Origin of the sequence: Streptomyces sp. NPDC087440 (assembly GCF_044744005.1) — a bacterium.
Lineage (GTDB): Bacteria > Actinomycetota > Actinomycetes > Streptomycetales > Streptomycetaceae > Streptomyces.
In genome coordinates this window covers 403,349-458,958 of the sequence record NZ_JBIUXN010000001.1, presented here as the reverse complement: position 1 = coordinate 458,958, position 55,610 = coordinate 403,349, and the positions used below count along the sequence as shown (strand labels likewise).

Annotated in this window: 51 protein-coding genes and 2 pseudogenes (2 of these 53 running past the window's edge); 28 read left to right on the top strand and 25 right to left on the bottom strand. The window is 72.1% G+C overall.

Annotation, left to right across the window (positions count from 1 at the left end):
- A protein-coding gene (locus ACIO3O_RS01885) for an MFS transporter (protein WP_401740695.1) crosses the window boundary here: on the top strand, window positions 1-1,194 show its 3' portion. The gene continues 180 nt to the left of window position 1, outside the view; the window shows 1,194 of its 1,374 coding nt (coding positions 181-1,374); its start codon lies beyond the left edge, outside the window; the stop codon is at window positions 1,192-1,194.
- A 96-nt stretch (window positions 1,195-1,290) separates the two neighbouring features.
- On the opposite strand, the gene ACIO3O_RS01880 is transcribed toward ACIO3O_RS01885, so the two are convergent.
- Complete coding sequence (locus tag ACIO3O_RS01880; RefSeq protein ID WP_401740692.1) at window positions 1,291-2,970, bottom strand: carboxylesterase/lipase family protein; 1,680 nt, start codon at window positions 2,968-2,970, stop codon at window positions 1,291-1,293.
- 177 nt (window positions 2,971-3,147) lie between these two features.
- Here ACIO3O_RS01880 and ACIO3O_RS01875 point away from each other — a divergent pair, with 177 nt between their 5' ends.
- The 4 genes from ACIO3O_RS01875 (at window position 3,148) to ACIO3O_RS01860 (ending at window position 6,094) form a co-directional block, all read left to right on the top strand.
- Entirely contained in the window at window positions 3,148-3,717 is a 570-nt protein-coding gene (locus ACIO3O_RS01875; protein ID WP_401740690.1) for a TetR/AcrR family transcriptional regulator, read from the top strand.
- A 385-nt stretch (window positions 3,718-4,102) separates the two neighbouring features.
- A complete protein-coding gene (locus ACIO3O_RS01870) occupies window positions 4,103-4,435 on the top strand; it encodes a hypothetical protein (RefSeq protein WP_401740687.1) in 333 nt (110 codons plus the stop codon).
- Window positions 4,436-4,551: 116 nt separating this feature from the next.
- Window positions 4,552-5,427: an aminoglycoside phosphotransferase family protein gene (locus ACIO3O_RS01865; RefSeq protein WP_401741829.1), complete on the top strand. Its 876-nt coding sequence runs from the start codon at window positions 4,552-4,554 to the stop codon at window positions 5,425-5,427.
- Window positions 5,428-5,680: 253 nt separating this feature from the next.
- Window positions 5,681-6,094: a DUF4190 domain-containing protein gene (locus tag ACIO3O_RS01860; protein ID WP_401740685.1), complete on the top strand. Its 414-nt coding sequence runs from the start codon at window positions 5,681-5,683 to the stop codon at window positions 6,092-6,094.
- Window positions 6,095-6,136: 42 nt separating this feature from the next.
- Here ACIO3O_RS01860 and ACIO3O_RS01855 read toward each other — a convergent pair whose 3' ends face one another.
- The 3 genes from ACIO3O_RS01855 to ACIO3O_RS01845 form a co-directional block, all read right to left on the bottom strand.
- The gene (locus tag ACIO3O_RS01855) at window positions 6,137-6,715 is read right to left on the bottom strand and encodes a hypothetical protein (RefSeq protein ID WP_401740684.1); all 579 of its coding nucleotides are present in this window, start codon (window positions 6,713-6,715) and stop codon (window positions 6,137-6,139) included.
- On the bottom strand, window positions 6,712-7,917 hold the full coding sequence (locus tag ACIO3O_RS01850) for a hypothetical protein (RefSeq protein ID WP_401740681.1): 1,206 nt from the start codon (window positions 7,915-7,917) through the stop codon (window positions 6,712-6,714). The genes ACIO3O_RS01855 and ACIO3O_RS01850 overlap by 4 nt, the downstream gene beginning before the upstream one ends.
- 127 nt (window positions 7,918-8,044) lie before the next feature.
- Complete coding sequence (locus tag ACIO3O_RS01845; protein ID WP_401740679.1) at window positions 8,045-8,218, bottom strand: hypothetical protein; 174 nt, start codon at window positions 8,216-8,218, stop codon at window positions 8,045-8,047.
- A gap of 296 nt (window positions 8,219-8,514) precedes the next feature.
- Between ACIO3O_RS01845 and ACIO3O_RS01840 the strand changes: the two genes are divergently transcribed.
- Both ACIO3O_RS01840 and ACIO3O_RS01835 read left to right on the top strand, forming a co-directional pair.
- On the top strand, window positions 8,515-9,441 hold the full coding sequence (locus ACIO3O_RS01840) for a mycofactocin-coupled SDR family oxidoreductase (RefSeq protein WP_401740677.1): 927 nt from the start codon (window positions 8,515-8,517) through the stop codon (window positions 9,439-9,441).
- Between the two features lie 16 nt (window positions 9,442-9,457).
- On the top strand, window positions 9,458-11,137 hold the full coding sequence (locus ACIO3O_RS01835; RefSeq protein ID WP_401740674.1) for an amidohydrolase: 1,680 nt from the start codon (window positions 9,458-9,460) through the stop codon (window positions 11,135-11,137).
- Here the strand turns inward: ACIO3O_RS01835 and ACIO3O_RS01830 are convergent.
- From ACIO3O_RS01830 to ACIO3O_RS01815, 4 genes are all read right to left on the bottom strand, one after another.
- On the bottom strand, window positions 11,125-12,513 hold the full coding sequence (locus ACIO3O_RS01830) for a serine hydrolase domain-containing protein (protein WP_401740673.1): 1,389 nt from the start codon (window positions 12,511-12,513) through the stop codon (window positions 11,125-11,127). The two genes, ACIO3O_RS01835 and ACIO3O_RS01830, sit on opposite strands and share 13 nt — an antisense overlap.
- A gap of 162 nt (window positions 12,514-12,675) precedes the next feature.
- Complete coding sequence (locus tag ACIO3O_RS01825) at window positions 12,676-13,095, bottom strand: PPOX class F420-dependent oxidoreductase (protein ID WP_401740670.1); 420 nt, start codon at window positions 13,093-13,095, stop codon at window positions 12,676-12,678.
- 78 nt (window positions 13,096-13,173) lie between these two features.
- Window positions 13,174-13,500, bottom strand: coding sequence for a hypothetical protein (locus ACIO3O_RS01820; RefSeq protein WP_401740668.1), 327 nt, complete (start codon window positions 13,498-13,500; stop codon window positions 13,174-13,176).
- 57 nt (window positions 13,501-13,557) lie between these two features.
- Window positions 13,558-14,523 (bottom strand): LysR family transcriptional regulator, encoded by a 966-nt coding sequence (locus tag ACIO3O_RS01815; RefSeq protein ID WP_401740666.1) that lies wholly within the window; start codon window positions 14,521-14,523, stop codon window positions 13,558-13,560.
- Window positions 14,524-14,669: 146 nt separating this feature from the next.
- Here ACIO3O_RS01815 and ACIO3O_RS01810 point away from each other — a divergent pair, with 146 nt between their 5' ends.
- Both ACIO3O_RS01810 and ACIO3O_RS01805 read left to right on the top strand, forming a co-directional pair.
- Entirely contained in the window at window positions 14,670-15,584 is a 915-nt protein-coding gene (locus tag ACIO3O_RS01810) for an NAD(P)H-binding protein (protein ID WP_401740663.1), read from the top strand.
- 76 nt (window positions 15,585-15,660) lie between these two features.
- Window positions 15,661-16,005: pseudogene (locus ACIO3O_RS01805) on the top strand (darcynin family protein); the annotation flags it as partial.
- 24 nt (window positions 16,006-16,029) lie between these two features.
- On the opposite strand, the gene ACIO3O_RS01800 reads toward ACIO3O_RS01805, so the two are convergent.
- Window positions 16,030-16,818, bottom strand: a complete 789-nt coding sequence (locus ACIO3O_RS01800) for a hypothetical protein (RefSeq protein ID WP_401740661.1) — start codon at window positions 16,816-16,818, stop codon at window positions 16,030-16,032.
- Between the two features lie 118 nt (window positions 16,819-16,936).
- On the opposite strand from ACIO3O_RS01800, the gene ACIO3O_RS01795 reads away from it, so the two are divergent.
- Complete coding sequence (locus ACIO3O_RS01795; protein ID WP_401740659.1) at window positions 16,937-17,410, top strand: hypothetical protein; 474 nt, start codon at window positions 16,937-16,939, stop codon at window positions 17,408-17,410.
- A 222-nt stretch (window positions 17,411-17,632) separates the two neighbouring features.
- On the opposite strand, the gene ACIO3O_RS01790 is transcribed toward ACIO3O_RS01795, so the two are convergent.
- From ACIO3O_RS01790 to ACIO3O_RS01775, 4 genes are all read right to left on the bottom strand, one after another.
- On the bottom strand, window positions 17,633-18,976 hold the full coding sequence (locus ACIO3O_RS01790) for a hypothetical protein (protein WP_401740656.1): 1,344 nt from the start codon (window positions 18,974-18,976) through the stop codon (window positions 17,633-17,635).
- A 57-nt stretch (window positions 18,977-19,033) separates the two neighbouring features.
- Entirely contained in the window at window positions 19,034-20,266 is a 1,233-nt protein-coding gene (locus tag ACIO3O_RS01785) for an RNA polymerase sigma factor (protein WP_401740653.1), read from the bottom strand.
- A gap of 47 nt (window positions 20,267-20,313) precedes the next feature.
- Window positions 20,314-20,676, bottom strand: a complete 363-nt coding sequence (locus ACIO3O_RS01780) for a YciI family protein (RefSeq protein WP_401740650.1) — start codon at window positions 20,674-20,676, stop codon at window positions 20,314-20,316.
- A gap of 192 nt (window positions 20,677-20,868) precedes the next feature.
- Window positions 20,869-21,852 (bottom strand): hypothetical protein, encoded by a 984-nt coding sequence (locus ACIO3O_RS01775; RefSeq protein ID WP_401740649.1) that lies wholly within the window; start codon window positions 21,850-21,852, stop codon window positions 20,869-20,871.
- 269 nt (window positions 21,853-22,121) lie between these two features.
- Here ACIO3O_RS01775 and ACIO3O_RS01770 point away from each other — a divergent pair, with 269 nt between their 5' ends.
- Window positions 22,122-23,042, top strand: a complete 921-nt coding sequence (locus ACIO3O_RS01770) for an SDR family oxidoreductase (RefSeq protein WP_401740646.1) — start codon at window positions 22,122-22,124, stop codon at window positions 23,040-23,042.
- Window positions 23,043-23,091: 49 nt separating this feature from the next.
- Here ACIO3O_RS01770 and ACIO3O_RS01765 read toward each other — a convergent pair whose 3' ends face one another.
- From ACIO3O_RS01765 to ACIO3O_RS01750, 4 genes are all read right to left on the bottom strand, one after another.
- Window positions 23,092-23,928: an enoyl-CoA hydratase/isomerase family protein gene (locus tag ACIO3O_RS01765; protein ID WP_401740643.1), complete on the bottom strand. Its 837-nt coding sequence runs from the start codon at window positions 23,926-23,928 to the stop codon at window positions 23,092-23,094.
- 85 nt (window positions 23,929-24,013) lie between these two features.
- The gene (locus ACIO3O_RS01760; protein WP_401741827.1) at window positions 24,014-24,448 is read right to left on the bottom strand and encodes an OsmC family protein; all 435 of its coding nucleotides are present in this window, start codon (window positions 24,446-24,448) and stop codon (window positions 24,014-24,016) included.
- Between the two features lie 76 nt (window positions 24,449-24,524).
- Window positions 24,525-26,183 (bottom strand): AMP-binding protein, encoded by a 1,659-nt coding sequence (locus tag ACIO3O_RS01755; protein WP_401740640.1) that lies wholly within the window; start codon window positions 26,181-26,183, stop codon window positions 24,525-24,527.
- Window positions 26,184-26,281: 98 nt separating this feature from the next.
- A complete protein-coding gene (locus tag ACIO3O_RS01750; protein ID WP_401740638.1) occupies window positions 26,282-26,911 on the bottom strand; it encodes an RraA family protein in 630 nt (209 codons plus the stop codon).
- 736 nt (window positions 26,912-27,647) lie between these two features.
- Between ACIO3O_RS01750 and ACIO3O_RS01745 the strand changes: the two genes are divergently transcribed.
- Complete coding sequence (locus ACIO3O_RS01745; RefSeq protein WP_401740636.1) at window positions 27,648-28,592, top strand: GlxA family transcriptional regulator; 945 nt, start codon at window positions 27,648-27,650, stop codon at window positions 28,590-28,592.
- 151 nt (window positions 28,593-28,743) lie between these two features.
- Window positions 28,744-29,739, top strand: a complete 996-nt coding sequence (gap, locus tag ACIO3O_RS01740) for a type I glyceraldehyde-3-phosphate dehydrogenase (protein ID WP_401740633.1) — start codon at window positions 28,744-28,746, stop codon at window positions 29,737-29,739.
- Window positions 29,740-30,398: 659 nt separating this feature from the next.
- Here gap and tal read toward each other — a convergent pair.
- Together tal and ACIO3O_RS01730 are read right to left on the bottom strand one after the other, a co-directional pair.
- Window positions 30,399-31,520, bottom strand: a pseudogene (gene tal / locus ACIO3O_RS01735) (transaldolase); the annotation flags it as partial.
- A gap of 117 nt (window positions 31,521-31,637) precedes the next feature.
- The gene (locus tag ACIO3O_RS01730; protein WP_401740630.1) at window positions 31,638-32,027 is read right to left on the bottom strand and encodes a hypothetical protein; all 390 of its coding nucleotides are present in this window, start codon (window positions 32,025-32,027) and stop codon (window positions 31,638-31,640) included.
- Between the two features lie 159 nt (window positions 32,028-32,186).
- Between ACIO3O_RS01730 and ACIO3O_RS01725 the strand changes: the two genes are divergently transcribed.
- From ACIO3O_RS01725 to ACIO3O_RS01710, 4 genes are all read left to right on the top strand, one after another.
- Complete coding sequence (locus ACIO3O_RS01725; RefSeq protein ID WP_401740627.1) at window positions 32,187-33,485, top strand: sensor histidine kinase; 1,299 nt, start codon at window positions 32,187-32,189, stop codon at window positions 33,483-33,485.
- Window positions 33,470-34,117, top strand: coding sequence for a LuxR C-terminal-related transcriptional regulator (locus tag ACIO3O_RS01720; RefSeq protein ID WP_401740624.1), 648 nt, complete (start codon window positions 33,470-33,472; stop codon window positions 34,115-34,117). Before ACIO3O_RS01725 ends, ACIO3O_RS01720 begins: the two co-directional genes overlap by 16 nt.
- Before the next feature lie 119 nt (window positions 34,118-34,236).
- Entirely contained in the window at window positions 34,237-34,902 is a 666-nt protein-coding gene (locus ACIO3O_RS01715) for a DUF998 domain-containing protein (protein ID WP_401740622.1), read from the top strand.
- A 49-nt stretch (window positions 34,903-34,951) separates the two neighbouring features.
- On the top strand, window positions 34,952-35,161 hold the full coding sequence (locus ACIO3O_RS01710) for a DUF4287 domain-containing protein (protein ID WP_401740619.1): 210 nt from the start codon (window positions 34,952-34,954) through the stop codon (window positions 35,159-35,161).
- 19 nt (window positions 35,162-35,180) lie between these two features.
- On the opposite strand, the gene ACIO3O_RS01705 is transcribed toward ACIO3O_RS01710, so the two are convergent.
- On the bottom strand, window positions 35,181-36,050 hold the full coding sequence (locus tag ACIO3O_RS01705; RefSeq protein WP_401740616.1) for a helix-turn-helix domain-containing protein: 870 nt from the start codon (window positions 36,048-36,050) through the stop codon (window positions 35,181-35,183).
- Window positions 36,051-36,200: 150 nt separating this feature from the next.
- On the opposite strand from ACIO3O_RS01705, the gene ACIO3O_RS01700 reads away from it, so the two are divergent.
- A complete protein-coding gene (locus tag ACIO3O_RS01700) occupies window positions 36,201-37,097 on the top strand; it encodes an alpha/beta hydrolase (RefSeq protein WP_401740615.1) in 897 nt (298 codons plus the stop codon).
- 74 nt (window positions 37,098-37,171) lie between these two features.
- Here the strand turns inward: ACIO3O_RS01700 and ACIO3O_RS01695 are convergent, their stop codons facing one another.
- A complete protein-coding gene (locus ACIO3O_RS01695) occupies window positions 37,172-37,744 on the bottom strand; it encodes a TetR/AcrR family transcriptional regulator (RefSeq protein ID WP_401740613.1) in 573 nt (190 codons plus the stop codon).
- An 85-nt stretch (window positions 37,745-37,829) separates the two neighbouring features.
- Between ACIO3O_RS01695 and ACIO3O_RS01690 the strand changes: the two genes are divergently transcribed.
- The 4 genes from ACIO3O_RS01690 (at window position 37,830) to ACIO3O_RS01675 (ending at window position 43,474) form a co-directional block, all read left to right on the top strand.
- A complete protein-coding gene (locus tag ACIO3O_RS01690; protein ID WP_401740611.1) occupies window positions 37,830-38,321 on the top strand; it encodes an FBP domain-containing protein in 492 nt (163 codons plus the stop codon).
- A 343-nt stretch (window positions 38,322-38,664) separates the two neighbouring features.
- A complete protein-coding gene (locus ACIO3O_RS01685; RefSeq protein ID WP_401740609.1) occupies window positions 38,665-40,824 on the top strand; it encodes a glucose PTS transporter subunit IIA in 2,160 nt (719 codons plus the stop codon).
- Between the two features lie 202 nt (window positions 40,825-41,026).
- Window positions 41,027-41,905, top strand: coding sequence for a PRD domain-containing protein (locus tag ACIO3O_RS01680; RefSeq protein ID WP_401740607.1), 879 nt, complete (start codon window positions 41,027-41,029; stop codon window positions 41,903-41,905).
- A gap of 210 nt (window positions 41,906-42,115) precedes the next feature.
- Window positions 42,116-43,474 (top strand): glutamate decarboxylase, encoded by a 1,359-nt coding sequence (locus ACIO3O_RS01675; protein WP_401740604.1) that lies wholly within the window; start codon window positions 42,116-42,118, stop codon window positions 43,472-43,474.
- Between the two features lie 18 nt (window positions 43,475-43,492).
- Here ACIO3O_RS01675 and ACIO3O_RS01670 read toward each other — a convergent pair whose 3' ends face one another.
- Both ACIO3O_RS01670 and ACIO3O_RS01665 read right to left on the bottom strand, forming a co-directional pair.
- Entirely contained in the window at window positions 43,493-43,723 is a 231-nt protein-coding gene (locus ACIO3O_RS01670; RefSeq protein WP_401740602.1) for a LapA family protein, read from the bottom strand.
- Between the two features lie 118 nt (window positions 43,724-43,841).
- A complete protein-coding gene (locus ACIO3O_RS01665; RefSeq protein ID WP_401740599.1) occupies window positions 43,842-44,360 on the bottom strand; it encodes a hypothetical protein in 519 nt (172 codons plus the stop codon).
- Window positions 44,361-44,544: 184 nt separating this feature from the next.
- Between ACIO3O_RS01665 and ACIO3O_RS01660 the strand changes: the two genes are divergently transcribed.
- Window positions 44,545-45,132 (top strand): hypothetical protein, encoded by a 588-nt coding sequence (locus ACIO3O_RS01660; RefSeq protein ID WP_401741824.1) that lies wholly within the window; start codon window positions 44,545-44,547, stop codon window positions 45,130-45,132.
- Between the two features lie 107 nt (window positions 45,133-45,239).
- Here ACIO3O_RS01660 and ACIO3O_RS01655 read toward each other — a convergent pair whose 3' ends face one another.
- The gene (locus ACIO3O_RS01655) at window positions 45,240-45,377 is read right to left on the bottom strand and encodes a hypothetical protein (RefSeq protein ID WP_401740598.1); all 138 of its coding nucleotides are present in this window, start codon (window positions 45,375-45,377) and stop codon (window positions 45,240-45,242) included.
- Between the two features lie 216 nt (window positions 45,378-45,593).
- On the opposite strand from ACIO3O_RS01655, the gene ACIO3O_RS01650 reads away from it, so the two are divergent.
- The 5 genes from ACIO3O_RS01650 to ACIO3O_RS01630 all read left to right on the top strand — a co-directional run bounded on the left by ACIO3O_RS01650 (window position 45,594) and on the right by ACIO3O_RS01630 (window position 55,009).
- Window positions 45,594-48,269 (top strand): hypothetical protein, encoded by a 2,676-nt coding sequence (locus ACIO3O_RS01650; protein WP_401740595.1) that lies wholly within the window; start codon window positions 45,594-45,596, stop codon window positions 48,267-48,269.
- A gap of 69 nt (window positions 48,270-48,338) precedes the next feature.
- Window positions 48,339-48,986 carry a hypothetical protein gene (locus ACIO3O_RS01645; protein ID WP_401740592.1) on the top strand — a complete coding sequence of 216 codons (648 nt, stop codon included), beginning with the start codon at window positions 48,339-48,341 and terminating at the stop codon, window positions 48,984-48,986.
- Between the two features lies 1 nt (window position 48,987).
- The gene (locus ACIO3O_RS01640; RefSeq protein ID WP_401740589.1) at window positions 48,988-53,112 is read left to right on the top strand and encodes a protein kinase; all 4,125 of its coding nucleotides are present in this window, start codon (window positions 48,988-48,990) and stop codon (window positions 53,110-53,112) included.
- A 182-nt stretch (window positions 53,113-53,294) separates the two neighbouring features.
- A complete protein-coding gene (locus ACIO3O_RS01635; RefSeq protein WP_401740588.1) occupies window positions 53,295-54,497 on the top strand; it encodes a preprotein translocase subunit SecY in 1,203 nt (400 codons plus the stop codon).
- A gap of 110 nt (window positions 54,498-54,607) precedes the next feature.
- A complete protein-coding gene (locus ACIO3O_RS01630; RefSeq protein ID WP_401740586.1) occupies window positions 54,608-55,009 on the top strand; it encodes a nuclear transport factor 2 family protein in 402 nt (133 codons plus the stop codon).
- A 68-nt stretch (window positions 55,010-55,077) separates the two neighbouring features.
- Here the strand turns inward: ACIO3O_RS01630 and ACIO3O_RS01625 are convergent, their stop codons facing one another.
- Window positions 55,078-55,610: the 3' portion of a S1 family peptidase gene (locus ACIO3O_RS01625; RefSeq protein WP_401740584.1), read on the bottom strand. 175 nt of this gene lie beyond the right edge of the window; only the last 533 of its 708 coding nucleotides appear in the window; its start codon lies off the right edge, out of view; its stop codon occupies window positions 55,078-55,080.

The window sequence follows — 55,610 nt, the reverse complement described above, 5'->3', positions numbered from 1 at the left end:
CGCCTGTGGTCCTCGACCATCGTCACCGCCGTCGGCAGCCAGCTCACCGCCGTCGCCGTGCCGAAGCAGATATACGACCTCACCGGCTCCTCCGCCTGGGTCGGCGCGGCGAGCATGGCGGGCCTGGTCCCCCTGGTCGTCTTCGCCCTGTGGGGCGGCGCGATCGCCGACGCCGTCGACCGCCGCAAACTGCTCCTGGTCACCAACTCCGGCATCGCCGTCACCTCCGTCCTCTTCTGGCTCCAGGCCGCCACCGGCCTCGGCTCCGTGCTCGCCCTGATGCTGCTGCTCGCCGTCCAACAGGCCTTCTGGGGCCTCAACGCCCCGGCCCGCACGGCCTCCATCGCCCGTCTGGTCCCCGCCGGGGAGATCGCCGCCGCCAACGCCCTCGGCTCGACGGTCATGCAGACCGGCCAGATCGTGGGCCCGCTGCTGGCGGGCGTCCTCATCCCGGTCATCGGCCTGCCCGAGCTGTACCTGATCGACGCCCTCGCGCTGTGTGTGACCGTGTGGGCCGTCTACAAGCTCCCCGCCCTGCCGCCCCTGGACGCGGGGACGGACGGCACCCAACCCCGCCGCCGCCCGGCCGGCCTGCGCGAAATCCTCGCGGGCTTCCGCTACATCGCCTCCCGGAAGGTCCTGCTCCTGTCCTTCCTCGCGGACATCATCGCGATGGTGTTCGGGATGCCGCGCGCCCTCTTCCCGCAGCTCGCGGCCGAGACGTACGCGCCGTACGGCGAAGGCCTGGCGCTCGGCCTGCTGTTCGCGGCGATACCCGTGGGGGCGGTCCTCGGCGGGCTCTTCTCCGGTACGTTCTCCCGGGCCCGGCGGCACGGCTGGATGGTGATCGGGGCGGTGCTGGTGTGGGGCGCGGCGATCGCGGGCTTCGGCCTGGCCCACAGCCTCTGGCTCGCGGTGGTGTTCCTGGCGGTGGCCGGGGTCGCGGACATGGTCTCGATGGTCTTCCGGGGAGCGATCCTCCTCTCGGCGGCGACGGACGAGATGCGCGGCCGGATGCAGGGCGTCTTCACGGTGGTGGTCGCGGGCGGCCCCCGCCTCGCCGACGTCCTGCACGGTTCCGCGGGCTCGGCCTTCGGCGCCTCGGCGGCGGTGGTGACCGGCGGCCTCCTGGTCCTCGTCACGACCACGGCCCTGGCCCTGCTGGCCCCGGCCCTGCGCCGCTACCGCATCTGACCGCCCCGGCTGCCGCCCGCTCCGTGGGCCCGAGCGGCGTGCCGCCCGAAGCCCGCGTCGCCGATGCTCCGGAGGGGGAGCAGGACGGGCCCCCGGTCAGGAAGCGGGAGTGAGCGACTTCCAGAAGGCGTGGTGGTGGTCCGCGGCGAAGTCCGTGGGGCCGATGCGGTCGGAAGCGAGCCGCTGGACGCTGACGCGAGGGGTGTGGGACGTGAAGCTCTTCCAGGCGGGCAGGCCGGGCCCGTTCGGCTGTCCCGTGGCGGCGAAGCGGCTCCAGTAGGCGGTCACGGTGTCGGAGAGCGCGGCCTGCGCGGTGTTGAGCGGCTCGAAGAGGCCGTTCTCGAAGAAGTAGGCCAGGTCGACCATGTGGCCGGTGCCGAGTGAGTAACTCTTCGGCCTGGGAACGTCCTTGAAGTACGGGGACGAGGCCTCGGCGAAGTCGTACGCGTGCACGGAGGTGTGGCGGGCCAGTGCCCGCTGCGTGTCGAGTGCGGCGGTCGACCACTCCGAGTCGGTCAGGACGGCGGAGAGGGCTTGCGAGGGCGTCGGGTACGCCGAGGCCGGGTACTCGGCGAGGACGGCGGCGGCGTTGTTCTTGAACCGGCCGCTCCTGATCGCCTCGGCGTAGCCCTCGGTGGTGAGCGGCTCCCCCGTCGTCAGCTCCTTCATCCCGGCGAGCGCGCTCATCTCGTCGTGCGTGGAGCCGTGCAGCACCGGCACCCGGGCGAACCGCCCGGCGGCGATGGCGCTGGCGGGGGCCTCGGGGAGGACCGTGCCGTCGACCACGGGCCGGTACCTGTTGTGCGGGTCGGCTTCGGGGTCCGGCGCGGAGCCGGGCTCGGGGGCGGGGGCGGCGACGGACGCCTTCACGAGGTCGGCCGTGCCGGTGGCGCGCAGGCAGGCGTCGACCGTACGTGCGTCGTCACGTACGTCGTTACGTGTGTCGTCGCACTGTGCGGCCTTGGCGACGATGCGGCCTCGGGCCTCCGCCTGCGCGCGGGTGAAGGAGCCGTCCGGTCCGACACAGCCCGCGCTCTGCACGACGGCCTTGTGGAAGAGCCCTCGTGCTCCGGGCGACACGAGCTGGGCGCAGACGCTGTAGCCGCCGCCCGACTGTCCCATGAGCGTGACGTTGCGGGCGTCGCCCCCGAAGGCCCCGGCGTTCCGCCTGACCCACTTCAACGCGGCCTGCTGGTCGAGGAGTCCGAGGTTGGCCGGTGCCCGCAGGCCGGGTGCGGTGAGGAAGCCGAACGCCCCGAGCCGGTAGTTCACCGTCACGACCACCGCACCCTGCCGCGCCGCGGCCAGCTTGGCGGCGCGGTAGGAGGCTCCGTCGCCGTACGTGAAGCTGCCGCCGTGTATCCACACGATGACCGGCAGCCGCTGGGACCGCGGCGCGGCCGGCGTCGTGACGTTGAGGTGGAGGCAGTCCTCGCTGCCGCCGCCCGCGATCGCGATGGGCTGGTCGGTCGGCTGGGCGCAGGCGCTTCGCGGGGCGGTGGCGTCCAGCGGCTTCGACCACCGGCGCACCGACTGCGGCGCCTTCCAGCGCCGCTCGCCGGTCGGTGCGGCCGCGTAGGGAATGCCCTGGAAGGTCCGCACCGCCCCGGCGGCCGTGCCCTGCACGGGTCCTTCGGCGGTGGTCACGAGGGTGGGTGCGGCGGAGCTGCCGGACTCAACCGCCCCAGCGGCACCGGCTGTGGTCACCGTGGCGGCGAGCGTCGCGAGGACGGCGGCGGAGGCAAGGGCGGTGACGCGGGGCTTCCTGATGCTCAACGGAACTCCTGGGCTCGGTGTGGTCGGTGTGGTCTGTGCGGCCGATGTCGTCCGGTGCGGCCTTCGATGCCCAGAAGCTAGCGAAGATTTGGGCATCTGCGCAAGACGTTTGCCCAAGGCGTCCGCATGAGGCGTACGTCTGGCGCATCTGCCCAACTCGCTGTTAGGGTCCGCCGCATGGGAAACCGGGAAAAGCTGCTGGAGGCCGCCAAGGAGTGCCTCTTCGCGAAGGGCTACGAGCGCACGACGGTCCGCGACCTCGCCTCCACGGCGGGCGTCAGCATGGCGGCCATCGGCTACCACTTCGGCTCGAAGGAAGCACTGCTCAACGAGGCGCTGTTCGCGTCACTCGACACGGGTGACCAGGCGTTCGGCCCTTCGACGGCCGAGGAGGCCGACCTCGGTGCACTGTGGGCCCGCCTGATCGAGGCGTTCTCGGCCAACAAGACCTTCTGGACGGCCAACCTGGAGACCGTCCTGCGCGCGCAGCGCGATCCTGACCTCCGGGAGCAGTTGGCCGCCGGGATGCGGCAGGGCCGCACGGGCATGGCGCACGAGGTCACCGGCACTGCCGAGGCGGACCTCCCCGAGGCCACCGTCCGCACCCTCGGTTCGGTCCAACTCGCCCTGGTCAGCGGCCTGATGATGCAACACCTCACCGACCCCGAGTCCGCCCCCACGGCCGCCGAGGTCCTGGAGGGCCTGCGCGCCCTGACCGCATACCTCCCCGCTCCCGGCACGGAGTAGGGCCCGGCGGAAACGCCGGAACTGCGGGGTGTGCGTCCTCACGTCGGAACTCGGGGAGTCGGCGAAGGCCCCAACGAGGGGCGTCTGATGCCCAGTTGGGCAGGACTCGTCGTGGGCCTCCGGAGACGGGGACGGGAGCAGGGTTAGACTGCTCGGCTTCGTCTGGCTGGAGGTTGTCCGAGTGCTTTCCGTACGGGTACGTGTCGGTGCCCCGTTGGCTTTGGCGGGGTTCGCCCTCACCGGTTGTTCGGCGGTCTGGAGCTGCACCGACCGGGTGGCGGAGCGCGGGAGGGCCGGGGTCTCGGTCGAGGTCGTGGACACGTCCGGGAAGCCGTTCGGGGTTACCGCCGAGGTTGTCGGTTGGCGACGTGAGCCTCATCCGCAGGTGCCCTACGAGGGGAACCAGGCGCACTTCCACTACCGTTTCGACGGCGTCGCCGAGGGGTCGGCCGGGCCGTCGGTACAGGCCTGCGCGGTCGACGCGAAGCGTGTCGCGTTGCTGTGCACGACGCTCTACGCGTCCACCGCGTGGTCCCAGCCGGGCGGTGGACGCACGGGTGACGGCTGGCTCGCCGTCGAGCACCCCGAGCGGGTGGCCGGAGTGCTGCTGATACCCAACGACCAGCACGAAGCAGACGGGCGTCGGTGTGAGCAGGACCCGAAGGACGGCGGCGGGGTGCACCCTCCGGAGTCGGCCCGGGTCGGGGACCAGCTCTAGGGCGGCGGGCCCGCGGCGGTTAAGCAGGTGACGTGTGGGATCTGAGCGTGCAAGCTGCCCGGATGGATACAGCGGGGCAGGGGCAGGGGCAGGTTCAGGCGATGGATCGCGTGGACATGGGGGCGGTCGAGGAGTTGTTCGTCGGGCGGTACGGGGCCTCCGCCGAGGGATGGGTCGGTGGGATGGCCGGGACGGTCGACCGGCTGGCCTCGCGGTGGGGGTTCGAGCCCGGGGAGGTGTTCGCGAGCGGGGCCTCCTCGGTCGTACTGCGGTGCCAGTGGGACGATGGGACACCGGCGGTGCTCAAACTCAGCCCGGACCGGGAACTGTTGGGTCGGCAGGCCGAGATGCTGCGCCTGTTTGCCCCCTCGGGGCGTGTTCCGGCCGTCCTGGCCGCCGACGTGGCGGCCGGGGCGATGGCGGTGGAGGAGGTCCGGCCCGGCACCGAGGCCGAGGACATGCCGCAGGATGCCCTGCCGCTTCAGTGGGGGGAGTTGCTCACCGCCCTGCACGCGGTGGCTCCGCCCGAGGGCTGGCCGTTGGATCTGCGCGGCCGGTTCGAGGAGTCCTTCGCCCGGATCGGGCGGCGGCTGTCCGAGCCGGTCGTCGCGGCGCAGCTCGACGCCGCCGCGTGGCAGCGGGCGATGCGGCGCTGCGATGCGCTGTTGGAGACCCAGGACCGGGTCGTACTGCTCCATGGTGACCTGCACCTCGGCAACGCGCTCGACGGCGGTCCCTCGCGCGGCCTGGTCGCGATCGACCCCAAGGCCTGCGTCGGCGATCCGTGTTTCGACGCCGTCGACCATGTGGTGGCGGGGGCCGGAAACGAGGGCGTCGAGGACCGGTGCCGGCGGGTGGCCGCCGCGTGCGGGCTGGACGAGGGGCGGTTGTTCGCCTGGAGCCGCGTGGTCGCGCCCATGGCGGCCATCGCCCACCTCACCTACGGCGGCCCGGCCCCGGTGCTCGACGAACTCCTCGCCCTGACCCGCTGAAGAGGCACCGGTGCCGGGTGCGGGGCATGATGCGTCGCTGCCCGTCCCGGAGTTGTTCTGCGCCTGCGCGTACCGCCGAGGAATGCATGGGTCATGCTCTGGTTCAGGTGTGCAAGTTGGGGGTAGACGTGCCGATCTGAAAGTGAGTTGAAGGTGGGCGGGTTGCTCCGTACGCCCATTTTCTGTTGAGATGTACGCATGCGTGGCAGATGAGCCCGACAGAGCCCTTGACAACAGAAGCGAGAGTGACGGCATGTCCTACCCGAACCACCCCCAGCAGAGCGGCGATTACGGCCAGCCCTACGCCGGTGCACCGGCCCAGCAGAAGAACGGCCTGGCCGTCGCGGCGCTGGTGTGCGGCATCCTGGCCGTTTTCGCCTCCATCACCATCATCGGCGGCTTCCTGCTCGGCCTCCTCGGGCTGATCTTCGGCATCATCGCCGCGCTGAAGGCGCGCGGCGGGCGTGCCCCGCACCGCGTGATGGCGATCATCGGCGCGGTGCTGGGCGGCGTGGGCCTGATCCTCTCGGGCGTGTTCATCGCCATCGGCGCCTCGTTCCTGAACTCGGACGAGTTCAAGAGCTTCAGCGACTGCGTCCAGCACGCGAAGACGCAGAGCGAGCAGGACGAGTGCTCGAAGCAGTTCAACAAGGACATGGGTAACTGACCGCCCGCACATTCTCTGCGGGGTCTCGCCCCCCCCGGAGCGTCAGCCGTCCAGTGCGTTGATCTCCGCCAGGGACAGGCCCAGCTCCTCGTGCAGGAACCGCACCACCGTCCAGTGCGGGAAGCCCTCCGCGTCGAATCCCCCGAACGCCTCCGCGTAGAGGGGAATCCAGCGGAGGGCCTCTTCCGCGACCGTCGCGCGTGAGGGGTCGGCGGTCTCCACGGTCCCCGCCTCCGGCTCCGTTTCCGTCGTCCGGTAGGCGTCGTACGAGATGCTGCGGTGGTGGATGAAGTGACCGCCCGGCAGCCGCTGTTCGCACAGGTCCCGGTACTCGCGGGTCTGGAGGATCAGGAAGTGCCAGACCTCGTCGATGTCCTGCTCCACGGGCAGGAAGAGCCCGGCCAGCCGGTCCGGGTGCCGGGAGACCAGGTGGAGGTAGCGGGCGCACTCGCGGACCTGGGCGGCGACGACCGCCGGGTCCGGTGCGCCGGGCTTCCGCGTGAAGTGCGCCAAGGTCTCGTCGTACAGCTCCTCGCCGAGAATCCGACCCGGGGTGAGGGCGGCCGTGGTGGTGTCGGGCACAGTGGGGCTCCTGTCGTGTTCGGGTGCGGTGGTCGTCATGCCGCCAGCCACGCGTACTTGCCGGACTTCCCGATCGGTACGTGTGCCTGGTGCTCGGCCCGCACCTGGCGGCCCGTCAGGTCGCCGACCGCAGAGCCGAGTTGGGACTTGCGCGAAGGGTCGAGCGGCTCTCCGTCGAAGGTCGTGTAGCGCAGGATGCCCTCCTCCGGATCCAGCCGGTGCAGAAAGACCCGGGACGACACCCCCGCGATCACCGTGTCCAGATCGGCCTGTGCCACCAGACCCCCCGGCGTCGGCAGCAGCTCCTTCTCGCGGCCGCAGAAGGACTCGATCAGCGTGGGGTCGGCACTGCCGTCCCGGGTGCGTACGCAGTCGCCCGAGCGGTAGCGCACCAGCGGCATGTGCGGATTGCGGACGCTGGTGACGATCAGGCTGTGGATGCCGCTGCCCGGCTCCACCGGGATCAACTCCACGCTCATGTCGTGCAGATACGGCCGGTACCGGCCCTGCGCGTCGCTGTAGAACAGGTAGCCCAGCTCCGTGCTGCCGAACAGGTCGACCACCGGGCAGTCGAAGTGCGCGCGCAGGTACGCCCGTACGTTCAGCGGCGTGTACTCGTAGGCGTGCACGATCCCGGACGGCGCCGGGAACCTCCCCCACAGCCCCCACTCGTCCACCTTCCGCACCAGGTGCGCGAGGTGGTAGCCCGAGCAGTCCAGCAGATATGCGCCCGTGGGGTGCGCGGCGCTCACCCCGCGAATCTCCGCGAGCATCCGCTCGACCTCGTCGCGGTCCCAACCAGCCGGGTCCAGCTGCCTGTTGAGGTACAGGGTCCGCTCGTCAAGCCAGCGCTCACCGGCCGTCGCCCCCGGATTCCGCGCGTTCACCCGCGCCACGTGCTCGGTCGCCAGGACCGTCGTCAGCGAGACCCGCCGGGCGCCGCCGTGCCAGCTCGGCCCGAGTTCCGGGTGCTCGCTCCACAGGCGGTAGTACGAACGGAGCAGGAAGTACGGGGGCCGGATCAACTGCATGCGGGCGTGGTTGGTGCCGGTCGACAGCACGAATTCGGCCTCGCCGGACTCCAGTGCCCGTTCCAGCTGTGGGGTCATCCAGTTGGCGGGGAAGTCCCGGGCGATCTCGGGCTTCTCCAGCACGGGGAAGTGACCCCGCTCCATGGACGCCCGGTACAGCGGAATGTCCCGCACCCGGTCGAGGACTTCGGCGGTCGGCAGGTGGTTCACGTGGCCCTCCAGGGAAGCCGGTCGGCGTAGGGGATGCGGGGAGGGGGAGGGGTGCGGGGGCGGTGTGGCCCCCGCACCCCCTGCCCGGCGACGCTCGCTCAGCGCCGTCGGGCAGGTGCCCCGAGTGTCACGAAATGCAGCCGGACTTCCCCGCACCGGCCCCGGCCACGCTGATGCAGCCGCTCTTCGGCGTCGCGCTGATACAGCCGTCCTTGGCCCGCTCGCCGCCGGTCGCGGAGTTCGCCGCGACCCACTTCTGCCAGACGTTCTCCTCGGTCATGCGCTTGACGAGCTGCTCCATAAGGATTACCTCCGAGTTCGCCCCTACATACAGGCATAGGTGTCGTTTGTTGGGGTACAGCGGGATTCGTTCCTGATCATCCCGTCGTTCGAAGGTAAAGAGATGGTCAAGTGGCTGTCAATGGGGGCCGGTCCGAATGGCGTGAAACCAGGGGCTCCCGGAATGTGCCGAGCCGTCCCGGCCGACCGCCCGCCGACCTCCGCGCGAGCCCGCCCCGCCCGCCCCGTCCGGCCCCTGACCTCATCTGGCCGGTGCGTGGTCGTGACGTCCGATGATCCCTGCGGTAGGCCGGAACCATGCGATTCGGAATGCCGTACGAGCACACGCCCCGGCCCCAGCAGCAGCCCCGGCCCCAGCCCCAGCAGCAACCGCCCCAGCCCCAGCAGCAGCCGCCGCAGCCCCGGCCCCCCGGCCGCCTCGACGGCAAGGTCGCCTTTGTGACCGGCGCCGCCGGGGGCCTCGGCCGCAGCCATGTCCGGCGGATGGCGGAGGAGGGCGCCGACCTGGTCATCGTCGACATCTGCCGGCCGGTCGACACCGTGCCCTACCCGCAGTCCACCCCGGAGGACCTGCGCGAGGCCGTCGAGGAGATACAGGCCCAGGGCCGCCGCGTCGTGGCCCGCGAGGCCGACATCCGCGACCGGGAGGCGCTCCGGCAGGCGTACGAAGCCGGGCTCACCGAGTTCGGGCACATCGACGTCGTCGTCGCCAACGCGGGCATCGCGCCGCTGCTGGCCGAGGACCGCGTCCAGGCCTGGCACGACGCCATCGACGTCAACCTCACCGGCACCTTCCACACCATCGAGGTGGCCGTCGGGCCGATGGTCGCCGCCGGGCGGGGCGGCTCGATCGTCATCGTCAACTCCACCGCCGGACTGGTCGGCATCGGCGGCGCCAGCAACGGCGGGCTCGCCTACGCCGCCTCCAAGCACGGCTCGGTCGGCCTGATGCGTACGTACGCCAACAACCTCGCCCCGTACCGGATCAGGGTGAACTCCGTGCACCCCACCGGGGTCGCCACCCGCATGGTCGCCGATCCCGCCATCGCCGCGATCGTCGCCCGCGACCCGAACCTCTCCGCGCAGGGCCCCAACGCCCTCCCGGTGCGCACCATCGAGGCGGTCGACGTCTCGAACGCCGTCCTGTGGCTGGCCTCCGACGAGGCCCGCTACGTCACCGGCGTCACGCTGCCGGTCGACGCAGGGTTCATCAACCGCCGCTGAGCGAGGGGGGAGCGTCATGCCCGACCGGAGCACCACGCCCGATCCGACCACGGACACCCGGACCGATCCGTACGCCGACACCATCCTCACCGGCGGCAACGTCCGTACGCCCACGGGCCCCGCCGAAGCCCTGGCCGTACGCGGCGGGGTCATCGACGCAGTCGGCTCCAGCGCCGACATCCTGCGCCGACGCGGCCCCCGCACCCGCGTCTTCGAGCTGGCCGGCGCCACCGTCCTGCCGGGCCTGCACGACCTGCACGTCCACCCCATCTACGCGGGCGTCCGCGAACGCCGCTGCAAGGTCCCCCAGGGCTCCGACCTCGCCACCACCCTGTGCATCGTCGCCGAGCACGTGGCGCGGGCGGCCCCCGGCGGCTGGGTGCTCGGCGGCCAGTGGGACGCGTACGCACTCGGCACGACCCCGCACCGCGACCAGCTCGACGCCATCGCCCCCGACCACCCCGTCCTCCTGGAGGACACCAGCGGCCACAGCTCCTGGGCCAACAGCGCGGCGCTGCGGGCCGCCGGGATCGGCCCCGGCACGCCCGACCCCGTGGGCGGCATCTTCGAGCGCGACCCCGAGGGCCGCCCGACCGGCGTGCAGCGCGAGACCGCCGCCGAACTCCTCGCGGGCTTCGCCCCCAGGGCCTCCGACGAGGCGGTGGAGGAGGCCCTCGCCTGGGCGCTGGGGGAGATGCTCTCGTACGGCATCACCTCCTTCACCGAGGCCGCCGTCGGCTTCACGGCGGGACCGCGTGCCGAACTGCGCGCCTACACCCGCCTCGCCGAGCGCGGCGGGGTCAAGCAGCGGGTGCGGCTGTGCCTGGTGTGGTCGCCGCACGACCCCTCCTGCGAGGAGGTGATCGCGCGGCGCAACCACTACGCGAGCCACCGCCTCACGCCGGACTGCGTGAAGGTCTTCCTCGACGGGGTGCCGACCGACAGCCACACCGCCGCCATGCTCGCGCCGTACCGCGACACGGTGGCGGGGCGAGACCCCGAGTTCAGCAGGTACGGGATGCTCGCGGTCGCGCCGCCCGTCCTCAACCACCTGGTGACGCGCCTGGACCGGTCGGGCATCACGGTGAAGTTCCACGCGGCGGGCGACGCGGCGGTCCGGGCGGCGCTGGATGCGATCGAGGCCGCCCGCAAGGCCAACGGGCCCAGTCCGCACATGCACAATGTCGGCCACTGCACCTTCGTCGCCGCGTCCGACATCGCCCGCGCCGCACGCATCGGCGCCACCTTCGAGGTCTCCCCCTACCTGTGGCGGCCCTCCCCGATCTGCTCCGACATCGCGGCCGCCGTCGGCCCCGAATACGTCGAACGGGCCTGGCCGGTAAGGGACTTGCTCGACTCCGGTGCACTGGTGGTGGCCGGGTCCGACTGGTGCGTGGTGCCCTCGGTGAACCCGTGGGCCGCCATCGAGTCCCTCGTCACGCGCCAGGAGCCCGGCGGGAGCGCGGACACCTTCGGCGCGTCCCAGGCCGTCCCGCTCGACCGGGCCTTCGACCTCTTCACGGTCAACGCGGCCCGCCAGGAAGGCATGGCGGACCGCGTCGGACGCATCGAGGCGGGCATGCTGGCCGACGTGATCGCCGTCGACCGGGACCCGTTCGCGATCCCGATCACCGAAGTCCACGCCACGCAGGTGCAGTTGACCTTCGTCGAGGGCGAACTCGTCTACCGCGCCTGAGGAGCCACTCGTGCCTGAGGAGTCACCCGTGCCTGAGGAGCCGACCGCGCCTGTGGAGCCATCTGCTCGGGGACGGCCAGCCGCTGCGGCACCGGGGAATCGCCCGGAGCGGGGGTGCCGCCCAGGGCCGTCGTCGCGTGCCCGATGATGGCCGCGTCGATCTCACTCGGCAGCGGCTCGTTGTTCTCGTCGAACCGCTGATACTTCATCAGGTTGTAGCCGAGCGTCACCTGACGGCGCCCGTCCTCCGTGGACAGCGCCAGGGTCCCGGCCCCGAACACGGCGCCGTCGTGCCCCCAGTACCAGGCGCCGTCGGGCAGTTTCAACGTGTACAGGCCCAGCCCGTACCGCAACACCAGTTCCTCGCCCGGCCCCGGCTCGTGCCCCGGGACGGTCTTCTTCATCTCCCGCAACTGCGCCGCGCCGATCAACTCCCCGCGCAGGAGCTGCCGGTAGAAGTCGTTGAGGTCGCTCGTCGTGGAGACCAGCGCCCCGGCCGTGCCGGCCCAGGACATGTCGTACGTGCTGTAGTCGCGCGGCGGGTCGATGTACCCGAAGAACGACTCGTACATCTTCGCGTGCGGCCCCTGGATGCGGGCGGTGCGCGGGAAGTACGTGTGCCGCAGCCCGGCCTTACGGATGACGTTCCGGGTGATGTACGCCTCCGGGTCCTGACCCGTGACCTTCTTCAGCAGCAGCCCGGCGAGGATGTAGTTGGTGTTCGCGTACGCATGCGTCCCGCGCGGCTGCTCCGGCGTGGCCGCCAGCCCGAGACGGACCAGCTCCTCGGGGGCGAGCCGCCGGAACTGACCCTCGTCCAGGGCCTGTTGGGGGTTCGTGGTCAGCTTCGGGAAGGCGGGCAGGACGTAGTCGGCGATGCCGCTCGTGTGGTTGAGCAGCATCCGTACGGTCACCTTGCGGCCCCGCTCTCCGGGCACCAGCTCGGGCAGGTAGTCGCCGATCGGGGCGTCCAGGGCGATGCGCCCCCGGGCCACCTGCTGGAGGACGGCCACCGAGGTGAACGTCTTGGTGATGCTGCCGACCCGGTGCTCCAGGTCCGGCCGCATCGGCCGCCCCGAGCCGAAGTCGGCGACGCCGGTCGCGCCCCGCCACTGCGCGGAACCGTCCCGGACGGAGGAGTACGCCCCGTACATGCCGGCCCGGTGGATGGCGTCGAGGGTGCTGCGCAGGGCCTTGCGGTCGAGGTGCGGGGCGGCCTCGGCGGTCGCGGCTGTGGGTAAGGGGGCAGCGGCCGCCGAGGCGGGAAGCGTCCCGACGCTCAGCGACAGCAGGGCCGCCGAGGCGATGGCCGCCAGGCGCGCTCTGCGGCGGGAGGAGTGGGGACGTACGGCAGAAGCCGAGGTGGTGTCGTGCATGGGCGGATTCCGTTCCGTCGGTGGGCGGGATGGTCCTCCCATCCTCGCTGCGCCACGGAAGCGAACCGTCCGCCCTCAGAACGACCTTGTGCACAGAAAGAGATGATGTTTGTCAGGTTTCCTCGCGCGAGGAGTGTGCGAGGGGGGGGCGGGCTCGGGCGGTCAGACGCTGCGTGCGTGGTTCCCTTGGCCCTCGATGTGCCAGCTCACGATGCGTTCGGGGTGGATGCGGATCACGTCGTGGCTGAAGAAGTCCGGTGCCACGGGCGGGACGTCCACCACGATCAGCTCCGCGCGGCCCCGGATCTCGACGCCGCGCCCCCACCCGGGAGCGACGGCGTCGGGCTCGTCATCGGGCGTCATGTCATCGACGGTGAAGGCGACGTGGGGGTGGTCCTTCGCGTTGCGGAACTTGCGGCTCTTGGCGTTGTCGGGGCCGCCGATGTCGATGCTGCCGTCGTCGTTGAGCCGGAAGCCGACCGGGCGCAGATGCGGCATCCCGTCCGGGCCGAGGGTGGCCAGGCGGCCGAGCCCCTGGCCGAGCAGGTAGGTGCGTTCCTTGGGAGTGAAGAAGGAGTCCATGGGGGAAACGTAGAACCTCAACTGCGGTTGAGATCAAGCGGTTTCGGCACCACATCCGTCGGCCCGGGCCGCTCGCTCCTACCAGAACCGCTGGCAGGAGCAGGTGATGTCCACCGTGCCCTTTGTGGTCCAGGTGTCGCCCTCGAAGCCGAAGTGCCGTTCGGTGACCGTGTCGTGGCCGACGACCGCGTGACAACTCACCCCGGAGTGGTCCGACTTGGCGTGACGGCAGCCACGGCAGGTGTTCGTGGTGTTCGGACGCCAGTCCTCCGGATAGAAGCCCCGGCAGGTGCACGCGGCACGGCTGACCCGGCCGTCTTCACCACCCCCGCCGTCGCAGTTGCCCTCCAGATGAACCGTCCACAGGTGCCCGCACCGGCACCGCGCCACGCGTTCGTCGCTCATGTCCGCTCCCCGTTCCCGTCGCTGGATGGCGTTCTCGTACGTTCCGTGGTGCACGGTTCAGTGTGCGGCCCCCGGCGTCCGAAGCGTCCGGCGGACGGCGTCGCGGAGCCAGCGGTGGCCCCCGTCGGCGGCGTGGCGGGGGTGCCACGCCATGCCGATGGTCAGCGGCGGCAGCGGCAGGGGGATGTCCAGGAGGCGAAGTCCCAGCACGGTGGCGGTGTCCGTCAGGGGCGAGGGGGCGTCACCCGAGGGTGCGGCGGCGACCAGGCAGACGACGTCGCTGCGCGCGGCCAGGGCCATCGCGGCGAGGTGGCCGGGGAGGACGGCGGCGACCCGCCGGTGCAGCCCCCGCTCGGCCAGCGCGGTGTCCAGGGGGCCGGTGAACCGGCCCCGGCGGCTCACCACCACGTGTTCGGCGGCGGCCAGCCGCTCCGGGGTGAGGGGCCCCTCGGCGAGCGGATGACCGGGCCGGACGGCCGCAGCCATCCGCAGGGTTGCCAGTGCCTCGATCCGGGTCTCGGGGTCCACGTGGTCGATGGACCCGACCTCCAGGTCGATCCGGCCGTCGCGCAGGGCGGGACCCGCCTCCAGGTCCTCCGCCCGGAACCGCAGCGACACCCCCGGAGCCTCCTGCCCGGCCAGCCGCAGCATCCCCGGGGCCAGCGCCGCGCAGACCAGGTCGGCGGCCTGGACGGTGAAGGTGGTGCGCAGGGCGCCGGGGTCGACGCCCGCGCCCGGGGCCAGCAGCGCCCCCAGGCGACGTACGACCTCGGCGGTCTCCTCGCGCAGCTGCTGGGCGCGGGGTGTGGGAACCATCCGCTGGCCGGCCCGCACCAGCAGGGGGTCCTGGAGGACGCGCCGGAGCCGGGCGAGCGTGCGGCTCATCGCGGCGGGCGAGGTGTGCAGGCGGGCGGCGGCGCGGGTGACGCTCTGCTCGGTCAGCAGGGCGTGGAGCGCGATGGCGAGATTGGCGTCGAGACGGGAGTCGCTGGCGGGTGCTGCGCTGCTGCTCAAGGGCGTCATTCCATTTCCGGCAAGTATGGCGTGCTCAACTTCCCATTGTGGCAATGCTCTTGGGTTTCCCAGGATGGGGGTGTCCCGATCCGGCCCGACCTGATTCGGTCCGGCTCGATCCCGACTCCCGACCCGACCCGACCCACGAGGTTTCCATGATCGTCATCACCGCTCCCACCGGGAACATCGGCCGCGCCCTGCTGCCGCTGCTCCTGGACTCCGCCCACGGCGAGCCGCTGCGCGTCGTCGTCCGCGACCCCGCCCGCCTCCCCGAAGAGGTGCGCGGGCGCACCGAGGTCGTCACCGGCTCGCACGGCGACCCCGAGGTTGTCGACCGCGCCTTCGAGGGCGCCGACGCCGTGTTCTGGCTCGTCCCGCCGGACGCGACCCGTACCCCCGACGACGGCTTCTCCGGCTTCTCCCGCCCCGCCGCGAAGGCGCTCGCCGCGCACGGAGTCGGCCACGTCGTCGGCGTCTCCGCGCTCGGACGAGGTACCCCGGTCGCGGGCCGCGCGGGACTCGTCACCGCCTCCCTCGCCCTGGACGACCTCCTGGCCGGTACGGGGGCGGCCTACCGCGCCCTGGCCAACGCCTCCTTCTACGAGAACCTCCTCGAGGACGCCGACACGATCCGCTCGACCGGCGCCTTCACCGACGTCACCGCCGCCGACCGCAAGGCCCCCTTCGTCGCCGTGGCGGACATCGCGGCCGTCGCCGCCGACCTGCTGCTGAACCGTTCCTGGTCCGGCGTCGACAGCGTCCCCGTCCTCGGCCCCGAGGACCTCTCCCCGAACGACCTGGCCCGCATCATGACCGCCCGGCTCGGCCGCACGGTCCGTTACGTACGCCAGTCGTACGAGGACCTGCTCACCGACCTCCTCGGGTACGGCCTGAACGAGGAGTTCGCCCGCGGCGTCGTCGCCATGAAGTGCGCCAAGGACGAGGGCCTCGACGCGGGAGCCGCCCGCACACCGGCCACGAGCACCCCGACGACCTTCGCGCAGTGGTGCACCGACACCCTCGCCCCCGCACTCCTCCCCACCCCGAAAGGCACCCACGATGCCCACTGACCCGACCCCCGCCGCTGCCTCTGCCCCTGCCCCTGCCCCTGCCCCTGCCCCTGCCCCTGCCCCTGACTCTGTCCCTGCTCCCGTGACGGCCTTCATGCTGATCAAGACCACCCCCGAGTGGCTCGCCCTGACTCCCCGGGCCCGCATGGACGCCTTCACGACCCACGTCCTGCCGGCCGTCAAGGCCAGGACCAGGGGCGTCCGTTCCCGCTTCTACGACACGGAGTTCTACTCGGCGCGGGTGACCGACGTGTGGGTCTGGGAGGCCGACGACCACACCGCCTACCAACTCCTCGTCGACGCCCTGCGCGAAACCCCCTTCTGGGACCGCTACTTCACGGTCGTCGACCTCCTGGTCGGCACGGAGAACGGCTACGCCCGTACGTACGGCCTCACCCCGGCCGCCACCATCGCCACCTGACCCCTGTGACCGGTGAGCCCGGGGTCAGTGCAGGTCCACCTGGAAGGCGTGGCGGTGGTCGGCGGGGCAGGTGAAGATGCGCAGGTCTCCCCAGCGGCCGACGACGACTCCCGGCACGTCGCCGCTGGCCACGGTGAACAACAGCGTCATGGCCGTGCCGCAGTCCTCGCAGGGAATCACCGTCGGCTGCGTCAGGTGCCAGGTCGGCCAGCCGCCGAGTTTCCAGCCCGCGAGGCGGGTGACGAGGTCGCCTCCGTCGCCGGTCTCGCGGACCAGCTCCGCCAACCGGGGGTGGAGTTCCGCAGGCAGCTCGTCGCGGAACGGGAAGTCGGTCACCTGCTCGACGGTGACGGTGCAGGCCTGGGGCAGGTAGCTGTCCTCGTCGTACCGCGACGGCAGCGGCGGGCTCGCCGACCGGCCGGTCACATCGGCAGCCCGACGCCATCGCACGTCGACCACGGGGCTGGTGTCGGCCTGCTGGATCGGAGGGTCCCAGTGTTCATTGGGACACCAGAGTATCTGCAAGAGGTCCGTCCCGGCAGGCCACCAGGCCCCCGGCGCATCGTGCCGGAAGACCTGCGCGACCGGCACCATGGCCGTGGCGGGCATGCCGTCGGCACTGTTCTCGTCGGGCAGGGAACACAGGGGCCACGGTTCGTCGTCCGGCCACAGCAACGGCCCGCCGATCGAACTGTCCCGGCGTCCCGGCTCGGCCCGCTCGGGATGGAGCAGGGCGGCGGTGCGCGCGTGAGGGGCGAGTTCGGGAAGCGCCCCGAGTATCGAGTCGAGCGACGGTCTGGGGGTGCCTGTCATCGTGCCTTCCGATCGGCCGGGCGTGGTTCGGCCGCAGCCTATCGGCGGGCTGCGACAGCGGTTCCGGCACGCGTAATTGCCTGTCGCCGCAGGTCGCGTTCCGTCTAGCCTCACCGTCGTGCACCAGACCCGAAGACGTGACCGACGGCCGCCCCGACGCGCGGGGGCGCTGTCCCCGAACCGGGCTCGGGAGTGGACGGCGGCGGGGGCCGACGTCGTCATCGTCGGGCTCTTCTCCGGCAAGCAGAAGGACTTCGCCGCCCTGATGGACGCTGCGGAACGGCAGTTGGCGCAGTGCGGAGTACGGGTCGTGGGGCGCGTCGTCCAGCGGCGCGGGGTCTCGCACGGCGGGGTCGCGAAGATGGCCCTGCCCTTCTCCTCGCGGACGCTGCTCAGCTACGGGAAGGTATGCGAGGCGGCCGCGCTCTGTGAGCGCAAGGAGGCCGATGCCGCGATCTTCGTGACCACCCTGACGGAGCGGCAACAGCCCGTGCTGGAGCGGATGCTGGGGTGCCCCGCCGTACGTCTCGGCGACGTGCTCGCGGCCCGCCGACCAGGTGCCGTCCGGGGCTGGGAGGGGGAGCGGCAATGAGCGACCAGGAGATCGGGCAGGACCGGCAGATCCGGAAGGCTCGGGAGGACCGGGAGGACCGGGAGGACCGGGAGGACCGGGAGGACCGGGAGGACCGGGAGACCCGGTAGGCCTGGGAGGTTCACATACGACTCCTCCTCGCCGGGGGCGCGGCCACCTCCGCCGAGTACCTCACCACGGCACTCGCGGAGACCCGTACATCGCCCTCACCCCGCGATCAGGTCAGGCGTCCCGCTCCTGCCAGGTGTTCATCGCCGCCCGTATCTGGAGCCACGACGGGTCCGTCTCCGAGACGGCGGTGACGGTTTCCAGGTCCGAGGGGCCCCACTCGCGGGCTCCGTCGGTCAGGTCCAGATGCGATTCCAGGTTGCCCTCGGCCGCCGGAACCTCGGAGGTCCCGGCCACATAGGCGGCCACCGCTGCCTGCGCGGTGTCGCAGTGCTTGCGTGCGGTGTCGGGCTGCGGCAGGGCGAAGTCGTCCGCCACGGACAGGAGCGCAAGGCCGCCTTCGCCGTGGGCCAGGGCGAGTTGGCCCGTGGCGGTGGTGGCGAGAGCGGTGACGGGGAAGTGGGGGAGCGGCGCGTGCTCGGTGGCGTGCGCGGCCTCGATGTCGAGTTCGACGAGCGTGCCGGTGGGGGTTCCGATCCAGAGGATGCCGGGGCGGACACCGAAGGCGATGTTCTGGTGCGACCAGGACTCCAACTGGTCCATCCATTCCGGCGGGTGGGGGTGGGCGGGTCTGGGTTCGCCGAGCTGCGTCGCCAGAACGCGGCGCAGGGACGGGAACGCGAAGACGCTCAAGGTGTTGGCGTATGCGTTTCCACGGATCGCGAAGTGCCGTCCGTCCGGGCTGAAGACCGGCGCTTCGTAACCGTCGACGTCGAGGATCAGCGCACGACGCAGCACGCGCATCGCGAGAGCGGATGCGGGTGCAAGTGCGGATGCGGATGCGGGAACGGAGGAATGGGCGGCGGCAGGCGTGGCGTCGGGGTCCGGGTCCGTGCGAGCGAAAAGCACGTGGGTCGCGCCCTGGTCGCTGGCGAGCGTGGCCACCAGGCTCCCGCCGGGGTGCTCCGCCACTCCCGTGTCCCAGCGCGGACCGCGGCTCACCTTCCCGGTGACGAGGTCGAGTACGTCAGAGCTCTCCCACGCCTCCTCCGTATCCCCCTCCCCCTCCGACGACGGCGAGGCCCACAACGAACGCCCGTCCGGCGCGAAGGCCACCCGGGCAGCCGAGCCCAGGCCCTCCAGTGCCGTCACTCCGCCCGGAGTCCACTGCACCGCCCCGTCCTCGCCGGCCACCACCAGCAGCGGTTGCCGGGGATGCCAGGCCACCCCGGGTATCCGGTCGTACCGGTCCCAGTTCGAGGGGTCGCCGTAGACGGCGGACTCGCCGCCCACCACGCCGACTTCGGTCAGCCCGCCGTCCTCGAAGGACCAGACGCGGACCGCCGGACGCTCCGAGTCCAGCCCGGCTATCAGGGGGAGCCGGGGATGGCAGAACAACCGCTCCACCGGGTGCCCGGTGCCGACCATGACGCGTGCGACGACCTCGATGACTGACATGTGATCACCGTAGACCCCACCACTGACAGTCGGCCGTCACAGATCAGCCCCCGAGGCTCAGGGAGCCTCTCCTGCCGCCCGGCGCAACAACAGCTCCCGCTCCGCCTCGTTGCGCGTCAGCGTCGCCGCCCGCGCGAACTCCGCCCGTGCCTCCACCGTCCGCCCCAGCCGCGCCAGCAGGTCCCCGCGCACGCTCGGCAGCAGGTGGTACGCCGCCAACTCCGGCTCCTTCGCCAGTACGTCGACGATCGCGAGCCCCGCCTCCGGCCCCTGCGCCATCCCCACCGCCACCGCCCGGTTCAGCTCCACCACCGGGGAGGGCGGCAGCAGCGCGTACAGGGCGGCGATCCGCGCCCAGTCCGTCTCCGCCCAACTCCCCGCCCGCGCATGGCAGGCCGCGATGGACGCCTGGACGACGTACGGGCCCGGGGCGCCACCCCCTTCCAGCGCCCGCGCGAGCGCCGTCAGACCGCGCCGGATCAGCAGCCGGTCCCACCGGGTCCGGTCCTGGTCGGCGAGCAGCACCGGGCGGCCGTCCGGCCCGGTCCGCGTCCTCGTGCGCGACGCCTGGATCTCCAACAGGGCCACCAGGCCCAGCACTTCACCCTCCTGCGGCATCAGCCCCGCCAGCACCCGCGCCAGCCGCACCGCCTCCTCGCAGAGCGCGGGCCGCACCCAGTCGTCGCCCGAGGTGGCGGCGTACCCCTCGTTGAAGATCAGGTAGATGACCTCCAGGACGGAGGCCAGGCGCTGCGCGCGCTCCTGTCCGTACGGGACGTCGAAGGGCACGCCCGCGCGCGCCAGCTTCCGTTTGGCCCGGACGATCCGCTGGGCCACGGTCGGCTCGGGCACCAGATGGGCGCGGGCGATCTCGTCCGTGGTCAGCCCGCCCAGCAGCCGCAGTGTCAGCGCGATGCGCGCCTCGGCGGAGAGCACCGGGTGGCAGGCGGTGAAGATGAGCCGCAGGAGGTCGTCGTCGATGTCGCCGGGGCCCGACGGCTCGGCGGGCGGCGCCACGTCCGTCAGGCCGCGCCCGACCTCCGCCAGCTTGCGGGCGTACGTCTCCCGCCTCCGTACGAGATCGATCGCCCGGTGCTTGGCGGTGGCCATGAGCCAGGCGCCCGGATTGTCCGGGACACCCGACTCGGGCCACTGCTCAAGGGCGGCGACCAGCGCGTCCTGCGCGATCTCCTCGGCGATGCCCACGTCGCGCACGATGCGGGTGACACCGGCGATGATCCGCGCGGACTCAATCCTGAACACGGTCTCGACCACGTTTCCTGCCGTCACGGCCACCCATCAGAGCAGCCGTGCGGCAGCGGGGCAAACCGTGCCGGTCACTCGTCGCCGGGGCCGAAGACCTGGCGCACCTCGCAGGTGATGTTCCACTCGGCCTCGTGGACCTGCACAAAGCGCCGGGCCCACTCGACGGCCTCGTCCAGGTCCTTGGTCTGGAGCAGCGCGTACCCGCCGACGACCTCCTTGGCCTCGGTGAACGGCCCGTCCAGCACGGTCGCCTTCCCGCCGCTCCACTGCACCCGGCGGCCGGTGTCGACCGGGCCGAGCCCGCCGGTGTCGAGGAGGACACCGGCCTTGGTCATCTCCTCCATGAGCACGCCCATGCGCTCCATCAGCTCGGCGCTGGGCTCGGTGGGGGAGGTGTTCTCGTCGACACGGATGATCGAAAGAAAACGCGGCATGATCGGCTCCTGGGGTGTGGGGGACGGGGCGGTTCCTCGTCCTCTCATACGTGCGTCGAACGGCGGAGACCGTAATCGACACGTCCCGCGAAGATTTTTTTCGGACCGGGTGGCGCGGGCCGCCACCCAGGCACCGGGACCCCTCAGCACCGGGACCCCTCAGCGCCGGGACCCCTCAGCGCCGGGCACGCCTCAACGCTGGGTGCGCCGCCGCCACAGGACCGTGCCGCCGAGCAGGGCGGCCGCCGACAGGCCCGCCGCGCCCGCGATGAGGCCCGTGTCGGTGCCGGAGGAGGCGGGGCCGGCCGAGGCGCCCGCATTGACGGCGCCCTTCGGGACCGTGCGTCCGTCGACACGGACGGGGGTCGTGGTGTGGTGCTGCGCCGGGGTCGTACGGTGCGGGGTCGTCCGGCGCTGAGGGGTGTCGGCGATGCCGAACTTCACCGAGTCGATCTTCTGGTCGCCGACGTACCCGTCCACCCGGTCGTACCCCGGCTTGGCACTCGCCGCGACGGTGGCCGTGCCGTGCCAGGTGGTGGAGCCCGCGTCGCGGGTGAGGTTCACCGTGCCGCCGAACGCCCCGGACTCGACGCGGGCGGCCCCCTTCAGGTCACCGCTGTCGATGGTGACCCGCACCGTGTCGCCCGGCCGGGCGCCGTCCGTCGACAGGCTCAGGGAGGCCCGGTGCGGAGTGGGGGTGGGGGCCGGGGTGGTGTTCACCAGAATGCTTGCCGAGGCCTGCGCTCCGGTGTCCCCGAAGTCCGCCACCGACTTCACCGGCAGCGTGCCTGTTCCGGCGTTCGGGGAAATGACGGCCGTACCCGACCAGGAAATGCCGGACGCGTCGGTCGGGGCGAGGTGAGTGGTGCCGAAAGCGGGGGACGACACCGTCACGCCGCCCGAGGCATTCGCCGAAGTGGTCGCGGTGAGGGTGACGCTTTCTCCGGCGTGGAATCCGGCCGGGTCGCCGGGGGCCGAGAGCCGGAGCGCCACCTGCGCCTTGTCGGCCGTGGTGGTGTCGGTCTGGACTGCGGGCCCGTCGTCGCCCTGCTGCGTGGTCACCGTGACCACCGGGGTCGGGGCCGGCGCCGGGGTGTCGGCGAACGCGGCCGCGGGGACGGCGAGGGCCGCCGCGGTGACGACGGTGACGGCCGAAGCGGTGAATGCCTTGCGCATGAGCGGAACCTCCTTGCACGGTCAGGGACTTTTCCCTGGCGCGGTCTTTCCGAAATCCATGGTGCACCTGTCGCAGCAGGCTGCGAATTCCGTTCCGAAGGGCCGAATCCAAAGGTCCCGAGCAGAATTCCTTGTGCCTTCTCGCCGTTTTGGGGAATTCCGCACAGCTCATGACCAGTGCTTTGCATCACATTGGGGAAGAAGGTCCTTCGGTACGAGAGCGGGTCCCGCCCCTTCCCTTCTCGCGCGCCATGGGCTCCCATGCCGCCATGAGCGGAGAGAGGGAGCCGGAGGGCCCGGGTGCGTGGCCGCCACGGCAGGGGCTGCCCGCACCGCCGGGCGCGGGTGCGAGCGCGCTGCCCCCGGCGACGTACGAAGGGCGGACCGTGCTCGTCACCGGGGGAGGGACCGGCCTCGGCAAGGCGATCGCGGCGGAGTTCGCCCGGCTGGGTGCGGACCTGCTGATCGTCAGCCGGGGCGAGGGTCATCTCGGCGCCGCACAGGGGGAGTTGGGGAAGCTGGGCACCAGGGTGCGGACGGCCGTCTGCGACGTCCGGGACCCCTCCCGCATCGCCGAGGTCTTTGCCGAGCACGGCACCCCGGACGTCCTGGTGAACAGTGCGGCCGCCAACTTCCCCGTCCCGGCCGAGGACATGTCGCCGAACGCCTGGCGGGCGGTCGTGGACATCACGCTCACCGGCACGTGGTTCATGACCCGCGAGTTCGGCCGCCGCCATCTGGCCGCCGGGACGCCGGGGTCGGTGATCTGCGTCGGCGCGTCGTACGCGTGGACCGGCGGCCCCGGCTTCGCGCACAGCTCGGCGGCCAAGGCAGGCGTGAAGAACCTGGTGGAGACGCTGGCGGTCGAGTGGGGCCCGTACGGCATCCAGATCAACGGCCTGGTCCCCGGCCTGATGCCGCACGAGGACATGACACCGGACATCCGCGCCAACCTGAGCGCGACACCCTCCTCCCTCGACGCCCGCCAGCCCGCCCTCCGTGTCGGCGCACCCCGCGAACTGGGCTGGGCGGCGACCTTCCTGGCCTCCCCGTACGCGCGCTACATCACCGGCCACACCCTGGTGGTCGACGGCGCGAACTGGCAGCGGCGCGGGGTGGTGAGCCCGCCGGTGGTCCCGGTCCGGGAGCAGTTGGGGCGGGGTCCGTACCGGCCGGAAGGGGCCCCGTGACGGTGACGCCTGTCGTACGAGGCCAGGCTCAGGTCGTACGAAGCCGGGCTCAGGCCCCGTCGAAACGCGCCGTACGCCGGTCCGCCCCCGCCGCGTAGCCCTCGGCCGCGTCCTCGGAGGTGAGGGTGAGGGCGGCGGCCAGGGCGGTGCGGTCCAGGGCCGGGGCCAGCGCGGCGTCCGCGTACGCGTCGATGGAGCGCTTCACGGACTGGACCGCCAGGGGCGCGTTGGCCGCGATCTCGGCGGCGACGGCATGCGTCGACGGCCCCAACTCGCCTGCCTCGACGACCTGTTGGAGGAGTCCCAGCCGTTCGGCCGTCGCCGCGTCGATGCGGCGGCCGGTCAGTGCGAGCAGCTTCGCCCAGCCCGCCCCCGCGTCCCGCGCGACGCGCAGGTCGCCGCCCGCGTCCACCGCGACACCGAGCCGCGCCTCGGGGAGCGCGAAGACGGCGTCGTCGGCGGCGATCCGGATGTCGGCCATCAGCGCCAGCTCGAACCCGAACCCCAGGCAGTACCCCTGCACGGCGGCCACCACCGGCTGCGGGAGCCGGGCGAACGCCGCGAACCGCTCGTGCGCCCACCGGATGCCCTCGGCGTAGTTGCGCGTCCGCTGTGCGGGCGAGCGCCCGGTGATCGCACCGCCGGGGGCCGTGACGTCGATGCCCGCGCAGAAGGCCCGCCCCTCGGCCCGCAGCAGCACGACCCGGATCCGGTCGTCGAACCTGATCCGGTCGGCCAGCAGGCCCAGTTGCCGGGTGGACTCCCAGCTCCAGGCGTTGAGCTTGCCGGGACGGCAGAGGGTGACGGTGCCGATCCCGTCCGCCCCGACGTCCAGGCGCAACCGCTCCTGTCCGTCGGGGACGTCCGTACTGATGGTGTCGATCATCCGCGCACCGTCCCTCCCGGAGAACTATCTGACGAGCCGTCAGATTACGTCGTCCGGGAGGGAGTTGGCAGAGGCGTGCAGTCCCTCAGTCGTCCTCGTTCACGCTCGTACGGACCGGGGTGCCCGCCTCCACGGTGCGGCTGACCGTGCAGATCCGGTCGTGCGAGCTCTTCACCGCCCGGGGCAGGATCGTCCGCGCGCGGTCCCCCGACGCCCCCTCGGGGAACGCCACGGAGAAGGCGACCTTGAGGTCCCGCATGCTGTTGCCGCTCTCGTCCTCGACCTTGTGGCCGGTGGTCTCGACGGTGAAGGCGGTCGCCTCCGCGTGCCGCCCGGTGGCGGACTCCACGTCGACGGCCGTGCAGCCGCCGATCGCGGCGAGGAAGAGCTCCACGGGCGTGAAGTCGGCGTCCCCGCCGGTGCCGAAGCTGAGGGTGCCGCCACGGGCGTTGGTGACGGTGAAGCGGCCGGGGCCGGAGCGCTCGATGGTGACGGAGCGCAGGGTCTTGTCGTCGGTCATGGCAGCGGCCTTGTCGTCGGTGGTGGCGTCGGTCGTGTCGTTGTCGGTCATGCCGCCGACGTTAACCCCACCCCGGCTACGGCACGTCGAACTCGCCGTTCGACCAGGCCGCGCGCAGGGCCTTCTTGTCGACCTTGCCCACCTTGGTCGTCGGCAGGCGGTCCAGCAGCACCGTCCTGCGGGGCGCGTACAGCTCGCCCAGCTCGGCGGTGACCGCCGCACCCACCGCCTCCGGAGCCACCTGCGCGTCCGACGCGGTGGCCAGGAAGATCTGCACGGCCTCGCCGAACTCCTCGTCGGGGACACCCAGCGCGGCCGCGTTGCGCACGCCCGGCAGCGTGAGGAGGAAGTCCTCCAGGACCCGGGAGTAGACGTTGTCGCTGGTCGCGCCGGTGACGATGATGTCCTTGGCCCGGTCGACGAGGTAGAGGTAGCCGTCGGCGTCCAGGTAGCCCATGTCGCCGGTGCGCAGCCAGCCGTCGCGCAGCGCCTCCGCCGTGCGCTCGGGATCCTGGTAGTAGCCGAGCATCACGGTGCGTCCCGTGACGCAGACCTCGCCGACCTGGCGGGCGGGCAGCGCCGTCGTACCGTCCTCGTCGCGGATCTCGATGCGTACGTCGGAGATCGCGCGGCCGCAACTGCGCCACAGCTCCGGGCGTTCGGCCCCGGCCGCCGCCAGCTCCTCGGCGCCGAACACGGCGATGCCGAGCGCCTCGGACTGACCGTACCCCTGGCTCAGGACGGGCCCGAAGACCTCGACCGCCTGCTGGAGGCGGGCCGGTGAGGAGGCCGCGCCGCCCACCGCGATCCTGCCCAGCGCGGGCAGCGCGCCCGGCACACAGTCGGGGTGGTCGAGGAGGGCGTACAGCATCGGCGGTACGAACATGGTCGCCGTGATGCGCTCCTCGCGCAGTACGGTCATGGCCGCGTCGGCGTCGAACTCGGGGAGCACGACCAGGGTCGAGCCCGTCACCAGCGCCTGGAGCGAGGTGAGGTGACCGCTGCCGTGCGTGAGGAGGGTCGCGGCGAGGACGCGCTCGGAGCCGGGGTCGGTGGCCGGGAGGAACGCCGATCCGGCGCCCTCCGGGGTGTCCACCACCAGCTCCACCAGCGCGTCGTACAGCCGACGGCTGTGCGCGGCCAGCTTGGGGCGGCCCAGGGTGCCGCCCGTGTAGAGGACGGTGACGGGCTCGTCGGGGCCGGGGGCGGCAATCCCTTCCGGGCGGGTCGCCGGGAAGCCGTCCGCCAGGGCGAGCAGGTCGGCGCAGGGCCGGCCGGCGGGCCGGTCGCAGGGGCCGAGGCTGAGCAGTACGGGGGAGTGGGTGCTGCGCCCGGCCGCGTCGGCGGCGCGCTCGGCGAACAGCGGGTCGGTGACCACCGCGCGCGCCCCGGACTGCTCGACCAGCGCGGCCAGTTCGCCGGGGCCCGGCTCGGGCGGCAGGAACACGACGCGGCAGCCGATGAGGTGCACGGCGAGCTGGACCAGGACGGAGTCGACCCGGTTCGCCAGGAACAGCCCGACGCCGTCGCCGGGGGCGAGGCCCTGGGCGCGCAGTGCGTGGCCGAGGCGGAAGAGGCGGGTGCGGGCCTGGGCGCGGGTCAGCCGCTGGGTGCCCTGGACGAGGGCTTCCGTGTTCTCGTTCTGCTGCCAGCGCTCCAGGACGCGGTCGACGTAGGTCGGCGGCTGCGGAGAGGCGGTGGGGGGTTCGGTGTCTACCTGTCCGTTAATGATCATCAAAACATGCAAACATGCTGCTCAGGAGTGGTGAACCGACGGGGGGCCTCCTGCGCTCAAGTCCCGCAGGAGTACCATGCCCCGCCCCTTTCCAGGCCTCAGACCCGGCCCTCCTGGTGCCCCTGCTCGCTCAGGGCCTTGTCGATGCGGGAACGGTGCGCCGCCTCCCACTCGTCCAGGGTCTCCGCGGCCTCCTTCGCCAGCTTGCGGCGGGCGTCCGCGAGCACCTCCTCCTGCCGGTCGGCCGGGACGACGACCACGCCGTCCTCGTCCGCGACGACCAGGTCACCGGGGCGCACGGTCACGCCGCCGCAGGTCACCGGTTCGTTGTGCGGGGCGACCACCTTCTTCGTACCCGGAATGGGAACGACGCCCCGGGCGACGACGGGGAAGCCCATCTCCCGGATCTCCCCGATGTCCCGGATCACCCCGTCCAGCACGAACCCGGCGACCCCGCGCCGCTGCGCGACCGCGCACACGTTGCCCCCGGCGAGCGCGAACTCCACGTCCCCCGCCTCGGCGACGATCACCGCACCGGGCTCGGCCCGGTAGATGGCCGCGTGCAGCATCAGGTTGTCCCCGGCCGGACACCGCACGGTGAACGCGGGCCCGGCCACGCGGGGCATCCCGGCCCACAGCGGGCGCACCCCGAGGTCCATGACCTGGGCGCGGCCGAGGAGGTCGGCGAGGGTGGTGGTGGGTATGGCGGCGAAGTCGGTGGCGTTCATGAGGTCCGCTCTCCTGAGGCAGTCGGGTCTGCCAGGAGCGTAACGACCACCTGGCTCACGGCCGGTACACGTACTCCGCCAGGGTGGCGTGCTTCTTCCGGCTCAGCGTCGCGTACAGGGCACGCCCGACGCCGGCCCCGTCCGGGAGCCCCCGCCCAGGCCCTGCGCCGGACGGGCGTGACCGCAGGGGGCCCGGCCCGCCTCCCGGCACCGGACAGGCGCAGCCTCACCCCGCCGGGGCAAGGGGTCCCCAGCCCCGCCCCTTCACCTAAACCCGCGGGGGCATGCACGGTTCCCGTGCGGGTGCGTCGTGGTTGCTCGCGCAGTTCCCCGCGCCCCTGGCGGGGCACGGTTTGACGGTGGCGAGCCGTCTGGGCGTCGCCGTGCGGCAGTGCCGCGTCCCGACGGGGTCCGAGCGTGGGGCAATTGCACGGTTCCCGTGCGAGTGCGTCGTGGTTGCTCGCGCAGTTCCCCGCGCCCCTGGCGGGGCACGGTTTGACGGTGGCGAGCCGTCTGGGCGTCGCCGTGCGGCAGTGCCGCGTCCCGACGGGGTCCGAGCGTGGGGCAATTGCACGGTTCCCGTGCGAGTGCGTCGTGGTTGCTCGCGCAGTTCCCCGCGCCCCTGGCGGGGCACGGTTTGACGGTGGCGAGCCGTTTGGGTGCCGCCGCGTGGCAGTGCCGCGTCCCGACGGGGTCCGAACAGGGAGTCCCGTACGCGTCCCCGTACCCTCGATCCGTGCCCCACCACGTCGCCGTCCTCGTCCTCGAAGGGGCCAAGCCCCTCGACGTGGGCATTCCGGCCCAGGTCTTCACGACCCGCGCGAGCATGCCGTACGAAGTACGGGTCTGCGGGGCCGCGCCCGGCCTCGTGACCGGCGGCGACGGACTCGCCTACCACGTCGCGCACGGGCTGGAGGCGCTCGACTGGGCCGACATCGTCTTCGTCCCCGGCTACCGGCATCCGGACCGGGAGGATCCGCCGCGCAGCGTGGTCGAGGCCCTGGTCGCCGCCCACGGGCGGGGGGCTCGCCTCGCCGCCATCTCCACCGGCGCCTTCGCCCTCGCCGCCACCGGCCTCCTGGACGGCAGGCGCGCCACCACCCACTGGCACTACACCCGGGCCCTCGCCGCCCGGCACCCCCTCGTGCGGGTCGACCCGAACGTGCTGTTCGTCGACGAGGGGAGCGTGCTGACGTCGGCCGGTGCCGCCTCCGGCATCGACCTCTGCCTGCACATCCTGCGCGGCGACCTCGGCGTCGCCGCCTCCCACCACGCCGCCCGGCGGCTCGTCGCCGCGCCCTACCGCAGCGGCGGCCAGGCCCAGTACGTACCGCGCAGTGTTCCGGAACCGCTCGGCGAGCGGTTCGCGGCCACCCGGGAGTGGGCGCTGCACCGGCTCGGCGAACCCCTCACCCTCGACATACTCGCCCGGCGGGCGGGCGTCTCGGCCCGTACGTTCTCCCGGCGCTTCGTGGAGGAGACCGGCTGCACCCCCCTCCAGTGGGTCATGCGCGCCCGCGTCGACCTCGCCCGCGAACTCCTGGAACGCTCGCAGTTGAGCGTCGAACAGATCGCCGCCGACACCGGCCTCGGCACGGGAGCCAACCTCCGCCTCCACTTCCAGCGCATCCTCGGCACCACCCCGACCGAGTACCGCCGCACCTTCACCCGGGACGCATGAGCGCCCCGTCACGGGGCGGGCAGGTGGCGGGAATCTTGTAGACCACAGGTGGCGGGAATCTTGTGGACCATGGCGCTCCCGCCACTGTCCGTCCCACCCGGCGCGCGCGAGTCTGGGGGTGAAGAGACCACGACCAGAAGGGGCTTCACCCATGACCCGCATCGCCATCAACGGATTCGGCCGCATCGGGCGCAACGTACTGCGCGCGCTTCTGGAGCGTGACAGTGCGTTGGAGGTCGTCGCCGTCAACGACCTCACCGAGCCCGCGGCCCTCGCCCGGCTGCTCGCCTTCGACAGCACCTCCGGGCGGCTCGGGCGGCCCGTGACCGTCGACGGGGACACCCTCGTGGTCGACGGGCGGCGCATCAAGGTGCTGGCGGAGCGGGAGCCCGCTCAACTGCCCTGGAAGGAGTTGGGTGTTGACGTCGTGCTGGAGGCGACGGGGCGGTTCACGTCGGCCGTGGCCGCCCGTGCCCACCTCGCCGCCGGGGCGAAGAAGGTGCTGGTCAGTGCGCCCTCGGACGGAGCGGACGTCACGCTCGCGTACGGCGTCAACACGGACGCGTACGACGCAGCGGCGCACACGGTCGTCTCCAGTGCCTCCTGCACCACCAACGCGCTCGCGCCCCTCGCCTCCGTCCTCGACCAACTCGCCGGTATCGAGCACGGGTTCATGACCACCGTGCACGCCTACACCCAGGAGCAGAACCTCCAGGACGGCCCGCACCGCGATGCCCGCCGGGCCCGTGCCGCCGGGGTCAACATCGTGCCGACCACGACCGGCGCGGCCAAGGCGATCGGTCTGGTGCTGCCCGGTCTCGACGGCAAGCTGTCGGGGGACTCCATCCGGGTGCCGGTCCCGGTCGGTTCGATCGTGGAGCTCAACACGGTGGTGGCCCGTGACGTGTCCCGGGACGAGGTGCTGGAGGCGTACCGTGCGGCGGCGGACGGTCCGCTCGCCGGAATCCTCGAATACTCCGAGGACGCGCTCGTCTCGTCCGACATCACCGGCAACCCCGCCTCCTCCATCTTCGACTCCGCCCTCACCCGCGTCGACGGCCGTCACATCAAGGTGGTCGCCTGGTACGACAACGAGTGGGGCTTCTCGAACCGGGTCATCGACACGCTCGAACTCCTCACCGTGTGAGCCGTCGTCCTGAGCTGTCGCACTGAGCTGTCGCCCTGAGTCGTCGCCCTGAGCTGTCGTCCCTACCTGCTCGGCCGCTCGTCCAGGGCGTGTTCCGCCGCCGCGAGCCGCAGGTCCTCCAGCCGGGCCGACTGCCGTTCGGCCCGGTCCAGGAGGGTGTCGAGCTGTTCCACGTGCAGGCGGGTGTCGGTCGCGGCCCGTGCGCGCAGGGTGCGCCAGCAGGACGCTTTGCCGTGCACGCCCAGCAGCATGGCCTCCAGTTCCAGTACGTCGCTGAGCGGCGAGCGGGAGAAGAGGTGCCCGTTGGGCTTGAGGCGGCCCGCCTTCTCGGCCAGCCAGCCCAGCGCGACCTTGGAACGTTCCGCGGGGACGGACAGGTCGGCCATGATCTGGAGGAGCGAGTCGCGGTCCTCCCGGACCTGCTGGGCGAGTTCGGCCAGCAGGGGCTTCGTCTGCTTGCGCGTCGGGGCGGCCGCCGCGCGGCGGAACAGTTCCAGGCCCGAAGTGGCGCCCGCCAGATGGTCGTTGAGGTAGATGGCGAGGAGGTCGGCGGGGGTCGGCGGCTGCTTCTTCGCCCGGCGGTCCTCCGTTCCGGACGCGGGTTCGGTGTCGGTGTGAGTGCCGGTGTGAGTGCCGGTGCCGGGAGCGGGCGTACGGGTGCCCGGCTCGCGCAGCTTGCGTTCCACCGTCGCCGACAGTTCCGTCCAGCTCGCCTCGAACTTGGCCAGACCGTCCCGCTCCAGGAACTCCGTCACGTCCCGGAAGTCGATGCCGACGCGTTCCAGTGCCGCGAAGTGGGCCGCCGCCTGGGTGTACCGCTCGGCGGACGGCGCTCCGGGCTCGACGCGGCCGTGGTTGGCGAAGGCCTCCAGGGTCGCGCCCGGCATGGTGTTGACGGTGCCCGGGACGACGAGCTCGCCGACGTACAGGGTGTCGGGGTAGGCGGGGTTCTTGACGCCGGTCGACGCCCAGAGCGGGCGCTGGACGCGTGCGCCCGAGGCCGCGAGGTCCCGCCAGCGCGGTGACGCGGTCGCCGCCACGAACACCTCATGGGCCAGCAGGGCGTTGGCCACGGCCGTCCGGCCGCGCAGTTCGAGCGCTTCCGGCGTACCGAGGGCGTCGAGCCGCTTGTCGACCTCGGTGTCGACGCGCGAGACGAAGAAGGACGCCACCGAGTGGATGCCCGCCAGGTCGTGGCCGTCGGCGAGCGCCTTCTCCAGCCCGGTCATGTACGCGTCCAGCACCTCCCGGTAGCGCTCCAGCGAGAAGACCAGCGTGACATTGACGCTGAGGCCCCGGGCGACGGCCGCCGAGATCGCGGCGAGGCCCGCCCGGGTGGCGGGGATCTTGACGAAGAGGTTGGGCTCGCCGACCGTCTCCCACAGCTTCTGCGCCTGTACGAGGGTGGCGTCGGGGTCCTGCGCGAGCCGGGGGTCCACCTCGATGGAGACCCGGCCGTCGATCCCCTCGGTACGCCGGTGCACGTCGGCGAGGGCCTGGCAGCCGCTGCGTACGTCATCGGTGGTCAGGGCGAGGACGGCGTCGTCGACGCTCGTCGCCCGGTCGGCGAGGCCGCTCAACTGCTCGTCGTAGCGGTCGCCCTCGGAGAGGGCCGACGCGAAGATCGTGGGGTTCGTCGTGATCCCGGTGACGTGCTTCTCCGCGACCAGCCGCGCCAGTCCGCCACCGGCCAGCAGTTCGCGCGAGAGGTCGTCCAGCCAGACCGACACTCCGGCGGCGGACAGGGCGGCCAGTGGATCGGACGTGGGGGAACCGTACATGGGAGCCTCCGAGGATGATGTCCCGTCAAGAAACCTGTGAGAAAGGGCAGTTGCGTCCGCGCGGGGGCCCGGCACGGAAAGAGGAGTTCCCTGTGCGCCTGTCCCGTATTTCCCGCTTCACCCCCCGAAGCCACGCTTTTCCCGGGCGAGGAACGCCGTACGGATGACCGGCAGCATGCAGGCCGTCTGCGTCGCGGCGTACCACCAGGGGCACACGCCCGGCACCAGGTCGACCCCGATGACGGCGACCGGCATGATCACGGTGAGGGTGCGCAGCCGGTCCGAGGCCCGTCGGGAACCCCGGGACGCGGCGACCGTCAGCCGATGGACCGGCACGGCGACCAGGGGCAGCAGGACCGCCCGCACCCACATGAAGGTGGTGACCGGATGGCCGGTGACGGCCACGGCGACGATCGCGAGGAGGGCGGCGGTGCTGAGCGCGGCGTAGAGCTTGACGCAGATCAGGGCGGTGCGGGCGGCGGCTGTCGGGTGCTCGGTGGTTTCCATGTCGGCGACGCTACGAAGGCCCCGGCCGGTGCGGTATCCGGCTGGACCCACAGGGGAGTGGGGCTGGCCCCACTCCCGGGAGGGCCGGATCGGGGGCAGGATTTTTACGGTGCACGGCGCGGTGATCGGCGCGGGCACCGGACGGAAGGCGTGAGGCACATGGGGACGTTGAGGGCACGGCGCACAGGCACCGCCCTGTGGCGCACACGCGCCGCCCAGAGGGTGGTGCGCGTCGGGCACGGTGTCGGACAGGGCTTCGGCCGGGCCTGCCTCGTCGCAGCGCTCGGCATGGCCGTGCCGTGCGTCTGGGCCGCCGCCGTGGCACTCGGCATCCGCTGGGGTGCCGCGAACCCCTGGTCCTGGGCGGCACCCGTGGTGCTGGTGTGCGTGGGCACCCTCGGCCTGTCGCGCCCGGTCTGCCGGGCCGTCCGCCAGCTCCTCGCCCGCTGGACGGGCACCGTCGTCCCGGACGGCTACCGGCAGGCCCCGCCCCTGACCCACCTCTCCACCGGGTACTGGTGGAACGGCTTCGGTTACGAACGCACGCGCCGCGACGCCCTCCTGGACCAGCGCCGACGCATCTGGTGGCAGGACCCCGCGAACCTGCGCGACCTGCGCTTCACGGCGATCCTGCCGTTCACGGCGGGCGCGGTCGCCTGCCTGCCGCCGGGCGGGGTCGCGGTGGCGGCCCTCGGACACGCCGAGCCCCTGGTCGCGGTGCCCGGCCTGCTCGTCGCCGTGGCGACCGCCCCGTACGCCTGGCGGTGCCTGGAACCCGTGGCCGTCCGCCTCCTGCGCCCCTCGGCCGCGATGGCGCTGGCCGACCGGGTGGCGGAGCTGACCGCCCAGCGCGCCGACGCGACCGTCGCCCAGGCCGCCGAGATCCGGCGCATCGAGCGCGACCTGCACGACGGGGCGCAGGCCCGGCTCGTCTCCCTCGGGCTCTCCCTCGCGACCGCCGAGAGGCTGATGGCGACCGACCCCGACCGGGCCCGGGCCCTGATGCGGGAGGCGCGGGCCGGGGCCACCGCCTCGCTCGCCGAACTCCGCGAACTGGTCCGGGGGATCAACCCGCCCGTGCTCAACGACCGGGGTCTCGCCGACGCCGTACGCGCCCTCGCCCTGGACAGCCCGCTGGAGACGGCCGTCGACGCCGACCTGCCGCCCGGCCTGGACCCGCCGATCGAGTCCGCCCTGTACTTCGCCGTCGCCGAACTCCTGGCCAACGCCGCCCGGCACGCCCGCGCGACCCGCGCCCGCATCACCCTCGTCCAGGGCCCCACCGACATCGTCGTCGAGGTCCGGGACGACGGGCGGGGCGGCGCGGTCCCCCGGGCCGACGGCGGACTCGCCGGGCTGCGCCGCCGCCTCGCGGCCTTCGACGGCACCCTGGAGATCGCCAGCCCGGAGGGCGGCCCGACCAGGGTGCGGATGATGGTGCCATGCGTATCGTCGTAGCCGAGGACCTCTATCTCCTGCGGGACGGGATGGTCCGCCTCATCGAGGCGTACGGTCACCAGGTCGTCGCCACCGCGGCCACCGGCCCCGAAACGCTCCGGGCACTGCTGGAGTGGCGGCCGGACGTCGCCGTCGTGGACGTCCGGATGCCGCCCACCCAGAAGGACGAGGGCCTGCGCGCCGCGCTCGCCGCCCGCAGCGAACTGCCCGGGCTGCCCGTCTTCGTACTCTCCCAGTACGTCGAGCAGCTGTACGCCCGGGAGCTGCTGGCCGACGGGTCCGGAGGCGTCGGCTACTTCCTCAAGGACAGCGTGTTCGACGGCGACCAGTTCATCGACGCCCTGGAACGCGTCGCGGCGGGCGGCACCGCCATGGACCCGGCCGTCATCGCCAAACTCCTGGCGGGCGGCACCTCGAACCGCCGCCTCGAAGCCCTCACCGCACGCGAGCACTCCGTACTGAGCCTGATGGCCGAGGGGCTCTCCAACCAGGCGATCGGCCGACGCCTCTTCCTCAGCGAGAGCGCGATCGGCAAATACACCACCTCCCTCTTCGGCAAGCTGGGCATCACGGACGACGACAACGGCAACCGCCGCGTCCTGGCCGTGCTCGCCTACTTCAACGCCCCCTGACGCCCCGCGTGTTGTGACCCGTGCCACACTCGTCCGTGCCCCGCTCCGCGATGACTTTCCGCGCCGCCGCAGGTCTACCCCGTACCAGAACAGCGACGGCAAAGGATTGGACACCGGACATGACGTACCCCCTCCCCGCACCCGCCCGCACCACCACTACCTCCACCTCTACCGCCCGCCGCCTCGGCGGCCGTCGGGCGCTTCGCTGCGGGCTCGCGGCGGGCCCGCTCTTCCTCGGCGCGGGCATCGTGCAGGGGCTCACCCGAGACGGCTTCGACTTCACCCGCAACGCGCTCAGCCAGCTCGCGCTGGGAGGAGCGGGCTGGGTGCAGACGCTCAACTTCCTTGTGGTGGGTGCCCTGTTGGGGGTGGGTGCGGTCGGGCTGCGCCGGGCGCGGGTCGGGGGGAGAGGCGGCCCGGTCCTGATCGGCGTCTTCGGGCTGTCCTTCTGGGCGGCCGCCGCCTTCCCCGCCGATGCAGGGGCGGGGTTCCCCGTGGGGGCTCCGGACGCGACCGCGATGAGCGGTGCCGGTGCCGTCCACATGGCCGGGGGCATGATCGGTTACCTTGCCCTGTGCGCCGCGTTCCTCGTGCTAGCCCGTCCGCTCGCCGAACGGGGGCACCGTGCCTGGGCCGTGGCGTCGTGGGTCGTCCCGGTCGTGGTGCTCGCGGGCTTCCTGGCCTCGGCCGCCTCGGTCCTGGCCTTCACCTGCGGTGCAGCACTCGGGCTGCTGTGGCTGAGCGCGGTCATGGCCCGCCTGGCCGCAGCGCCCGTACAGCACTGATCATCTCAAACTGATCCTCTCAACTCGACGCGCAGACAAGGAAGATGAGATGTCCGAAGCAGTCAAGGGCCCCGCCAGCTACTTCCCCTCCATCGAGAAGAAGTACGGCCGTCCCGTCGCGGAGTGGCTGGACCTCATCCGCACCTCCCCGCTCACCCAGCACATGGAACTCGTCGCCTGGCTCAAGACCGAGCACGGCCTGGGCCACGGCCACGCCAACGCCCTGGTCGCCCACGTTCGGGCCGAGAGCCCCGAGTAGCAGAAGAAGGGGGACGGGCTCAGGTGCCCGGCGCCGTGTCGGCGCCACGGGCGAGGTCGGCCAGCCGCCCTGCGTCGCGGGTGCCGGGTTCGGCGGACCAGAGCACGAGCTGCTGCTCCGGTGCGCCGGCGTAGCGGAAGGTGTCCCAGTCGAGGGTGAGGTCGCCGACGACGGGGTGGGCGATGCGTTTGCTGCCGAAGTCCTGGTGTGCGACGCGGTGTTCCGCCCACCAGACGCGGAACTGCCGGTCCGCCAAGGAGAGTTCGCCGACCAGGGCGGTGAGGGCCGGGTCGGCGGGATTGACCCCGGCCTCCATCCGCAGCACTTCCACGCACGTACGGGCCACGTCCTCCCACTCGGGGTAGATGTCCCGCATCGCCGGGTCGCAGAAGACCATGCGGACGTAGTTGCGCTCCGCCTCCGGCACGGTGGCGAAGTCGCGCAGCAGCCTCGCCGCCAGGGGGTTCCACGCGAGGATGTCGAGCCGTGGCCCGAAGACGATGCCGGGAGTGCCGGTGAGCTGCCCCAGCAGGCGCGCGAGGTGCGGATGCAGTCGGGGCCGTACCGGACGGCGCGGCGTGGCGCGGTGCCCGGCCCGGGCCGCCTGGGCGACCAGTCCTTCGACGTACGTCCGCTGGTCCGCGCCGAGCCGCAGCTCTCGGACGAGCGCGTCGAGCACCGGTCGCGACGGTGCCAGGCGGCCCTGTTCGATGCGTACGTAGTAGTCGGTGCTGATCGTGACCAGCTGGGCCACCTCCTCGCGGCGCAGGCCCCGGACGCGGCGCCGGGTGTGCCCGTACTCGGGAAGGCCGACCTGCGCCGGTGTCAGCTCACCACGGCGATGCCGGAAGAACTCACCCAGCTCACGGAGATGCGCGGAACCAGTCACCCGCCCAGCATGGCACCCGGGGAAGTGCTCTGCCTGGGACAGATCCTTCCCAGGAAAGAGTCCGGCCTTCCTGCGCCCCGCCCGTCGGCCGGACAGTGGGGAACGGCCCGCGGACAGGACGCGGGCCGCCGACAATCCCAGGAGAGCAGCATGAGGACCGACGTCCGCTTCCCCACCAACGGCCTGAATCTCGCCGGCCACCTGTACCTTCCGGACAACCCGTCCCAGAGTCCTGTCGCCGCGATCGTCGTCGGCCACCCCACGACCGGCGTCAAGGAGCAGTGCCCGGCGCTGTACGCCACCCGCCTGGTCGAGGCGGGCTTCGCCGTCCTCACCTTCGACGCCGCCCACCAGGGGGAGTCCGAGGGACTGCCGCGTGGCCTGGAGGACCCCTTCCAGCGCGCCGAGGACTTCCGTGCGGCGGTTTCCCACCTCACCACCCGCCCCGAGGTCGACGCCGACCGCATCGGTGTGATGGGGGTGTGCGGCTCGGGTGCCTACGCGCCGTACGCCGCCCAGACGGACCACCGGATGAAGGCCGTCGCGGGCGTCTCCGGCACCGACGTCCCCAGCTTCTTCCGGGGCGCCGACCCCCAGGGCTGGCAGCGGATGGTGGCGAACTCGGGCGCCCTGCGCAGCGCCGAGGCGGCGGGCGGGCCCGCGGCCACGTTCGCGGTACTGCCGGACCGGGCCGACGCCGACACCCCGGCGCCGACCGCCGAGTTCGTCGACTACTACAAGACGCCCCGCGGGCGGCACCCGCGCTCCACGGGGGATCTGGTCGTACGCAGCGCGGACCTGCTCGACCAGTTCGACTCCTTCGCCGAGGTCGCCAAGATCGCACCGCGCCCGCTGCTCATGATCGCCGGTACCGAGGCGGTGACCCGAGGGTTCTTCGAGCAGGCGGTCGCCGACAGCCCGGGCAACGCAGAACTGTTCCTCGTCGAGGGGGCCACGCACGTCGACCTGTACGACCGCGAGCCGTACATGACGTCCGCCGTCGCCAAGCTGGTCGAGTTCTTCGGCAAGCACCTCGGCCGGGGCTGAGCAGGCACCCCGGCAGGTGCTGAGCGGAGGCCCCGGCCGGGGCTGAACGGGCACGCGGGCGGAGGCGGGGCGGCTCAGCGCGCCGTCGGCCAGGTGCGCAGCAGCGTGTCGAGGGCGTGCACGATCTCCGTCCAGCTCTCCTGCGCGTCGGGGGAGCTGCGGGCGAAGCCCCCGGCGGTCTCCAGGGTGACGTATCCGCTGAAGACCGCCCCCAACAGCCGTACCGCGTGCGTCTCGTACGGTTCGGCCAGGTCGTACCCGCGCAGGACCGCCCGTGACATCTGCGAGTGCCGTACGGCAGCGCTGGCGGCGGCGGTCTCCTCGTCGAGCGGGTGGCGGGCGGCGGTGAAGCGGCCCGGGTGGGCGAGGGCGTAGTCGCGGTAGGCGTCGGCGAAGGCGGTCAGGGCGTCCTTGTCCGCCCGCCCGGCCACCGCGAGGGACGCCCGGTCGGCGAGTTCCTCCAGGGCCAGCAGGGCGATGCGGGTTTTGAGGTCGTCGGCGTTGCGGACGTGCGAGTACAGACTCGCGGTCTTCACCCCGAACCGCCGGGCCAGCTCCGCCGGGGTCGTGTGCGCGAAGCCGATCTCGTCGGCCAGTTCCGCACCCGCCCGCACCAGGCGCTCCGTCGTCAGTCCCACTCGGGCCATGCCCACCTCCGTACCGCTGCTGCCGTCACTGTCTTCGACGATTATTCATTTGCCTAAAGCGATTAGGCAAATTAGCGTGCCTGTTATGAAGCAGCTGACCGACCGAGACATCCGCACCGCCTTCGTGAACTGCACGAAGGGCGAGGCCAAGCGCATGCACGTACCCCGTGACCTGGAGGACCGGCCCTGGGACGACCTGGACTTCCTCGGCTGGCGAGATCCACAGGCCCCCGACCGGGCCTATCTCGTCGCCGAACTCGACGACCGCCTGGTGGGCGTCCAACTCCGCACCTCCAGCGCCGGTTCCTGGCAGACCCGGCGCAGCATGTGCTCGGTGTGTGTGACCACGCACACCGGGGGTGTGTCCCTGATGGTCGCGCCGAAGGCCGGAAAGGCCGGGCAGCAGGGCAACTCCACCGGCATCTACCTGTGCAGCGACCTGGCCTGCTCCCTGTACGTGCGCGGGCTGAAGGACGCGGGCGTCGGCTCGCGGCTGCACGAGTCGCTCACCCTGGAGGAGAAGGTGCGGCGGACGCTGGACAACCTGGCGGCGTTCGTGGCCACGGTCACCGCCTGAGCCGCGGGGGCCGTTCGACCTGGGGGAAGGTCTGGGGGAGGCCTGCGGGAGGCCTGGGCGAGGGGACGCGCCCGAGGAGCTGCCGGGTGCGCGGGACCACCCCGTACCGAGTGCTACAGTCCCCTTGATCGATCTCGATCGCAGGATTGTTACTCCCCGAGGACGTAACCGTTCATCGCCCAGCGCGATGCGACGGCGGCTCACCGCTTGAGGGGAGGCAAGGCCTGGGACGCGCCGCGTGCGCGACCCGGGCCTTTTTTGTTGCCTGCATCCGGCGTGAGAGACCGAGAACCGATCCAGCACGGCACGCGCCCCACGACGCCCGAAGATGCAAGGACGCATCATGAACACACCCGCAACGGGACCCGAGGCACTCGCGGAGAAGATTCTCCGCGGTGTCGGCGGAGCCGCCAACGTCGAGAGCCTCACGCACTGCGCCACGCGCCTGCGCTTCCAGCTGCACGACGGGGACAAGGTCGACAAGGCCGCCCTCGACGCCCTCGACGGCGTCATGGGCACCGTCGCCCAGTCCGGCGACCGCTTCCAGATCGTCATCGGCGGCGCCGTCGCGCGCGTCTACTCCGCGATCATGAACCTGCCGTCGATGAGCGGCGGTGGCACCCCCCGCCCGCAGTCCGACGCCGAGGTCAAGGCGGCGGCCCGGGCCAAGGGGCGCGGCCGCTACGGCTGGGTCGACAACTTCTTCGAGTACCTCTCCGACTCGTTCCGCCCGCTCATGGGCGTGCTGCTCGGCTCCTCGCTGATCATCGCGATCGCCTCCGTCCTCGACGCCTTCGGCGTGATCGACTTCCGGGCCGCCGACAAGTCCGCCACCTGGGTCTTCGTCGACGCGATGTGGCGCTCGGTGCTCTACTTCCTGCCGATCTTCGTCGCGTACAACGCGGCCAAGAAGCTGAAGATCGACCCGTGGGTGGGCGCCGCCGTGATGGCCGCGGTGATGACCCCGAACTTCACCGGGATGCTCAACAAGGACTCCGGCATCCCCGGCATCACCTGCACCACCAACGAGACCCTGGGCACCCAGGAGTGCGTGGCGCACGTCTTCGGGCTGCCGATGCAGCTCAACGACTACGGCGGCCAGGTCTTCGTGCCGCTGCTGATGGTCGCCCTGCTCGCCCTCGTCTACAAGGGCCTCCAGCGCATCTTCCCGGAGAACGTGCACATGGTCTTCGTGCCGTTCTTCAGCATGCTGATCATGATCCCGGTGACCGCCTTCCTCATCGGCCCCATGGGCATCTGGGCGGGCAACGGCCTCGGCGAGGGACTGTCCTGGCTGAACGGCAACGCCCCGATCGTCTTCGCGATCATCATCCCGCTGATCTACCCGTTCCTGGTCCCGCTGGGCCTGCACTGGCCGCTCAACGCGCTGATGCTCGTCAACATCAACACCCTCGGCTACGACTTCATCCAGGGCCCCATGGGTGCCTGGAACTTCGCCTGCTTCGGCGCCACCGCCGGTGTGCTGCTGCTCTCGATCCGCCACCGCGAGAAGGAGATGCGCCAGACCGCCACCGGCGCCCTGGCCGCGGGCCTCTTCGGCGGCATCTCCGAGCCCTCGCTGTACGGCATCCATCTGCGCTTCAAGCGGATCTACCCGCGCATGCTCGTCGGCTGCCTCGTTGGCGGTGTGCTGGTCGGCGTCCTCGGCGGCGTCGACACCAAGGCCTTCGCCTTCACCTCGCTGCTGACCATCCCGGTCTTCTCGCCGATGGCCACGTACGGCATCGCCATCGCGGCGGCCTTCTTCACCTCGATGGCGCTCGTGTACTTCTCCGACTTCCGTACGCCCGAGGAGCGCGCCCAGGCCAACGCCGAGCGCGACGAGGCCGAGGGTGCCGGGGCGGGCGCGGCTGCTGCGGCTGCTGCGGACGACCGTGAACTGGTGGGCGTCGGTGCGGCTGCGGCTGCGGCTTCGGCTGTCGCTCCGGCTTCGGCTTCGGCGACCGCGTCGGCGTCTGCGGGCGGTGCGTCCGTGGCCGCCGCTGCTCCGGCCGTCAAGGCCCCTGCCGCTGCCGCGAAGACCGCCAAGGAGACCGTCCTCGCCGCCCCTGTCGCGGGCCGCGTCGTCTCCCTCGACGAGGTCACCGACCCCGTCTTCGCCTCCCGCGCGCTCGGCGAGGGCGTGGGCATCGAGCCCGCCGACGGCCGCATCGTCGCCCCGGTCGACGGGGAACTGGTCACCACCGTCGCCACCGGCCACGCCTTCGGCATCCGCACCGACGACGGCGTCGAGGTGCTCGTCCACATCGGCATCGACACGGTGCAGATGAAGGGCGAGGGCTTCGACGTACGGGTCGAGTCCGGCCAGAGGGTGACCGCCGGCGACCTCCTCGCCGAGGTCGACCTCGCCGCGATCCGCGCCGCCGGGCACCCGACCGTCACCCTCATGACGGTCCCCAACACGGCCGACCTCGCCTCGGTCGAGCCGCACACCGGGCAGGACGTCACCGCCGGCGCGCCCGTGGTGACCGTGCGCCGCTGACGGGCGGCGAGAGGTCGCACGAAGGTGCCCGCACGCGTCCCGGAGGGGGCGGGTGCGGGCACCGCGCAGGTCCGGGGGAGGATGGACCGTACAGCAGACAATCCATGATCATTGGCCGGAAACCGGACCCACGGGACGCCCACGGGACGAGAGTCTCCGGACCACGGCCGGACCACGGGACGAGACGGAAGGAGAGCGGGCGTTGAAAACGCTGCGTGTCCTCAACAACAACGTGGTCCTCGCCCGCGACGGGAAGGGCCAGGAGGTCATCCTCACCGGGCGTGGCATCGGCTTCAACGCCCGCCAGGGCAAGCCCGTCGACCCCGCGCTGATCGTGCGGGTCTTCGTTCCCGCCGACGGCCGCGACCCCGACCACCTGGCCGAGGCCCTCGCGCTGGTCGGCGAGGAGGTCCTGCGGGCCGTCGTGATCGCGCTGGGCGAGGTCGGTATCGAGGGCCGCGAGTCCACCCGCCCCACCCTGGCCATCGCGGTCGCCGACCACGTCGCCGGGGCGCTGGACCGGGCGAAGCGGGGCGTCGTCGTCGAATACCCGCTGCGCGCCGAGGCGCAGGCCCTGTACGCCGACGAGTACGCCCAGGCGCAGCGCCTCCTGGCTGCCATCAACGAACGCGTGGACCCCAAGCTCGACCCCTCCGAGGCGACCGCCCTCACCCTGCACCTGGTCAACGCGGGCTTCGCCTCCGGCGATCTGTCCTTCACGTACACGATGACCGGCGTCATCCAGCAGATGCTGGCCGTCGTGCAGCAGCAGTACGGCCTGGACGCCTCCCGCGAGTCGATGAGCGCGGCGCGCTTCATCACGCACGTGCGCTACCTCTTCGTACGCATCCAGCAGCACCGGCAGCTCAAGGGCCACGAGTCCACGATCGGCAAGGGAATCCGCCGCCACTACCCGGAGGCGACCCGCACCGCCCAGCGCCTGGCGACGATCGTGGAGATGCGCCTGGGCCAGGGTCTCAGCGAGGACGAGGTCTCCTACCTGGCACTGCACGTGGCCCGCATGACCATGGACGCGGACGTCGACCCCGAGACGGACGCCGAGGCCGGCGGCGCGGCCTGAGCGGCGGGCCCACTCCTCACCAGGAGCGGCAGCCCCGCCCCTCGCCAAAGCGCGGTAAAGCGGGGTAAAGGGCGTCAATCGGTCCGTAAAATATGGGTTATACATCTGGCTTGCTTCCTTCGTACGGGTGAATACGCGCAGGCCGGTGGACCCGGAGGCGATCTAGGTTCGGCGTGATCGGCTTTTGCCGCCGTCCGAACTGGAGAGGTCATGTCCTCCACCTCCACCCCTGTTCCGTCACTCCCGTCCCTCGCGTCACTGTGCGCCGCCGACTCCTTCACCCCGTCCGAGACCGCCTTCCCACGCGAGGAGTCCGACCCGCGCGCCGTCTACGGCGCGATCCGCGACGAACTCCTCCTCGACGGGCGCACCCGCCTCAACCTCGCCACCTTCGGCACCACCTGGATGGAGGACGAGGCCCGCCAGCTCATGTTCGAGACCGCCGACAAGAACCTCGTCGACACCGAGGAGTACCCGCAGGTCGCCGACATGGAAGCGCGCTGCGTGCGGATGCTCGCCGACCTCTGGCACGCCCCCGACCCGGCCCGCGCCACCGGCTGCTCCACGACCGGCTCCAGCGAGTCCGCCATGCTCGCCGGGCTCGCCCTCAAGCGCCGCTGGGAGCACCGCAGGCGCGCGGCGGGCAAGGACACCGCCCGACCGAACCTCGTCGCCGGGGCCAACGTCCAGGTCTGCTGGAAGAAGTTCTGCTCGTACTTCGACGTCGAACCCCGCCTGGTCCCGCTCGCGCCCGGACGTCTCCACCTCACCCCCGACCTGCTCGCCCAGTACTGCGACGAGCGCACCGTCGGCGTGGTCGGCATCCTCGGGTCCACCTTCGACGGTTCGTACGAGCCGATCGCCGACCTGTGCATGGCGCTCGACGGCATCGAGCAGGCGACCGGCCACGACATCCCGGTGCACGTCGACGGCGCGTCCGGCGCGATGGTCGCCCCCTTCCTCGACCCGGACCTGCTGTGGGACTTCCAGCTCTCGAGGGTGGCGTCGATCAACACCTCGGGCCACAAGTACGGCCAGGTCTTCCCGGGCCTCGGCTGGGCGCTGTGGCGCGACGCGGACGCGCTGCCCGCCGACCTGGTGCACCACGTCGACTACCTCGGCGGCGAGATGAACACCTTCTCGCTCACCTTCACCCGCCCCGCGTCCCACGTGGCGGCCCAGTACTACACCTTCACCCGGTACGGCCACGAGGGCATGCGGCGACTGCACCTGGAGTCGCGGCGCACGGCCCGCGCGGTCGCGGCGGGCGTCGCCGAGATCGACCTCTTCGACCTCTTCACGGACGGCAGCCAGCTCCCCGCCTTCGCCTTCCGGCTCAGCGACCGCGCCCACGCGCTCGGCATCCACGAACGCGACGTCGCGCAGGCCATGCGCGGCCGGGGCTGGCAGGTTCCGGCCTACCCGCTGCCCACCGGGCTGACCGAGACCTGGGCGCTGCGCGTGGTCGTCCGCACCGGCTTCACCCCGCGCCTGGCGTCCCTGTTCCTGGACGACCTGCGCCAGACGGCCCGGACCCTGCGGGCACACGCCCTGGTGTCGACCGCCTGACCCCTTCCGCCCCTTCGGCTACTTCTTCCTGAGCTGGAGGAGCCAGGTGGTGGCCGCTCCGGCCAGGAAGGTGGCGCCGAGGACGAACCACATCGGGGCCTCCGCCCACGGAATCCAGAAGTGGATGCGTACGGAGCGGTTGTTGATCAGTACGAACCAGAGGGCCAGGGCGACCAGCAGCACGCCCGCGACCAGCCGGGGCGAGACGTTCGGGCGCCGGGTCCTGGGGGCTCCGTCGTTCTGGGGCATGGGGTTCTCCCGGGGGCTCGGGCGGGGCCGGGAACCGGTCCCTTGCTGTCCCCAGGCTCTCCCGCCACCGAGGTTCCGGCACGTCCACGCGGCCTTCCGGGCACTGCCCGGCGCCCGGTCAGCCCGCGTGGGGGCAGGGTTCGGCGTCGCCCGCCGGGATGCACATGCGGCGGACCAGGTCGCGGGCGGCGCGGCCGGTGGTCGTGTTGCGCCAGGTGACGCCGGGGTGGCGGGCGCGCAGGTGGGACAGGGCGCGGGTGCCCAGGCCCGACGTGCGGAAGCGCTCGTCGATGCTGATGCCGGTGATGACGGCCCGGGCGCAGCGCTCGCACATCCGGTAGTGGACCTGGCCGACGACCTGCCGTACGTGCACCAGCAGCAGGCACTCCTCGGACGCCTCGCCCGACGGTGCTCCGGGGACGTGCGTGCTGCGGAAGTCGACCGCCCGGTAGGCGAGGAGCCGCCGTCGCAGACGGCCGAGCGTCCGGCCGCGACGGCGCGAATGCTTGGCGGCGGGCTGCCCGGCGGGCTGTCCGGCGGGCTGACCGGCGGGCTGTCCGGCCGGTGCGGAGGTGTGCGGTGGCTGTTCCGACTGCGGCTGGGCACTGGGTGCGTGGCGTGCGTGTCGTCCGTGCATGGGGTGGCGGGTGCCCCGGACGACCGGAAATAAGCCCCACTCCTTCGCGAAGCCCCCGCCCGCGTCGTACGCTGACGCCCCGCCCGCCCCCTCCGTGGACCGGAGCCGCCCCGTGCCCTCGCATCCGACACCGCGCACGACCGGACCCCGCCGCAGGCTGCGCTTCGACGGCTGGATCGCCGGAATGGGCACGTCCGGCGGCACCCGGCTGGTGCTCGGCCACTGGCCGCGCTCGCCCTTCGGCCCGCTCAGTGACGTCATGCTCGAACGGGCCGACGGGGAAAGGCTGTTGCTGGCTCCGACCCCCGAGACCGCCGAGTTCATCCGCCGGACGTACACCTACGACGCGGTGCGCGTCACGCCGGTCCGGGTGAGCGTGGCGGGCGATCTGTGGGAGGTCTCGGCGGGTCCGCTCGATCTGCGCTTCCGGGTGGGACGGCGCGGTCCCCTCGGGCTGCTGCTGCGGACGGTGCCCGGGCCGCTGGCCGCCCGTCCGGCCTGGTGTGCGCTGACCGATGTGCCCGTACGTTTCCTCCTGACCGGTGTCCGTACGCGCGGCAGCGCCGGGGGCGGCCGCCGGGAGTGGTACGGCGCCCGCGACCTGCGCCCGGTCACCGCGCTCTCGGGCACCTTCGACGGCACCGACCTGGGCACCCTCGCCCCGGTCTCCCCACCGGTCCGCTTCGGCTTCGGCTCGGTGCCCCGCGACCCGGCCCTCACCCGCATCACCACGACGATCGAACTCGGGGCGGGGGAGGACTCCGTAAAGTAGGACAACTTGGCCCGGAAGTGTCCCACTCCTCGGCTCCTACCGCGCCCATCGCCTTGATCTTTCCTCCGGGACCCACAGACGGTCGGATCGCTGCTCACCGACGGGCTTCATCGGCTCCGCCACCACGCCAGCACGCCCCATACGACGGCCGAACCCGCTGTGGTGGCGATGCCGCGTGCCGCACCGAACAGAACGGTGCGCTTCAGGTGACGGACGGTGCGCTGTCGCTGTGGCTGCTTCCTCATCGAACATCTCCTTCGGCCGCCTGGAAAGCGGCGTGGTTCCGGACTGGTGTCCCCACTCTTCTGCGGAGTGGAAGGGAAGTCCGAAACAGCGGGCACACCGGGCGGAAGCGTTCTACGCTGCTGGTCAGCGAGGTGCCCGCGCTGCCCGCCACGGGCAGTCGGCGGGAGTCGGGCGGCCTGGGGGAGAAGGTGACGGTGCGGTCTCGGGAGTCGCGTGTGCTCTACGAGGAGCTGCGTGCTCTGGAAGCGCGAGCGGAGCTCGCCCGCAGCGGGGCGGGCCTGCCGTATTCACGCAGGCTGGTGAGCCAGGCGCTCAGCAAGCCTCCGTACAGCAGAAGGTTCGCAGGCCAACGGCTCAGTGACTGGGTGCCCGAGGAGGGGCGAAGACGTACGGTTCCCCGTGAGAGCGACGATCTCCTGGCTCTGGTGAGGTTGTGGAGTGCCTGGGCGGGTGAACAGCCCGTTGAGCGGGTCTGGTTGAACCTGCTGGAGGAAGCCCGGCGCAGACCAGAGCCCCGTTCGGCGTCGACCGTTCCCGGACGGCCCATCGGTCAATTCACAGACCCGTTCGCGGCGGGAGTGCAGAGGGCCATCGACGCAGACCCTGTCGACAGGGAGCTGCCGATTCTGCCGCTCTACGTTCCACGTGAGCACGATCGATTGCTCGCCGAAGTGGTGGAGGACGTCGTGCAGAGCCCGGAGGGAAGGCCCTCCCGCGCTCTCCGCGTCCTCGTCGGCGACTCGTCTACGGGCAAGACCCGAGCCTGTTGGGAAGCGATGGGCCTGCTTCCCCAGGACTGGCGGTTGGTACATGTCCTGGGGCCGGGTTTCGCCCAAGAGTTGATCAAGGCGTTGGACGGCATCGTGCCACGGACTGTCCTGTGGCTTGGCGAGATCCACTGGCTTGCACGCGACGGGTTGGGCGAGTCGGCGGCTGCCAGGCTGCGTGAAGTGCTCGCCGACGCACAGCGGGGTCCTTTGCTCGTCCTGGGAACGGCGTTGAGCTGGGAGTGGCAGGGTATGCTCCGGTCGCCCCCGGAGGGTGACCGCAGGGACCCGCATGCCCAGGCGCGCGCCCTGCTCGACGGCAAGTACCACCGTGTTCCGTATCGCTTCGACTCATCAAGCCTGCCTGAACTGCAACGCCTTGCCGCTGACGATCTCCGACTCCAAGACGCGCTGCAACGCGCTGAACAGGGGCAAATCGCCCAGTACCTCGCCGGTGGGCCAATGCTGATCCAGCGGTTCGAGACTGATCCGGCCCTGAACGTCGCCCTCATGGAGTCGGCCATGGACGCCTGCCGACTCGGGCACGACCCGCTTCTGCCACAGCCGCTGTTGAGGGCGGCAGTCCGCCACTATCTCACCGCCTTCCAGTACGAGACGGTGACCGATGCGGACATCGCAAACGCACTCACCTCATTGAACGAACGGCAACGTGGCACACGCGGCCCTCTCACCCGCATCCGGTATGACTCATCCGCTGCTGCCACCACGGACAAGCTCAGGCTTGCGGACTACTTGGACCAACACGGCAGAAGGACACGACGCACCGAAGCCCCACCCCCGGGGTTGTGGGACGACTTGGCGGAACACGCCACGCGGGAGTGCCTGCCGGACCTGGCCGTCGCGGCGAGAGAAAGAGGGCACCTGCGGATAGCCGTACGCCTTCTGACGGCCGCGGTCGAGGCCGAGGTGCCGGGTGCCTTCTGGAAGCTGTGCGATCTGCTGGACGAAGAGGAAAGGTTCGAAGAGGAACTGCTGTGGTGCCTGCCCCTCGCGGAGGCCGACGATTCCGAAGCCATGGACCGGGTGGGCGACATCATGAGGAGAACCGGCCGACCCCACGAGGCGGTTACCTGGTTCAAGAGGGCCGCCGAGGCCGGTCGTACCAACACGTGGTTCTGGGCGGGCATGCTCTTGCACAGGGCTGGTGACCTTCACGAAGCCGAGACGTGTCTGAGGCGAGCGGCCGATGCCGGGGTCCGCGGTGCTTCCGGGCTGCTGGCCGACGTGTTGGAGTCGTTGGGCCGCATGGCAGAGGCGGTCGACTACAGCCGCAAAGAAGCCGAGGCCCATGGCGGGTGCTACGTGGGCTCCGCGGCTGCGCTGATGCGGCGGCGTGGTGACAGCGGCGCCGCCGTCCTTTCCTGGCTGTTGCGGCAGGTGTGGAAAGGAGACCGGAAGAACAAGCACTCTCCTATCCCTTGGGCGATGTACGCGTGTCTCCAGCACGTGGCGCAAGATGCCGTGCTGCGCGCTCAACTACGGAGCACTGTCAGCCTGGAGGGAGTGGATCCCGAGGTCCGCGGTTGGATGGCCGACCTGTTGCAGGGGTCGGAAGGGATCACCCGTGGCGAACGTGAAAAGACACTGATCTGCCCGGCCGAGCAACTCCGGGCGGAAGGCCGCTTGGAGGAGGCACTCACACGGTACGAGGAGCAGGCGGCGAGCGGCCAACGGGACGCGATGGTGCACGTCGCCGCACTGCATGAGCAATTGGGCAGGGAGAAGGAGGCTGCCGAGTGGGCTCGGAGGGGGGCGCTGGCGGGCGATCTTCCTGCCCTGCGGGAGACCGCCCGACTGATGACGGCAGCCGAGGGCCCGGAGGCGGCCTTCGCCTGGTTGAGGTCCGCGGATCGCCTCGCGGAGGACGACTATACGGATCAGCGCTATGTCGTGGCCGCATTGCTTCATGCCGCGGGGCGAACGGAAGAAGCCTTCACCTGGCTCCGTGATGCTTCGAGGGCCGGTGACGCGTACGCCTGGTACCAGTACGCGGATCTGCTGGCATTGACCGGCCGCACGGAGGAGGCGCGGCGGATGCGCCAGTACGGATGGGAGCCCGACGGCGACATATCGGCCCCATGGCGTGCGGAACCGGCCGCATGACACAACAGGCTTTGCTGTTAGGGGAGTTGGCCATGGTGTGAGACAAGTGGCGCGTGTTAATTTGCGATCGTGGCTCAAGCAACCTGGGAAGCGCAGCCGATCACCTTCGACACCACCGGTCTCGAACACCTCGACGGCACACGGTGGTTCGACCCGGAGAACCGGGACGTCGTGGTGCTGAACGTGGGCGAGGCGCTGCCGCGCACCACCCACTGGCTGTACGAAATCGAGGTGCTGCGGCGCGAGTTGGCGCACACCCACGCCGTACGACCCGTGGGCGGTCCGGCCCCAGCCCTCGACCCGCACCCCACCGCACGCCTCCTGGAGGCGGACGCCGTCGTGCTGGACGGATGCCTGGCGCTGTACACGCTGGTGGCGGAGAAGCTGCCCAAGGCGCCGACGGGCCGCCTGTTCCGGGCCTCGTTCGTGCTGGCCAAGGCGGACCGTACGGCCGTGCTGACCGGCCAGTTCGAGGAGTGGGAGATCAGCGGCATGCGGGAGTCGCTGGTCCGCTTCCAGATGGGCGGAGGGGGCCCCGAGGCGGGCGGTCATCCCTACGATCCCGAGCTGCCGTACGAGGCCAGCGACGACCCCGCCTGGGACGAGCAGTTCCCCCGCCACCCGCTCAGCAAGGCGCGGGCCTGGGCGCGTACCGTACGCGAAAGCGCGGTGGTGGCACGGGAGTTCAAGGCGCTGCGGCCCTTCCGGACCCGCTGAGGTGCCGGTCGGCGAGCTGTGGGAGGTCGGCGACGACGTCTTTGGCCAGTACCGGGTGACCGGTGTCCACACCGACGGCGGCATGGGCCTCGTCTACCGGGTTCGCCACCGCGAGTGGGACACCGACCTGGCCGTGAAGTGCCCGCGCCCCGAGCTCTTCCGCACGCCCGAGCAGCAGCGGGCGTTCGTGCGGGAGGCGGAGACCTGGGTGTCGCTGGGCCTGCACCCGCACGTCTGCGGCTGCCACTACGTACGCGTCCTGGGCGGTGTCCCCCGGGTCTTCGCCGAGTACGTTCCCGGGGGCAGCCTGCGCGACCGCATCCGCGACGGCAGCCTCTACGAAGGCGGGCCGCGCGAGGCCCTCGCCCGTGTCCTGGACCTGGCCGTGCAGACCGCCTGGGGGCTCCAGCACGCCCACGAACGCGGCCTCGTCCACCAGGACGTGAAGCCCGCCAACGTCCTCCTCGACACGGACGGCACCGCCAAGGTCACCGACTTCGGCATCGCGAGCGCCTGCGCGGCCCAGGGCGGCGAGGCCGCCCCGGTGGGCATGACCATGGCGTACGCCTCGCCGGAACAGGCCCGGCACCGCCCGCTGACCGTGCGCACCGACGTCTACAGCTTCGCGGTGTCCCTGCTGGAGATGTTCAGCGGCGAGGTGACCTGGCTGATGGGACCCGTGGCGGGGGAGGCGCTCACCGCACTGCGCGAGGAACCGGAGGGCCCCCTCGACCTGCCCCACCCCGTCGCCGAACTCCTCGCGCACTGTCTGCGCGACGACCCGGCAGAACGGCCGGAGTCGATGGCCGCCGTCGCCGATCAACTCATCGTCCTGTACGGCGAGTTGACCGGCCGCGCCTACCCGCGCCCGCAGCCCCGCGCCGCCGGGCTGCGCGCCGACGAGCTCAACAACCGGGCCCTCTCCCTCCTCGACCTCGGCCGCACCGACGAGGCCGAGACCGCCTTCGAGGACGCCCTGCGGATCGACCCCCGCCACCCCGAAGCCACCTACAACGCGGGCCTGGCCCGCTGGCGGCGGGGTGCGGCCACCGACGAGGACCTGATCTCCGCCCTCGAAGCCGCCGGCGCCGACACCGAGGACGCCGCCCGGGTACGCCCCCTCCTCGACGAGGTGCACCGCGAACGGGGCGCCACCGGCGCGGAGGACGACGTACGCGCCGTCTCCTGGTTCCCGCACGGGGCGAACGACGGCGACATGCGCCTCACCCGCGACGGCCGCCGCGCCCTGTCCTGCGTCGGCGGCCGGGTCCGCCTCTGGGACCTGGCCACCGGCCGCTGCCTGCGCGAACTGGACGGCACACACGGCGAGATCGACCTCGCCGAGGACGGGCGGCGGGCGGTGGCCGTCGGCTCCGACGGCCTGGTCCGGCTCTGGGACGCGGAGGCCGGCCGCTGCCTGCAGACCTTCACCCCGTACTACCGTTCGGGCGACACCGCCGTACGACGGCCCCGGCTGCTGCCCGGTCCCGGCCTGGTCGTCGCGGGCACCAGCGACGGCACGCTCCTCGGCTGGGACCTCGCCACCGGCCGGGTGCGCTGGACGTGGGAGGGCTTCCACAGCGGGCCGACGGAGGCGACCGCCGACGGCCGACGTGTGCTGTTCTACGGACGCGAGGGCACCGTCGTCCTCCACGACCCGGGCGGCGCCTGCGAGCCGACCGTCATGCCCGCACAGAACCGCTACACCTCGCCCCTCGCCCTGGCCGCCGACGGACGCACCGCCGCCACCGCCACCTACGACCGCGTGCAGCTCTGGGACACCCGCACCGGCGAGGAACTGCGCTCCCTCGCCGCCGCCGTCGGCCTGCTCGACCTCAGCCCCGACGGGCGGCTCCTGGCGGGCGCGAGCCGCGACGGCGCGGTCCGGCTGTGGGACGTGGCCACCGGCCGCACCCTGCGCACCTACCGGGGACACGAGAGCGAGATCGGGGCGCTGGTGTTCCTCGACGACGGACGGCACCTGCTCACCGCCGGGCGGGACAACACCGTACGCCGTCGGCGGCTGCCCGGGACGTACACGGCGGCCACCCGGCTCAGCCGCCCCCGGCGGCACGACGAACTCAGCAGCCTGGACGCCCGGGTGGCGGCCCTGGTCGCGGACGCCGATCGGGCGCGCCGGGCGGGCCGCCCCGCCACCGCCCTCGACCGGCTCCGCACGGCCCGCGCCGTGCCCGGCCACGAGCGCGACCCCCGCGCGCTCGACGCCTGGCATACGCTGGCCCGGGACCCGTACATCAACAGGACCGTACTGCGGGCCAGTTGGCCGACGCGGACCCTGGGCCGCTTCGGCGTCCGGGCGAACCTGGCACTGTCCCCGGACGGCCGCACCGCCGCGATCCGCCTCCCGCTCGAACTCCACCTCCTCGACGTGGAAACCGGCGAGCGCGGCACCGTGATCGAAGGCCTGCGGGACAGCTTCGGCATGAACGTCCTGCGCAGCGTCCACTTCACCGCCGACGGCCGTACGGTGCTCACGGCCAACGCCAACGGCTCGCTCGACGCCTGGTCCGTGGCCGACGGCACCCGGCAGGCCTCCCTCTCCCTCACCCTCGGCGCGTTCGCCGCCGGGTTCACCGGGGACGGCAAGCACGCCCTGGTGTGGGGCGCCGACCAGCGCGTACGGCTGTGGGAGATGGCGAGCGGCACCTGTCTGCGCACCCTGGAGGCGGACCACGGCCGCGACGCCGAACTGTGGCTCGCCCCCGACGGACGGACGGCGGCGACCGCCGGATCGGGCAACACCGTACGCACCTGGGACCTGACCACCGGCCGCTGCCTGCGGGAACTGCGCGGGCACACCGCCCCCGTGGAGGCGATCGCCGTGGACGAGGAACGCGGCCTGCTGGTGTCCAGCGGCGGAAGGGGCGACGGGCGCCTGCGCCTCTGGGACCTCCAACAAGGCGTGTGCCTCCGGGAGTTCGACGCACAGCCGCACGACGCACGGGCGGTCCGGCTCACCCCCGACGCCCGCTTCGCGCTCTCGCGCGACGGCGAGGGGGCGCTGCGGCTGTGGGAGCTGGCCACCGGCCGCTGCCTGCGGGCACTGGAGGGCGGATTCGGGGACGCCGTCTTCGGACCGGACGGCTGCTGGGCGCTCATGGCGGAGGCCGAAGGGGCCGTACGGATCTGGGAGTTCGACTGGGAACTGACGGTCGACCCGGCGGCGTCAGAGGAGTCGGAGCAGGCAGAGCCGTCGGAGCAGTCAGGGACGAGCGGGACCACAGGGACGAGGAAGGGAACTGACGTGTCACACAGCCGAGTTGAAGGCGGACGAGCCGCCGGGCGGCGCCGGACGGAGCTGGCACCACTGCTCCAGGCGCTCGTACGGCTGACCGCCGACCCGGAGCTGGACACCCAGCAGGCCCGTCACCGGCACGAGGCGCAGACCGGCGACTCGGACGCGATGATCCGGCTGGGCGCGGCACTGCTGGACCAGGGCGACACGGACGGAGCGCTGCGGGAGTTCCGCCGCGCAGCGGATCTCGGCAGCCCGATGGCGATGAGCAACCTCTCCGCCGTGTTCAACCGGATCGGGCAGAAGGCCGAGGCCGCCGCCTGGCAGCGCCGCGCCGCCGAGCACGGATACCCCGCCGCCATGGTGCAGGAAGGATTCCGCGCCTACGACGCGGGGCAGCTCGGCGAGGCCGAGCGGTGGCTGCGCGGGGCCGCCGAGCAGGACGACAAGCAGGGCATGCTCGTGCTGGGCATGCTGCTCAACGAGAACGGCCGGGCGGCGGAGGCCGAGAAGTGGCTGCGCGGGGCGGCCGACCAGGGACACCCGTCGGCCATGTACAGCCTGGCCATCCTGGTGCAGAACGCCGGGCGGGAGGCGGAGGCCGAGCAGTGGTACCGCAAGGCCGCCGACAAGGACCACCCGCAGGCCATGAACAACCTCGGCAACATCCTGCGCCACAGCGACCGGGCCGCCGACGCCGAGCAGTGGTACCGGCGTTCGGCGGAGGCGGGCGAGCCGATGGGCATGCTCAACCTCGGCGAAGTGCTGGAGACCGTACGCCCGGCGGAAGCCGTGGAGTGGTACCGGCGGGCGGCGGCGAAGGGCTCGGAACGGGCCGTGGCGCACTTGGCGCGGCTGCGGGCGGTCTGAAGTGGCGCGGCTGAGGGGCGGGCGGGGCGGTCTGAGGAGACGGCCCGGCACGCCGGGAAGCGGGACCCGGCACACGTTGAAGCGGGGCTCGGCACACGGTGAAGCGTGACCCGGCACGCCTGGAAGCGGGACCCGGCACACGGTGAAGGGGCACCCGGCACACGTTGAAGGGGGAACCGACAGTGTCCGCACATGTCCTCACCACGCCCGCATCACGACGACGGCTGCTCGTCACCCTGCTGGTCGTCGTCCTGTTCCGCCTCGGCCAGCACCTGCCCCTGCCCGGCGTCGACACCGCCGCCCTCGCGGCGACCGACCGCCCCGACGGACAGCTGTACGGCCTCCTCGACCTGCTCACCGGGGGCGGCCTGGCGAACCTGTCCGTCCTCGCGCTGGGCGTCGTGCCGGTCCTCGCCGCGCACTGGCTTACCGCGTTCGCCGGTGTGCTGAGCCCGCGCCTGCGCTCGCTGGCGGAGGCGGGCAGGGCGGGGGAGGCGCGGGTGGCGCTCTACGCCCGGTACGTCGCGGTGCTGCTGGGCGCGGGGCTCGGATACCTGGTCGTACGCAGCACGATCGACGGCCGCCCCCCGCTCGCCGCCACCGACGCGAACGTCCTGCCCGGCACCGGCACCCTCGCGCAGGTCACCCTGGTGGCCTGCCTGGCGGCGGGCACGGCCGTGGTGCTGTGGCTGAGCGCGATCATCACCCGCCACGGCATCGGCGAGGGCCTGACCCTGCTGCTCCTGGTCCAGGTCGCGGCGGTACTGCCCGGCCAGGTGGTGGAGGTGGCCCGCGCACACGGCGGCTGGGCCCTCTTCGTGGCCCCGGTCGTCCTCCTCCTGACCCTGGCACTCGCCACGGCCCTGGTCCTCACCGTCCGCCGCAGTGAGCGCCGCATCCCGATCCAGTACGCGAAACGCATGATCGGCCGCAGGGCGTACGGGGGCACGACGTCGTACGTCCCGATCCGCGGCGGCCGGGGCCGCTTCGGGACGGTCCTGGTGGCCTCCCTGGTCCTGCTGCTGCCCGCGCCGCCGATGCCGTGGCTGGTGGTGGCGTACGCCGTGCTGGTCTTCTTCGGCGCGTACGTGCGCGGCATCCTGGACCTCAACGTCGTGGAGGTCACGGACAAGCTGAAGCGCGAGGGGGCGTTCGTCCCGGGCATCCGGCCGGGGCGGCCGACCGCCGAGTACCTCGGGTACATCCACCCCCGGATCACCCTGGTCGGGGCGCTGGCGACGACGGTGGCCGCACTGCTGCCGGTCGGAGCGCTCGCCCTGCCCGGTCTGCACGCGGAGGGTGCCGCTTTCGGCGTCACCGCGCTGATCGTCCTCTTCCTGCTCGCGGACAGCGGATCACCGGCTCTCCGCACGCCCCGCCCGTGACCTTCATCCCGTCGGCCGAGAACGCCAAAACCCTTGCCCACAAAGCTTCCTGACGTACCGTGAGGCAACGCGGCAGCTGCCGCGCAACCCCTCTCCACAAGGAGGCCCCCGTGGACGACCGCACCGGCGCCCAGCCCCCGCCCGGGACCTCACCGGGGGGTCGTGACATCGCGGGGATCTTCCGTGACATCGACACCTTCGACCCCGACAAGTTCGTCGCCCACCTCACCGACGACGTCGTCTTCCGCTTCGCCAACGCCCCCGAGCTGACCGGCCGCGAGGCGGTCCGCGAGGGCGTCGCCGCCTTCTTCGCCACGATCGACGGACTCTCCCACGACGTCCGCGCCACCTGGGAGTTCGGCGACACGGTGATCGTCCAGACCGAGGTCACCTACACCCGCAAGGACGGCAAACAGGTCACGGTCCCCAACGCGGACATCCTCACCTTCCGCGACGACAGCGCCAGCACCTGGCGCATCTACATCGACCTCACCCCGGTGTACGCCGCATAGCACGCGGAGTGCCGCTGCCGCCCGGGGAGCCCGCCCGGGCGGCAGCGGAGTGCGGGGGACGGGGGAGGTCAGACTCCGGCGACGGAGCGGATCCAGGAGCGGTAGGCGGTGACGTTCGTGTAGGCGGTGGTGGTCTGGCGGTCGCTGGTGGAGGCGACGCCGACCTGGAGGCCGTTGGCGTTCATCGGGCCGCCCGAGTCGCCGCCCGCGGTGATGCCGTTGCCCCGGCGGGCGCAGATCGCCGAGCCGCCGTAGGCGTCGGTGCAGCCGTCCGTGACGGTCACGTTGGCGACCTTCAGGAGGCGGGACTGGCAGTTGATCTCCGAGCCGCACTGGGAGGTGGCGCCCCAGCCGTAGACCTGGACGCTCTGGCCGACCGTCACCGAACCCGGCTGGCCGAGCCGGGCGTAGGTGCCGGAGACCGACCGGTCGAGGCGGACGAGCGCCAGGTCGGCGCTGTTGGTGTAGGTCTGGACGCCGTTGGCGGTGGTGCCGCCGCTGTGCTGGTCGAGGCTGCCGATGCGGAAGGAGAGGCCGCCGCCCGAGACGCAGTGCTTGGCGGTCAGGATCCAGGTCGGCGCGATGATCGTCGCGGAACAGG

What these genes read in the sequence shown, in the direction of transcription:
- ACIO3O_RS01690 (WP_401740611.1), top strand. Translation starts at nt 37,830, where the DNA reads ATGAAGCAGCTGACCGACCGAGACATCCGCACCGCCTTCGTGAACTGC.
- ACIO3O_RS01675 (WP_401740604.1), top strand. Translation starts at nt 42,116, where the DNA reads ATGTCCTCCACCTCCACCCCTGTTCCGTCACTCCCGTCCCTCGCGTCA.
- ACIO3O_RS01800 (WP_401740661.1), bottom strand. Translation starts at nt 16,818, where the DNA reads ATGACAGGCACCCCCAGACCGTCGCTCGACTCGATACTCGGGGCGCTT.
- ACIO3O_RS01820 (WP_401740668.1), bottom strand. Translation starts at nt 13,500, where the DNA reads ATGAGCGACGAACGCGTGGCGCGGTGCCGGTGCGGGCACCTGTGGACG.
- ACIO3O_RS01845 (WP_401740679.1), bottom strand. Translation starts at nt 8,218, where the DNA reads ATGGAGCAGCTCGTCAAGCGCATGACCGAGGAGAACGTCTGGCAGAAG.
- ACIO3O_RS01775 (WP_401740649.1), bottom strand. Translation starts at nt 21,852, where the DNA reads ATGCGCAAGGCATTCACCGCTTCGGCCGTCACCGTCGTCACCGCGGCG.
- ACIO3O_RS01720 (WP_401740624.1), top strand. Translation starts at nt 33,470, where the DNA reads ATGCGTATCGTCGTAGCCGAGGACCTCTATCTCCTGCGGGACGGGATG.
- ACIO3O_RS01825 (WP_401740670.1), bottom strand. Translation starts at nt 13,095, where the DNA reads ATGGACTCCTTCTTCACTCCCAAGGAACGCACCTACCTGCTCGGCCAG.
- ACIO3O_RS01840 (WP_401740677.1), top strand. Translation starts at nt 8,515, where the DNA reads ATGCGATTCGGAATGCCGTACGAGCACACGCCCCGGCCCCAGCAGCAG.
- ACIO3O_RS01710 (WP_401740619.1), top strand. Translation starts at nt 34,952, where the DNA reads ATGTCCGAAGCAGTCAAGGGCCCCGCCAGCTACTTCCCCTCCATCGAG.
- ACIO3O_RS01715 (WP_401740622.1), top strand. Translation starts at nt 34,237, where the DNA reads ATGACGTACCCCCTCCCCGCACCCGCCCGCACCACCACTACCTCCACC.
- ACIO3O_RS01835 (WP_401740674.1), top strand. Translation starts at nt 9,458, where the DNA reads ATGCCCGACCGGAGCACCACGCCCGATCCGACCACGGACACCCGGACC.
- ACIO3O_RS01855 (WP_401740684.1), bottom strand. Translation starts at nt 6,715, where the DNA reads ATGACGACCACCGCACCCGAACACGACAGGAGCCCCACTGTGCCCGAC.
- ACIO3O_RS01670 (WP_401740602.1), bottom strand. Translation starts at nt 43,723, where the DNA reads ATGCCCCAGAACGACGGAGCCCCCAGGACCCGGCGCCCGAACGTCTCG.
- ACIO3O_RS01685 (WP_401740609.1), top strand. Translation starts at nt 38,665, where the DNA reads ATGAACACACCCGCAACGGGACCCGAGGCACTCGCGGAGAAGATTCTC.
- ACIO3O_RS01655 (WP_401740598.1), bottom strand. Translation starts at nt 45,377, where the DNA reads ATGAGGAAGCAGCCACAGCGACAGCGCACCGTCCGTCACCTGAAGCGC.
- ACIO3O_RS01700 (WP_401740615.1), top strand. Translation starts at nt 36,201, where the DNA reads ATGAGGACCGACGTCCGCTTCCCCACCAACGGCCTGAATCTCGCCGGC.
- ACIO3O_RS01750 (WP_401740638.1), bottom strand. Translation starts at nt 26,911, where the DNA reads ATGAACGCCACCGACTTCGCCGCCATACCCACCACCACCCTCGCCGAC.
- ACIO3O_RS01790 (WP_401740656.1), bottom strand. Translation starts at nt 18,976, where the DNA reads ATGTCAGTCATCGAGGTCGTCGCACGCGTCATGGTCGGCACCGGGCAC.
- ACIO3O_RS01755 (WP_401740640.1), bottom strand. Translation starts at nt 26,183, where the DNA reads ATGATCATTAACGGACAGGTAGACACCGAACCCCCCACCGCCTCTCCG.
- ACIO3O_RS01765 (WP_401740643.1), bottom strand. Translation starts at nt 23,928, where the DNA reads ATGATCGACACCATCAGTACGGACGTCCCCGACGGACAGGAGCGGTTG.
- ACIO3O_RS01695 (WP_401740613.1), bottom strand. Translation starts at nt 37,744, where the DNA reads ATGGCCCGAGTGGGACTGACGACGGAGCGCCTGGTGCGGGCGGGTGCG.
- ACIO3O_RS01865 (WP_401741829.1), top strand. Translation starts at nt 4,552, where the DNA reads ATGGGGGCGGTCGAGGAGTTGTTCGTCGGGCGGTACGGGGCCTCCGCC.
- ACIO3O_RS01770 (WP_401740646.1), top strand. Translation starts at nt 22,122, where the DNA reads ATGAGCGGAGAGAGGGAGCCGGAGGGCCCGGGTGCGTGGCCGCCACGG.
- ACIO3O_RS01660 (WP_401741824.1), top strand. Translation starts at nt 44,545, where the DNA reads ATGGGCACGTCCGGCGGCACCCGGCTGGTGCTCGGCCACTGGCCGCGC.
- ACIO3O_RS01860 (WP_401740685.1), top strand. Translation starts at nt 5,681, where the DNA reads ATGTCCTACCCGAACCACCCCCAGCAGAGCGGCGATTACGGCCAGCCC.
- gap (WP_401740633.1), top strand. Translation starts at nt 28,744, where the DNA reads ATGACCCGCATCGCCATCAACGGATTCGGCCGCATCGGGCGCAACGTA.
- ACIO3O_RS01830 (WP_401740673.1), bottom strand. Translation starts at nt 12,513, where the DNA reads ATGCACGACACCACCTCGGCTTCTGCCGTACGTCCCCACTCCTCCCGC.
- ACIO3O_RS01665 (WP_401740599.1), bottom strand. Translation starts at nt 44,360, where the DNA reads ATGCACGGACGACACGCACGCCACGCACCCAGTGCCCAGCCGCAGTCG.
- ACIO3O_RS01730 (WP_401740630.1), bottom strand. Translation starts at nt 32,027, where the DNA reads ATGGAAACCACCGAGCACCCGACAGCCGCCGCCCGCACCGCCCTGATC.
- ACIO3O_RS01725 (WP_401740627.1), top strand. Translation starts at nt 32,187, where the DNA reads ATGGGGACGTTGAGGGCACGGCGCACAGGCACCGCCCTGTGGCGCACA.
- ACIO3O_RS01810 (WP_401740663.1), top strand. Translation starts at nt 14,670, where the DNA reads ATGATCGTCATCACCGCTCCCACCGGGAACATCGGCCGCGCCCTGCTG.
- ACIO3O_RS01780 (WP_401740650.1), bottom strand. Translation starts at nt 20,676, where the DNA reads ATGCCGCGTTTTCTTTCGATCATCCGTGTCGACGAGAACACCTCCCCC.
- ACIO3O_RS01760 (WP_401741827.1), bottom strand. Translation starts at nt 24,448, where the DNA reads ATGACCGACGACAAGACCCTGCGCTCCGTCACCATCGAGCGCTCCGGC.
- ACIO3O_RS01815 (WP_401740666.1), bottom strand. Translation starts at nt 14,523, where the DNA reads ATGACGCCCTTGAGCAGCAGCGCAGCACCCGCCAGCGACTCCCGTCTC.
- ACIO3O_RS01875 (WP_401740690.1), top strand. Translation starts at nt 3,148, where the DNA reads ATGGGAAACCGGGAAAAGCTGCTGGAGGCCGCCAAGGAGTGCCTCTTC.